We start from the raw sequence: 54661 nt of genomic DNA on the forward strand, positions 1-54661 counted from the left end.
GTGTGCAGTCGTACCTACCGACCATCGTGCCTCGTGCTTGCAAACGGGGAGGACTCCATATACGCCCAGGGAGGGGTTCACAGCGCCTCCTCGAAGGCTTGTCGCCAGATCAGCCCCGAGCGACAAGCTATCTGCGATAGCGCTGGGTGTTCCGCACGCCGCGGCTCGCGTACAATCTCGCCCCATTCCCTCCATCCGCCCGGAACCCAGCCATGGATCTAGTGCTGATCGAGTCCCTCGCCGTCGACACCGTGATCGGGGTCTATGACTGGGAGCGCACCATCACCCAGCGCCTGGTGCTCGACCTGGAGCTGGCCACCGATATCCGCCCCGCAGCGGAGCATGACGACATCGCCCGGACCCTCGACTATGCGGCGATCAGCGAGCGTATCCAGGCCTTCGCCGCCGCGCATGACTTTGCCCTGGTAGAGACCTTTGCCGAGCGCCTGGCCGAGGCCCTGCGCGGCGAGTTCGGCATTGCCTGGTTGCGCCTGACGGTGCGCAAGCCGGGGGCCGTGGCGGCCGCGGCCGCGGTGGGCGTGCGTATCGAGCGCGGCACTCGCCCGGGAGCGGTGTGATGGCCCTGGTCACGGTCAGCATCGGCAGCAACATCGAGCGCGAGCACCACGTGCGCGTCTGCCTGGACGCCCTGGCGGCCTCCTTCGAGGGGCTGCGGGTCTCGCGGGTATTCGAGAGCGAGCCGGTGGGTTTCGAGGATGGGCGCAACTTCTACAACCTGGTGGCGGCCTTCGAGAGCGATGCCTCGGTGGGTGAACTGCAAGCCTGGTGCAAGCGCCTCGAGTTCGCCAACGGCCGGCGCGAGGGCAGCCCCAAGTTCAGCCCCCGCACCCTGGATGTCGACCTGCTGACCGTGGGCGAGCTCACCGGCGAGCATGACGGCGTCAGCCTGCCGCGGGGCGAGATCACCCACCACGCCTTCGTGCTCCAGCCCCTGGCCGAGCTGCTGCCCGAGGCGCGCCTGCCCGGGAGCGGCGAGACCTATGCGGCCCTGTGGCGCCGCTTCGAGGCGGGCGACCAGCGGCTCTGGCCGGTGGCCTTCAGCTGGGCCGAGCGCGAGATCTCACATCCCGACTGACGCGCCACTCCACCCCAAACCTTTGCTATCGCAGATGGAAACACCGCTCAAGGCTTTCCCGGCGCCTTTCGCTATCAAGGTCGAAATCCCGTTCTATCCCAGCGCCGCATCAATCGCCTCGCGGCGCCGCCGGGCGAGCTCCACGCCCAGCTCACGCCCCTTGAACCCCTCCTCCACCAATGACTTCGGCAGGACCTGGGCGGCAAGCCGCCAGGCCACGGCCAGCTCCTCGGCCAGCGCCGGCGCCTCCAGGCTCACCAGGCTGATCAGCGGCACTACCCGTTCGCTGCGCCGCCAGGCATCGATGGCATCCAGCCAGGCCAGCAGCCGCGCCCCGTCCGGGGGCGCGTGGCGGGCGTCCGCCACCAGCGCACGGGTCTGCGCTACCTGCCGGGCCAGCTCGATGTAGACCCTGGGCTGGCGCAGGCGCTCGGCCAGCTCGCGCCGTGCCGCTTCGTCCAGGTGCTCCACCAGCCGCGCCCAGCGCCAGCGGGCCAGCGCCTCGCCCTCCCCCTCCTCGGGCAGCCGATGCAGCCGGCCCAGTGCCTCGTCCAGAGCCTCCCGGTCGGCGGCCAACACCGGCATCAGCACGGCCAGGGCGCCACAGTCGTCGAGCGCCTGGAAATAGACCTCGGGCCAGGGCTCTGCCAGGGCCTTCTCGGTCTCGACCCAGACCCGCTCGGCCACCAGGTGGGCGATCTCGCCGCTCTCTACCAGCTCGCGCATCAGCGCCCGGGTCGCCTCGGCGATGGTGAAGCCGAGACCCGCGTAGCGAGCCAGGAAGCGCGCGGTGCGCAGTACCCTCAGGGGGTCCTCGATGAAGGCCGGCGACACATGGCGCAGCACCCGCGCCTCCAGATCGACCAGCCCGCCATAGGGATCGACCAGCTCGCCCTGAGGAGTCTCGGCCATGGCGTTGATGGTCAGGTCGCGGCGCGCCAGGTCCTCCTCCAGGGTCACCTCGGGACTGGCGTGGACCACGAAACCGGTATAGCCGTGGCCCGCCTTGCGCTCGGTACGTGCCAGGGCGTACTCCTCGTGGGTCTCGGGGTGGAGGAAGACCGGGAAGTCACGTCCCACGGGGCGGAAGCCACGGCGACGCAGCGCCTCCGGGGTGGCCCCCACCACCACCCAGTCGGTGTCGGTGACCGGCCAGCCGAGGCGGGCATCACGTACCGCACCGCCCACCCGATAGACCGAGAGTCCGCGTACGGCCGGGTCGTCCGTCATCGCCACACTCAGGCCTCCACCCGGTCGGGGTGGCGCAGCTGCCAATCGGTGAAGCCGCCGTCGAGGCTGTAGACGGCCGCGAACCCCTGGCCGGCCAGCCAGGCGGCGGCCTGCTGGCTGGAGTGGCCGTGGTAGCAGACCACCACCACCGGGCGCTCGACGGGGGTCGTCTCGATAAAGTCGCCCACCGTGTCGTTATCGAGCCGCCGGCTGCCGGGAATATGTCCCTGGGCGAAGCTCAGGGCGTCGCGAATATCCACCAGCGCGGCGTCGCGACCCTCGTCGAGCCAGGTCATGAGGGTGGCAATATCGAGATGCTGGAAGCTCATGGAGGCGCCTCGTGTCAGGAAGTGATCGGAAGGAAAGGATAGCCGTGTTCAACGCCGCCGGCTGGGCACGCTGGTACGCTCGCCGCTGACCAGATCCAGGGCCGTCAGGGAACCTCCCCACACGCAACCGGTATCCAGCGCCCAGGCGTTGACCCGACTGCCGGGGGTCTCGCCCTGCAAGGCCGCCCAGTGGCCGAAGATCAGCCGAACATCGTCGCCGCGGGGAAAGCGGAACCAGGGTTCGAAGCCCGCCGGGGCGCTGTCGAGCCCCTCCTTGGCGGCAAAGTCCAGCCGCCCCTGGGCGTCGATGAAGCGCATGCGGGTCAGGACGTTGACGATGGCGCGCAGACGGTCGATGCCATCCAGGTCATCGCGCCACTGGTCCGGTGCATTGCCGTACATGCGCTCGAGGAAGGCGCCGCCGCGCTCGTCGCGCAACACCGCTTCTACCTCCGCGGCCAGCGTCGCGGCCAGCTCCGGCGACCACTGGGGCAGCAGCCCGGCATGGGTCATCAGGGTATCCTCGCCGCCAAGTGTCTCGCGCACCAGCAACGGACGCGACTGCAGCCAGTCGAGCAGTCGCTCGCGATCGGGAGCGGCGAGGATGGCGTCCAGGGTGTCCTTGCGATTGAGCGCAGCGCCGCCCCGCGCCACCGCCAGCAGGTGCAGGTCATGGTTGCCAAGCACCGTCAGGGCGGCGTCGCCCAGCGCCTCGACCTCTCGCAGGCAGTCGAGCGACCCGGGGCCGCGGTTGACCAGGTCGCCGGCCAGCCACAGCCGGTCATTCCGCGGGTCGAAGTCCAGGGTCTCGAGCAGTTCGACGAACTCGGCATGGCAGCCCTGGAGGTCGCCGATGGCATAGGTGGTCATGGGCTCTCCCGGTATTCGGTTGGGGCTCGAGTGCAGTGGATTCAGTGGACCTGGTTGGGGCAGGCCAGGCGAAAGGGTGCGATGGGCACCTCGAAGGGGCGCTGGGTGGCGGTATCCACGCAGGTGTAGTCGCCCTGCATCACCCCCACCGGTCCATCGAGGATCGCCCGGCTGGTGTAGCGGAAGTGCTGGCCGGGGCCGATCACCGGCTGCTGCCCCACCACCCCCTTGCCGCGCACGTCCTGTACCTTGCCGCTGCCCTGGGTGATGGTCCAGTGGCGGGCCATCAGCTGGACACTGTGGCGTGAGGCGTTGTGCACGGTGACCGTGTAGCTGAACACGTAGCGCCCCTCGCCGGGGGCAGACTCGTCGGCACGAAACTCCGGCTGGACCTCGACGCTCACGCCTCGCGATTCATCCATGGGGGCGTCTCCGCTGGCGACTCGATCGCTCATGGGCGTGCCTCCCCTGTCGTCTGGGCCAGGTGGTCGGCGATACGCACGAACTCCTCCACGGAGAGTGTCTGGGGGCGCCGGCCGGGGTCGATGTCGAGTGCCTCGAGTTCGGCGGCGGTAATGCGCCCCTTGAGGTTGTTACGCAGGGTCTTGCGGCGCTGACCGAAGGCCTCCTTGACGATCGCCGCCAGCAGCGCCACGTCGCGTGCCGGATGGGGCAGCTCGGCATGGGGGGTGAGCCGCACGATAGCGGAGTCCACCTTGGGCCGCGGCACGAAGGCCTCCGGCGGCACCACGAACAGCGACTCCACCCGGCAGCGGTACTGGGCCATCACCGAGAGGCGCCCCCAGTCGGCGCCGCCCGGCTCGGCGGCCAGGCGCTCCACCACCTCCTTCTGCAGCATGAAGTGCATGTCGGCGACGGCATCGCCGGCCTGGAGCAGGTGGGCGATCAGCGGGGTGGAGATGTTGTAGGGCAGGTTGCCGACGACACGCAGCGGCTCCCCCTCGCCGCGCAGGGCGCGGAAGTCGACCTTGAGCGCATCGCCCTCGTGGATCACGAAGTCGGGATAGTTGAAGAACTGCACGCGCAGCCCGGGAATCAGGTCGCGGTCGAGCTCGATCACTTCCAGGCGACCGCCAGCGGCCTCCAGCAGCGGCTCGGTGAGCGCCCCCTGGCCGGGGCCGATCTCCACGATCCGCTCGCCGGGGCGCGGCCCGATGGCCCGCACGATGCGGGAGATGATGCCGCGGTCACGCAGGAAATTCTGGCCGAAGCGCTTGCGGGCCCGGTGGACCGGGGGGCGAGATGCCATTCAGGGGTGTCCTTCTGTCGCTGGAAGTCTGGAATTCTTTGCTGAACCGGAGCTGTTCCGGCGGCAGGCTTACGAGCAGGCGCTGTGAACCCCTCCCTGGGCGCTACCGACGCCGTCCATGGCGTAGGACCTGCTCTTCAGCCTGCCCCCGGCGCTCCTCCCGATAAACTAACGCCGCGGGCGGCCATCTGCGCGGCCAGCGCCACGGCGACCCTCAGGCTGCCGGGATCGGCGCGGCCCGTGCCGGCCAGGTCCAGGGCGGTGCCGTGATCCACCGAGGTTCGCACCAGCGGCAACCCCAGGGTGATATTGGCGGCGCGGCCGAAGCCCGCGTACTTGAGCACCGGCAGGCCCTGGTCATGGTACATGGCCAGCACCGCATCCACGCCTGCCAGGTGACGCGGGGTGAACAGGGTATCGGCGGGGAGCGGACCGTCGAGGGTCAGCCCCTCGTCCCGCAACGCCTCGAGGGTGGGTTCGATCACCTCGAGCTCCTCGCGGCCGAGGTGGCCGCCCTCGCCGGCGTGGGGGTTGAGCCCGCACACCGCGATACGCGGCGCATCCAGGCCGAACCAGCGGGTCAGGTCGGCAGCGAGGATGCGCAGCACCCGCGCCAGGCGCTCACGGGTGATGGCATCGGCCACCTCGCGCAGCGGCAGATGGGTAGTCGCCAGGGCCACCCGCAAGGCGGCACTCCCTATCCAGCCAGGCCGTTCGGCGTGCAGGGCGGCGTCGGTGGCGAGCATCATCACCACCTCCTCGACGCCGCAGGCGTCGCGCAGGTACTCGGTGTGGCCGGTGAACCCCGCATGCCCGGCGTCGAGGATCACGCCCTTGTGCAGCGGCGCGGTGACCATGCCCGCGGCCTGGCCCGCACGACAGGCGTGGATCGCCACGTCCAGGGTCTCGAGCACGTAGTCGGCATTGGTGACCTCGAGCACGCCGGGGCGCACCGGGGCACGCAGGGCCACCGGCCATACCGGCAGCCGTCCGGGGCGCGCCGCGGGCACCGCCTCGTCCGGGGCGAGCTCGACCAGCTCCACCGCCAGGCCGAGGGCGGCGGCGCGCTCGGCGAGCAGGCCGGGGTCACCCACCGCCACCGGGCGGGTGCCGGCCACGCCCTCGGCGGCCAGCATCAGCACGAGTTCGGGCCCGATGCCCGCGGGCTCACCGCTGGTCAGCGCCAGGACCGGCGCGGCGGGGGTCGCCATCAGCGCTCGTCGAGGCGGTTGTCGACGAAGGCCTGGGAACGGATCTCCTGCAACCAGGCGCCGAGCTCCTCGTTGGCCTTGCGCTGGAAGAGGGCCTGCTGGGCCTGCTCGCGGCCGACGCCTTCCTGCTCCATGAAGCGCTCCACCTCCCGCTCGGAGAGATTGACCCGACTGCCCACGCGACGCTGCTGCAGCTGGCGCAGGGTCAGCTCGCGGCGGATCTCCTCGCGCACGCCGGCCAGCGTCAGGCCGTCGGCCTCCAGGGTATCGGCGAACTGCTCCAGGCTCATGCCGTTGCGCTCGGCGATGCCACGCACTTGGCGGTTGAGGTCGGTGTCATCCACCGTGAGCCCGGCCTCATCCGCCATCTGCCACTGGATCTCCTCCAGGATCATCTGCTCCAGGACCTGCTCGCGCAGGGTCCCTGCGGGGGGCAGGTCCTGCTGCTGGGCGCCCATCTGGCTGCGCACCTGGGCGAGGCGATCCTCGAGCTGGCTCTGCATGATCGCCCCCTCGTTGACCACCGCCACGATACGGTCCAGCGCCTGGCGCTGGGTAGAAGGCGGCTCCTGGGCCTGGGTGACGGGCACGGTGGCGAGGCCCAGGGCCATGGCCAGGCCGGCGGCCAGGAAGGGGGTGCGGCGACTGCGCATGCTGTGCTGTCCTTTCATCATTCCTCTCTAACGGGCCATCCGGCTCAGAAGGCGGTGCTGCGGTAGCCGGGGATGGCCTCCTCGAAGTAGCTGTCGGCCTCGCGGCCCACGCCGCCGAGCCCCTTGAACACGAAGCGCAGGAAGACCCCGCGATCGGTGAAGTCATCGTCCGGATTTCCGGTGTCGTTGTCGTCGATCCACTCGCGCCACACCAGCTGCACACCATAGCAACAGTCGTTCCACTGCACCCCGGCGAGCTGCTCCAGGGCCTGGTCGTTGGTGTTGTCGTAGAGCAGGCGACCGATCAGGTCGACGCGCCGGCCGGCCTTCCAGGCGAAGGAGGCGTCGTACTCCTCGCGATCGTAAGTGCGAAAGTCGTCGTCGAACTGATCCAGCGAGGGATCGAACCCTTCGAGCTCCCAGCGGTAGCCGAGGTTCAACGCGTGCCCCCTGGGCGAGCGGTACTGCAGGTCGACCCCGGCGCGCTCGGTACGCTCCAGGTCGTCGTCATACAGCCACTGCCAGCGGGTGCGCCAGCGCTGGGTGACCTGCCAGTCGGCGTTGGCGACCAGCGGCGAGCGATCGCGGGTGGCGCGATAGTAATCCGCGCCGTTGGTCGGCAACTCGTCGGGGTTGCCATCCATATCGATGCTGCGGTCCTCGAAGTAGAGCGCCTGACCCAGCCCCAGGGAGAGCCGCTGGCGGCCGCTGTCGTCATCCAGGAACCGCGACCCGAGGCCCAGGGAGAGGCGGTTGAGGTCCCCCACCCGGTCGCTGCCCGAGAAGCGGTGCGGCGACCACAGCTGGCTCCAAGAGAAGGCGCGCTCGCTGGTATCGAAGTCGGGGAAGTCGCTCTGGTCGCGGGCCGGCACATAGGCGTAGTTGGCGCGGGGCTCCAGGGTCTGGCGGTAATCCCGTCCTCCCAGGTCGAGCTCGCGCTCGAACACCAGGCCAGCGTCCACGGAGGTGACCGGCACGCTGCGGGTCAATGAGGTGTCGCGGTCGATGTCGCGCTCGCCGTAGTCCAGCGCGTAGGCGGTGCCGAGCCACTCCAGGCGCGGTTCCAGGTGACCCCAGCTTTCGTCGAAGCGCCAGCCCACGGCCGGCGCAAGATGCAGCCGCGAGCCGGTGGCCGATTCACGATCAAAGCGCGGGTTATTCGGCAGCTCTGTCTCGTCGATATCGCGCCAGAAGTAACTGTAGTTGCTCTGCCACTGCTGGTAGAAGCCGCTTTCCTGTCTCCAGCGGGCGGCGGCGCTCAAGCTGGGCAGGCGGTAGAAGGGCTTGTCCCTCTCCAGCAACGGGTCATCGAGCTTCTGGAACCCCTGGGCGCGGGCATCGAGGCGCCAGGTGTCGCCGCGATAGTCGATCTGGGCCAGGCGCGACATGGACGAGGTGTTCTGCTCGGCGAAGTCGCTGCCGAAGTCGTCGAAGTAACGGCCGTCGCTGGCCGCCCCGTAGCGCAGCTGGTAGCGGCTGCGCGGGCTCAGGGTGCCGGCGTGGCGATAGTCGAGGTACCAGCGCTCCTCGCCCTCGAAGCGGCGCGCTGCATCGTTGGGGTTGTCGCTGTCACCGCCATCGTCGCTGTCGAGCCAGGCGCCCTCGATCTGCCCGGCCGACTCGGCGAACAGGTAACGGTACTGGCCGCCCAGCAGCAGGCCACGATCGCTGATCCAGCGCGGCGTGATGGTGGCGTCCTGGTCGGGGGCGATGTTCCAGTAGAAGGGCTGGGCGTAGTCCAGCGAGTCGGTGGAGAAGCCCACCGCCGGCCACAGGAAGCCGGTATGACGGCGGTCGTCGATGGGGAAGCGCACCCAGGGCCAGTAGAAGACCGGCACGTCCTTGACCTCCAGCCGGGCATGGCGGGCGGTGCCGAAGCCACTCTCGCGATCGAGCATCACATCGCCGCCGACCAGTTGCCACAGGTTGTCACCCGGATCGCAGGTGGTGAAGCTCGCCGAGGAGAGCCGGTAGCGGCCGTCCTCCAGGCGCGCCAGGCGCTGGGCATCGCCGCGCAGGTGGCGGTCGTGGATGACGTAGTGCGCCTCGTCGACACTGGCGGCGTCGTTGACCAGCGAGAGTTCAGCGGCGCTGCCGCGCACCAGCAACCCCTGGTCGCGCAGGGCCAGAGGACCCTCGGCGAAGGCACGTTCCCGGTTTGATGGCACCCGCACCTGAGGGGTCTCGAGCTGGGCGTTGTCGCGGCGCAACACCACCTCGCCGCGCAGCAGGGTCTCGCCATCCTCGCCGTAGCTGGCACTCGCCGACTCGCTGGCCACCTTGCCCGGCTCGGGGGGCGGCAGGCGGTAGTCGGGCATCACGTAGACGCCGCGGCACAGGGAAGCTCCCGGGCTCTCGCTGCCCCAGGGGCGGAAGTCGAGTTGCTCGGCAGGCAGGGGCTCCGGCGGGGCCGCCAGCAGCGGGCCGCTGCCAAGACCCGCGGCCACCAGGCCTGCAAGGGCCGTCCATGAGAGTCGCTTGCCCATGTTGGTCGATGTCCTTGGCGAGGTGAAACGCTATTATACAGGCCGCCGTCGGCCTGTCCTGCCGGCGGTGACGGCGCAGCGCCCAGCATGCGGCGCGCGCCCACGACCGTCAACCGGACACCCCGACCCAGGAGCCTCCTCCATGACCGACGCCGCCCTCGACGCCTCGCGCCGCGAACGGCTCGCCCGCTGGGCCGCCGAGCGCCATGCCCTGGCGCCCGACGCCCTCGACCTGCGCCTGGCCGCCGGCGACGCCAGCTTCCGCCGCTACTTCCGCCTGGTCCTGCCTGACGAGACCACCCGCATCCTGATGGATGCCCCGCCCGAGCAGGAAGACAGCCACCCCTTCGTGGCCATCGCCCGCCGCTGGGAGGCCGCTGGGCTGCCGGTGCCGCACCTCCATGCGGTCGACCTGGAGGCGGGGTTCATCGAACTGGAGGACCTCGGAGACACTCCCCTGCAGCGCTGCTTCGGCGATGAGGAGGAGGTGCGGGCCTGGCACGAGCAGGCCATCGCACTGCTCCACGAGCTGCAGAACCGCGCCGGCCCCGACGACCTGCCGCGCTTCGATGCCGACCTGCTCGAGCGTGAACTGGCGCTCTTCCCGGAATGGTGCCTGGGCGAATGGCTGGGGCTGGAAACGCCGCCGGGCTGGGCAGCCCTTCGCCAGGCCCTGGTGGCGCAGGCGCTGGCCCAGCCGATGGTCACGGTGCACCGCGACTTCGACGCCATGAACCTGATGGTGCGAGACGATTCGCTGGTGCTGATCGACTTCCAGGACGCGGTGGCAGGCCCCATCAGCTACGACCTCATCTCGCTGCTGCGCGGTCGCTACTGCCGCTTCGACGCCGAGCGGTTCGCCGCCTGGGTCGAGGCCTTCCGCCGCTGCGCCGTGGCCGACGGCCGCCTCCCCTCGAGCACCACCGAGGCCAACTTCCTGGCCCAGGCCAACGCCATGGCCGCCCAGCGCTCGCTCAAGGTGCTGGGCATCTTCTGCCGCCTGACCCTGCGCGACCACAAGACGGGCTACCTCGAGCGCCTGCCCCACTTCCTCGCTCACCTCGAGGAGAGCCTGGCCGGCGTAGAGGGGCATGACGACTTCAAGGCCTGGCTGGCCGACGCCTTCCGCCCGGCCCTGGCCGCCAGGCTGGAGGCGTCCACATGAAGGCGATGATCCTCGCCGCGGGGCTCGGCACCCGCATGCGCCCGCTCACCGACCACTGCCCCAAGCCGCTGCTGCCGGTGGCTGGCCGGCCGCTGATCGTCCACCACCTCGAACGCCTGCGCGAGGCGGGCATCACCGAGATCGTGATCAATGTCAGCTACCGTGCCGAGCAGATCATCGAGGCACTGGGTGACGGCGGCGATCATGGGGTGCGCATCGCCTGGAGCCGCGAGGAGGCGCCGCTGGAGACCGGGGGGGGCATCCAGCGGGCGCTGGGGCTGCTCGGTCGCGCCCCCTTCCTGCTGGTCAACGGCGACGTCTGGTGCGATCTCGACCCGAGCACCCTGCCCGCGCTGGATAGCGGCGATCTGGCGCGGCTGGTGCTGGTGGACAACCCCGACCACCACCCGGCGGGCGATTTCCACCTCGACGCCACCGGCCGCGTCCTCGCCGAGGGCAAGCCGCGGCTCACCTACGCCGGCATCGGCCTGCTCGACCCGGCGCTGGTGGCCGGCGAATCTCCGGGCGCCTTCGCCCTGGCGCCGCTGCTGCGTCGCGCCATGGCCGAGGGGCGCGTGGCCGGGCACCACCACCGCGGCCGCTGGGTGGACGTGGGTACACCGGAGAGGCTGGCCGAACTCGACCGGCGCCTGCGGGACTGAACCGAAGGCTGTGAGCGGGTGGCAGGATTGCTCGAGGCTGTTCCGGGGACAGGCCTTCGAGGGGGCGCTACGAGTACTTCCCTGTAGGCTACCTCGGCCATCCCTGGTCCTCGGACCCCCTCTCCGACCTGTCCCCAGCGCCTCTCGCTATGGGCAGCTGCGATCCACCTGTATGCTGGCCACCCTTAACCGACAATCGAAAAGGAACCCTTGCCATGAAAGCCACAGTCAAATGGACCGACGGCCGCCAGTTCGTTGCCGAATCGGGCAGCGGCCACAGCGTGGTCATCGATGGCCCGCCCGACCATGGCGGCCGCAACACCGGCCCCCGCCCCATGGAGCTGCTGCTCATGGGCATGGGGGCTTGCACCTCCTTCGATATCCTCAATATCCTCGAGAAGGCCCGCGCCGACGTCAGTGACTGCGTGGCGAGCATCGAGGCCGAGCGCGCCGACGCCACCCCCAGCGTGTTCACGAAGATCCATGTCCACTTCACCGTCACCGGCCGTGGGCTCAAGGAGAAGCAGGTCGCGCGCGCCGTGGAGCTCTCCGCCGAGAAGTACTGTAGCGCCTCGATCATGCTGGTCAAGGGCGGGGTCGAGGTGACCCACTCCTACACCATCGTCGAGGAGTGAACGGCAGCAGCCCCATGACACAACGGCGCCACCCCAGAGGGTGGCGCCGTTTGCGTGTGAGGATGCACCTGATGCGCCGAACACCGAAGATCGCGCGGTTGCCCGCAGGAACGCCGACTACCCAGCCGGCCAGGTAAAGCGACGGCCGCCCATCAGGTGCATGTGAATATGATAGACCGTCTGGCCGCCCTGGTCATTGCAGTTCATCACCACCCGGTAACCCTCCTCGGCGAAGCCTCGCTCCTTCGCTAGACGCGCGGCGGTGAACTGCAGGCGCCCCGCCAACGCCAGGTCGCCCTCCTCGAGGTCATTGAGGGTGGCGATATGCTTCCTGGGGATGATCAGCAGGTGGGTAGGCGCCTGGGGATTGATGTCCTCGAAGGCCACCACCTGGTCATCCTCGAAGACGATCTCGGCGGGAATCTCGCGGTTGATGATCTTGCAGAACAGGCACTCCATCTCTCGGGCCTCCTCACTCGTCGGGTTGATCGCGCTCAGCGGAATCGCCGCTGGGCCAGCAGGTGGCGCACCAGCGGCCCCAGGATCAGCTCCATGGCCAGGGAGACTCGCGCTCCGGGCACCACCAGGGTGTGGGGGCGGCTCATGAAGGCATCCTGGATCATCGCCAGCAGGTAGGGAAAATCCACCGTGGCCGGTTCCCGGAAGCGGATCACCGCGAAGGACTCGGCGTCGGTAGGAATGTCCTGCACCTCGAAGGGATTGGAGGTGTCCACCGTGGGCACCCGCTGGAAGTTGATATGGGTGCGCGAGAACTGCGGCTGGATATAGCGTACATAGTCGTCCATGCGCCCCAGGATGGTATCGATCACCGCCTCCTGGGAGTAACCGCGCAGCTTGGTGTCGCGGTCGATCTTCTGGATCCACTCGAGGTTCATGGTCGGTGCCACGCCCACCAGCAGATCGACATGACGGGCGATGTCGTGCTCGGGGGTGACCAGGCCTCCGTGCAACCCCTCGTAGAACAGCAGGTCGGTGCCATAGGGCAATGGCTGCCACTCGGTGAAGGTGCCGATGCGGTAGCCGGACTCGATCATCTGCTTGTCTTCGGCGTGGATGTAGTGGCGATAGGTGCCACTGCCGCTCTCGCCATACTCCTGGAACAGGGTCTCGAGCTCCTCGAGCAGGTTGGCCTCCACGGCGAAGTGGGAGAGCTCATCCTTGCGCTCCGGCTCCTCGCGAAAGATCCGCGAAAGCTCCTCACGGGTGTAGCGATGGAAGGCATCACCGTCAACGAAGGCGGCGTGTACGTCCTCACGGGAAAACATGCGCTCGAAGGTGCGCTTCACGGTGGTGGTACCGGCTCCGGAAGAGCCGGTCACGGCGATGATCGGATATTCACGGGACATCAGGCCCCTCCCGCCCCGGAGATGGCCGCCTGCACGGTCTCGGGGACCGCCACCGGGCGGCCGCTCGCGGGATCCACCAGCAGCAGGTTGAGCCGCGCCGTGGCGACCGGGCGGCCACCCTCGGCGTGACACACCCGCTGGAAGACGGTGAGCGCCTTGCCCCGGGAAGGGGGGATCGCCGTCTCTACCACCAGGGCGTCGGGCCAGCGCGCCTCCGACTGGTACTGTACGGCCAGGTCGGCCACCACGCTGGGATAGCCTCCCAGGTCCCACTCGGTGAGCCCCAGCCCGGCCAGGGCCTGGATCCGAGCCTCGTGGAGCAGCGACACCAGGGCATCATGGCCCAGGTGGCGACCGTAGTTCATGTCGGTCACGCGCACCGTCAGTGGCTGGCGGTGGATGATGGCGGCCTCGGGAAAATCGAGCCTGACGCGCTCCATGCTTGCCTCCCATGTTGCTCTTGTTGTGACGCGAGGTGCCGTAGCTCAAGGGCGTGACTCAACCCTCGCCGCGCTCGCGGGCGATGGCGCGGTGGGCGATATCACGGCGACAGAAGGCGCCCTCCCAGCGGATGGCATCAACCCCGCGGTAGGCGTTCCCGGCGGCCGCCGAGACCCCCTCGCCCAGGGCGGTGACGCAGAGTACCCGACCGCCGGCGCTGACCAATTGGCCGTCCTGGTCGGCGGTGCCGGCATGGAACACCTTGCAGCCGGTGGCCTCGGCGGCCTCGATCCCCTCGATGACATCGCCCTTGCGGTAGCTGCCCGGGTAACCGCCGGCGGCGAGTACCACGCCTACTGCGGCGCGCGCGTCCCACTCGCAAGCGTGGCCGGCCAGCTCGCCCTGTGCCCCGGCCAGGCAGAGCTCGGCGAGGTCCGACTGCAGGCGCAGCATGATCGGCTGGGTCTCGGGGTCGCCGAAGCGGCAGTTGTATTCGATCACCTTGGGATTGCCCTCGGCATCGATCATCAGGCCGGCGTAGAGGAAGCCGGTATAGGGATGCCCCTCAGCGGCCATGCCCTGGACCGTGGGCAGGATCACCCGCTCCATGATGCGCTCATGTACCGTGGCGGTGACCACCGGCGCCGGCGAGTAGGCGCCCATGCCGCCGGTGTTGGGGCCGGTATCGCCCTCGCCCACCCGCTTGTGGTCCTGGCTGGTGGCCATGGGAAGCACGGTCTCGCCATCCACCATGACGATGAAGCTGGCCTCCTCACCGTCGAGGAACTCCTCGATCACCACCCGGGCGCCGGCATCGCCGAAGGCGTTGTCCTCGAGCATGTCGCGCACCGCCGCCTCTGCCTCCTCGAGGCTCATGGCGACGATGACGCCCTTGCCCGCGGCCAGACCGTCGGCCTTGATCACGATGGGCGCGCCTTGCTCACGCAGGTAGTCGAGAGCTGGCGCCACCGCGGTGAAGGTGCGATAGGCGGCGGTGGGGATGGCATGGCGGGCCAGGAAGTCCTTGGTAAAGGCCTTGGAGCCCTCTAGCTGGGCAGCGCCCGCGGTAGGCCCGAAGATCGCCAGGCCCGCCTCGCGGAAGCGATCCACTACGCCAGCCACCAGCGGCGCCTCGGGACCAACGATGGTGAGGTCGACGGCAGCGTCACGGGCGAAGACCAGCAGCCCCTCCAGATCATCCGCGGCGACGGCAACATTGGTCAGCCCGGGCTCCCGGGCGGTACCGGCATTGCCCGGCGCCACATAGGTCATCGCCACCTTCGGCGACTGGGCGACCTTCCAGGCCAGGGCGTGTTCGCGGCCACCGCCGCCGATGATCAGCACCTTCATCCTATTCCACCTTCATGCTGCTGGCCGACTGAGCGGCGTTGGAAATCGAGGCGGTATTATGTCAGAAAGTCGTGGCGCCTGCGTCGCGACAAGCGCTCACGCCTTGTCATCGTCGCCCTTGTCGCCCTTGCCACCGGCACCGGGTCCCTGGCCGATGGTCTGCTGCCAGAAGCGCATGTTCTCTTCGGCCATTTCGCGCATCAGGTCCATGGGCGAGTGGCGCAGGGCCTGCTGCCACTGATCCTGCATGCGCTGCTGCTGCTCCATCATCAGCTTGGTGCCCTGCTCCAGGTAGCGCGACAGGGGCAGCGGGTGGGCCATGTCGTATACCCGAATGAACTGGGCCAGCAGGTCGTTGGAAAACACCTGCGCATCGCCGTCAGCCTGCTCCTGCTCGATGATGATCGAGAGCAGGATGGTACGGGTCAGGTCCTCGCCGCTCTTGGCATCCTCGACGCGGAACGGCACTTCGTCGAGGATCAGCCCACGCAGGTCCTCGAGGGTCACATAGCGGCTCTGTTCGGTATCATAGAGCCTGCGGTTGGCATACTTGCGAATCACGCGCACGGCGCTGCTCCTCATTCAACGTGGGAGGGACGACTGCCCCTGTGGGACCATTGTGCACCGCGACACCCACCATGCAAGGTATAGCCATCTTTTGATTACCAACGCGGCGAGTCCCCGATGAACCTGATCCTGCTAGCCCCCGACGATATCGCGCATCAAGGCCTCGCCCGGGTGACCGATCCGCGACGCCTGCGCCACCTGCGCGAGGTACACCGCGCCGCCCCCGGGGACCGCCTGACCCTCGGCGTGGTCGGCGGAGGTATCGGCCGGGGCGAGCTGCTCACCCTCGACGAGCAGGAGGCGACCTTCGCGCTGGAAGCCCTCGACCAGGCCCCGCCGCCGGCACTGCCGGTGCACCTGGTGCTGGCGCTGCCGCGGCCACGCATGCTGGCGCGCAGCCTCGAACACGTCACCACCCTCGGGGTAAAGCGGATCACCCTGCTGCATACCCGGCGGGTGGAGAAGAGCTACTGGATGTCGCCGGAGCTCGACGCGGAGAAGATCCACCACCACCTGGTGCTGGGTCTGGAGCAGGCCCGGGACACCCGCCTGCCAGAGGTCACCCTGGAGAAGGGCTTTCGCCCCTTCGTGGAGGACCGTCTGCCCGACCTCCTGGAGGGGCGGCGCGGACTGCTGGCCCACCCCGGCATGCCCAATGACTGCCCGCGGGGGCTTAACGAGGAAACGCTGCTGCTGGTGGGTCCCGAGGGGGGCTTCATTCCCTGGGAGGTGGAGAAGCTGCTCGCCGCGGGCTGCGAAGGCATCCACCTGGGCCAACGCATCCTGCGGGTGGAGACCGCGGTCACCGCCCTGCTGGCGCGACTCTTCTAGCAGTCAGTCGTTGGGCTCCTCGACGACCTCCTCCTCTTCGGGATCATGCTCCACCAGCGGCGAATCGTCGTCGCAGACCGGCTCGGAGAGGAAGGTATCGCGCACATCCAGCAGGCCCAGGTGGCCGATGGTTCGCCGCCCCAGCAGCAACGGATAGTTCATGTCGCCACGATCGCGCAGGCTGAACTGCTCCTCGTACACGGTATCGCCAAGGCACACCTTCATCAGCACCACCGGGCGGCGGTCGGTGCCGCCAGCACCCCGCAGGCGAAGGCTGCGATAGAGCGGCAACTCCAGGCGCTCGCTGAACACCTCGCCGCTCTCCTCGTCCTCCAGCTTGAGGCGGAAGCGTACCCAGCGCTCTCCGTCGCGCTTGAAGCGTTCGATGTCGCGGGCGTCCAGCGAGGAGGTCAGGGCGCCGCTGTCGAGCTTGGCCTTCACCTCCACGCCCCAGGGCTCCACGATGGCCTTCTCGACCCAGCCGAACACCTTGTCCTCGTCGGCCTGGGCCGCCGAGGCCAGCAGGACCATTCCCAGAACCGCGGCCAGGGCATGCTTGATGCGCATCATCTATGTCCTCTTGCGACCGGCCCTCGCGACCGGAGTCCTCGGTGAATTCAGCGGATCAGGCGCTCCAGCAAGCGTCGGGTGGCAAAGCCGTCCGGCACCTCGCCGATGGAGGCCTGATACTCACGCAGGCCACGCCGGGTGTTGGGACCCAGGATGCCGTCGGGCGTGCCCACCTCGAAGCCGCGTGCATTGAGGGCGTGCTGCATCTCGCGCACCTGGGCCCGTGCCAGCGGCTGCTCGTCACGGGGCCAGCCGCCGACGACCCCGTCGCGCCCCGCGATCTCGTCGGCCAGGCTGCCCACGGCCAACGCATAGCTGGTGGCGTTGTTGTAGCGCAGGATGGCCCGGAAGTTGGGACCCACCAGGAAGGCGGGCCCATTCGCCCCGGCGGGAACGATCACCGCCGCCTCGTCATAGGCGGGCAAGGCTCCATCGCCCACGGCACGTACGCCCTGTGCGGACCAGGCGGCAGACGAGCGGCGGTTGGAAAGCTCGGTCTGGGCATAGTCGAACCCCTCGGGCAGGGCCACCTCGACACCCCAGGGCTCCCCCTCGCGCCAGCCGGCTTGCGCCAGATAGTGGGCGGTGGAGGCCATAACGTCCGGGATGCTGCCCCAGATATCGCGACGCCCGTCGCCGTCACCGTCCCTGGCGTAGGCCTCGAAGCTCGAGGGAATGAACTGGGTATGGCCCATGGCACCGGCCCAGGAGCCGAGCATGTTTTCCGGGGCGATATCGCCGGCCTCGATGATACGCAGGGCGGCGAGCAGCTCGCCGCGGGCGAAGTCGCGGCGCCGCCCGTCATAGGCCAGCGTGGCCAGCGCCTCGAGGGTCGAGAAGTCGCCGAAGTTGCCGCCGTAATTGCTCTCGATGCCCCAGATCGCCACGATCACCTCCGCCGGCACACCGTAGCGCTGCTCTATGCGGCGCGCGGTGTCGCGGTGCTCGGCCAGGCGGGCCCGGCCGGTGGTGACACGCTGGGCGGAGACAGCGCTGTCCAGGTACTGCCAGATGGGACGCACGAACTCGGGCTGGGAGCGATCCAGCTCGATCACCCGCGGGCGATAGCGCACACCGTCCAGGGCGCGAGCCAGGGTCGCCGGCGAGATCCCCTCGCCCCGTGCCTCCCCGCGGAAGCGGGCCAGCCAGGCGGAAAAACTCTCGGTGGCATCAGGTTCCCGGGCATCGGAAGTGCCGGAAGAGGTCTGGACAGCCGTCTCGCCGGGGGTAGCGGACGACTGCTCGGCGGCACTCGCCTCACGGGCCGGGCCGCTCTGGCAGCCGGCCAGCAGGGCTAACGTCAGGCAGCAGGTCAGGGTCATCCGTTGCATGGTGGCAGGCACTCCTTGGCGTTATGGCAACAGGCAACGATCATCGCTCAGTTGGTGCGCCGCGGGAAGTCCGTTCAGTGTCCGGCGAGGCGCCAGATCACCGCTGCGAGGCCAGCGAGGGTTGCCAGCGGGCCACATAGTCACCCTCGGGGTCGTAGCGACGGGCCTGCCAGGGGATATCGAAGCGATGCCCGCGGCGATCCCGCCCCACACCGGCCACGTAACGCCAGTTGCCCCAGTTGCTGGCGGCATCGTAATCGACCAGGCAGCGCTCGAACCAGGCCGCACCGAGGCGCCAATCACCACCCAGCTCGAAGATCAGGAAACTCGCCGCATTCTGACGCGCCCGATTGGAGAGCCAGCCGGTGGCAACCAGTTCGCGCATGGCGGAATCGATCAGCGGCACCCCTGTCCTCCCCCGACACCAGCGAAGGAAGGCGTCATCAACCGGCGGCAGCCGCTGGTGGCCATACAGTGCCGCCCCCTCCTGGCGCGCTGCCCAATGAAAGTAGTCGCGCCACAGCAGTTCGACGATCACCCACTCGCTGGAGTCACTCGCCCCATGGGTCGCCTGCCAGGCGCGTACCGCGTCGTGCACCTGGCGCGCCGAGAGACAGCCGTGGGCCAGCCAGGGCGCGAGGCGGGTGGAGAAGTCAGAGCCCATCAAGGCGTTGCGTGTCTGCTTGTAGCTGGCCACGGCGCCACTCTGCCAGAGGTAGTGGTCGAGCCGCGCCAGCCCCGCCGCCTCGCCTCCGGCGAAGCAAAAGTCGCCTCTCGCATCGGCCGTCCAGTCGGCGGCGGCAGGCGATATCCGATGCAGCGCCGGCAGCCCTCGCGGCGCGTCTTCAGGCCAGGGCGGCAGGGTCACCGGCGCCGGCCAGGACGCCGGCAGCGTGGCGTCGCGTGTCACACGGCGACGGAAGGCCGAGAAACTCGGCGGCAACGAGGCCAGGGGCAGCGGCAGGTCGTCCTCATCGAGGAGCGTGCCGGAATCGGGCTGCCACAGCTCGACCCCTGCCCCCAGGCGCTCGGCCAGGCGCGCCACCGCGCGGCCCTCCTCCCAGCCGGCGTCGCGACGCACGCGAAGCTGGTCGATGGCGTGACGCTCGACCAGAGCGGCGACCTCCGCCACCGGGTCCCCGACAAGCACCAGCAGGTCGCTGCCGCGACCCAGCAGTTCGCCGCGCAGGGCGATCAGACTCTCCCACAGGAAGCGCAGCCGCGCGGCGCCGATGCGGGGCCCCAGGCCGGCGCAATCCTCGAGCCAGGCGTCGTCCAGTACGTAGACGCAGAGCAGCGATTCGGCGGGCGAAGCGAAACGCACCAGAGGATTGTCGGCCAGACGCAGGTCACCACGCAGCCATGCCAGCACACGCCTCACGATGCCAGGCTCCGGCGACGCGCCTCGCGCCGGCAACGCTCGCTGCAGTGACGGACCTCCTCCCAGCAGCGCGCCCACTTGCGGCGCCAGGCGAAGGGCCGGCCGCATCCGGTGCAGGTCTTGTGTGGCAGATATGGCTTGCAGTGCATGACAGAACCCCAGGCATGGACATGGAAGGATAATAGTACAGGTTCTGTACAATTTATACTCCCGATACCGCCCGCTGCGCGATACCGGTCACGCCAGGCAAGGAGCATCGGGAGCCGTTACAGGAAGGGCCACCCGAAGGTGGCCCCGCACGGCAGACAGTGGTCGGGAAGCGCTCAGGAAGCGTCGCTCTCCCCGGGCTCGCGGCGCGCGTTGGACTCGGTCTCCAGGCCGCTCTTGAGCTCGTGGGTCAGGGGGTCATAGTTGGGCCTGAGCTCATCCTTCAGCGTACCCTCCCACAGCCGGGAGCCGACGAAGTAGCCGGCACGGCCGATCACGTGGGCGGCTACGGGTGCCGTCATCATGATGAAAAGGATCACGCCGAAGGCCCGCGCTACCACCGCCACCTGGGCGAAGTGGATGGCCACCGCCAGCATGATCAGGGTCGCACCCAGGGTCGCCGCCTTGGTGGTGGCGTGCATGCGGGTCAGCAGGTCGGGCAGGCGCACCAGGCCCAGCGCCGCCAGCAGCATGAACAGCGCCCCGATCAGGATCAGCCCTTCTTTGAGTATCTCAGTCATCCCGGGGCCCTCCCCGCTCCAGGAAACGCGCGAAGCCGATGGCGGCCATGAAGGCCATCAGTGCCATGACGATGGCCACGTCGAGCAGACTCGCCACGTCGGTGGCGATGGCCACCACCCCGATGATACCGACCAGGATCGACGAGAAGAGCTCCAGGGCCACCACGCGGTCGGGCAGGCTCGGGCCACGAAACAGGCGCACGAAGGTCAAGCACAGCGCCAGCGCCATCAGCACCAGACTCAGCAGGATCAGGGGCGACATCGGCGTTCTCCTCCACGACTCGGCAAGAGCATCAATGGAACAGCTCCAGGGCGCGGCGCTCCATCTCTGCCAGGTTGCGGCGCAGCGCCGCCTCGTCGTCCAGGAACATGGCATGGATATAGAGCACCCGGCGATCGTCGGAGACATCCAGGCTCAGGGTGCCCGGAGTCAGCGAGATCAGGTTGGCAACGAAGGCGATCTCGAACTCGCTGCGCGCCTGGAGCGGCATGGCAATCACCCCGGGTTTCATGTACCAGGGTGGGGTGACGATATCGAAGGCCACCTTGAGGTTGGCCATGACCAGCTCCTTGAGGAAGAAGCCGATGAAACGCACCAGCCGCGGCAGGCGCTGTGCATAGCCGGCAAGCGCCGGCACCTGGGGCTGGATCAGCGCCAGCACCAGGTAGCCGAAGACCAGCCCGGCGAGCAGGTTGAGGCCGCTGAAGTCGCCGGTGAGAACCACCCAGGCGCCCCCCAGCAGCAGGTTCCACGCCGCACCGATCATGGCAGCACCTCCGCGCCCTCGCCCAGCACCGCGCGGATGTAAGCATCGGGATCGAGCAGCTGAGCGGCCGAGGCCTCGGCCAGGGCATGGATCGGTGCCGGATAGAGACCGATGAACAGGGTGCACAGCCCCAGGCCCACCACCGGGGCGGCCATCAGCCACAGCTCGCGCTGGCGCACCTCGGGATAGGGGGCAACATCACCCTCGGGCGGCGTCGACTTCCAGAACACTTCGGACCAGATCTTGATCATCGAATAGAGGGTCAGCAACCCCACCAGCAGGGCGATGGCGGTGACCCCGTAGGCCTCGGCCTCGATGCCGGCACGGATCACGATGAACTTGGCCAGGAACCCCGAGAGCGGCGGGATACCGGCCAGCGACAGGGCCGGAATCAGGAACAGCACGGCCAGCCACGGATGACTGCGATAGAAGCCGCCCAGGCGCTTGAGCTGGTAGCTGCCGCCCAGCCGGTGGACGATGCCGCTGACCAGGAAGAGGTTCGCCTTCACGATGATGTGATGCATGATGTAGAAGACCCCGCCGACAATCGCCAACGGCGTGAACAGCGCCAGGCCGAGGATCATGTAGCCGATCTGGCTGACGATATGGAACGACAGGATGCGCCGGAACTCGAACTGGGCCGCCGCACCCAGCACCCCGGAGAGCATGGTCAGCCCCGCCCCCCATAGCAGGATCTCGTGGGTGTAGCCCGGGCTGTGGTGAAAGATCAGCGTGAACACCCGGAACAGCGCATAGACCCCCACCTTGGTGAGCAGCCCCGCGAACAGCGCCGACACCGCCACCGGCGGGGTGTGGTAGGAGGCCGGCAGCCAGAAGAACAGCGGGAAAGCCGCCGCCTTGATGCCGAAGGCGACCATGAACATCATCGCCAGGGCATCGACCATGCCCTGATCCTCCACCGCCGCCAGACGCCTGGCGATATCGGCCATGTTGAGGGTGCCCACCATGCCGTAGAGCAGACCCACGGCGATCAGGAAGATCACCGAGGAGAGCAGGTTCAGGGTCACGTACTTGATCGCCCCCTCCATCTGCGCCTTCTCGCTGCCGAGTATCAGCAGCGCGAAGGAGGCCACCAGCATCACCTCGAACCACACGTAAAGATTGAAGATATCACCGGTGAGGAAGGCACCGGCCACCCCGGCCAGCAGCAGATGCATCAGCGGAAAGTAACCGTAGGCCTCGTGGCCACGCCCCGCGGTGGCCAGGGAGTAGATCGCCACGGCCAAACCGATGATGCCTGTGAGCACCACCATGATGGCGCCCAGCAGGTCGGCCACCAGGCTGATGCCGAAGGGCGCGGCCCAGTTGCCCATGTGCATCACCAGGATGCCCTCGCGGTTCACCGAGGCAAGCAGCCACAGGGCGGTGATCAGCAGCCCGGCGGTGCCACCCACGGCGACCAGCCGCTGCATCAGCCGCGAGCGCCAGAACACCAGCGACACGGCCCCCGACATCAGCGGGATCAGGATGGGCAGCGCGATCTCGGGATTCACGTGTCGGTATCCTTCATCTTGTCCAGGTCATCGGCACGCACGATCTCCCAGGCCCGGCGAACCAGCACCACGGCGAACGACAGCACCCCGAAGGCGATGACGATGGCGGTAAGCACCAGTGCCTGGGGCAGCGGATCGGCGATTGCCCCCTCGGGCGCGGTGAGCCCCTCCGGCACCAGCGGCGGCGCCCCGCGGGTCATGCCGGCGGTGGAGAAGATCAGCAGGTTGGCGGCGTTGGAGAGCAGCATCAGCCCGATCACCAGCTTGACGATAGAGCGGCGCAGCATCATGTAGATGGCAGCGGCAAACAGGATGCCGATGGCGACGGCCATCAAGGGTTCCATGGGACCTCCTCAGCGTTCGTCGTCTGCCTGGTCGGTCTTGACCAGAGCGGTGATGGCGGTGAGCACGGAACCCAGCACCACCAGATAGACGCCGATGTCGAAGATCAGCGGCGTCGAGGCCTTGAAGTCGATAACCGGGATGGTCCACCACTGGGCGGTGAAGAAGGGCTCGCCGTACCACCAGGCGGGCAGCGTCGAGGCCACCCCCAGCAGCAGCCCCATCCCAACCAGGTCGCGGGGCGAGACCTTGAGCATCGCCCCCAGGGCACGCCGCCCGTAGGCGAACAGGTAGAGCGCGAAGGCCCCCGCCGCCACCAGCCCGGCGATGAAGCCACCACCCGGCTCGTCGTGGCCACGCAGCAGCAGGAACAGCGAGAACATCAGCTGCAGCGGCAGCAGCAGCCGCGCCGCCACATTGAGAATCAGCGTGCCCGATCTAACCATCGTCGCCCCTCCGTGTCCGCGAGGCACTCCTCGCCTCATACTCCTCGGCGTGGAAGCGCAGCATGGCGTAGACACCGATGGCCGCCAGCGCCAGCACGAACATCTCGCCCAGGGTGTCCAGGGCGCGGAAGTCCACCAGGATGACGTTGACGATATTGTGGCCATGGCCCAGCGGCTGGCTGTTCTCCACCATGTAGTCGGAGATGCGCGGCAGGCGCTCGCCGGAGAGCACCGCCAGCATCAACAGGGTGATCAGGCCGCCGGAGAGCCCCGCCACCACCAGGTCACGCAATCGCTCGACGGGGGTGGAGAGGGTGGCGAAGCGCGGCAGGCGGAACAGCACCAGCACCAGCAGGATCACCGTCAGGGTCTCCACCAGCAGCTGGGTGATGGCCAGATCCGGGGCACTGAACAGCACGAAGGTCAGGGCGATGGAGTAACCCATCACCCCCACCGCGGCGACGGCCGCCAGGCGCGAGCGCATCACGCAGGCGGCGACCGCCCCGGCGACCATCAGCCCCGCCACCATCGCCTCGTGGAGGTAGAGATCCAGCGCGAAGGAGAGTGTCGGCGTGTGACGCACCAGCAGGGCATGGCCCACCAGGCCCAGCAGCACCAGCAGGGTCATCACCAGGTAGTTGCGCATATAGCCGTTCTGCAGGAAGCGGGTCTGCCACTCGGCGATACGCACCATGCCCGCCATCAGGGCCTCATAGCCGGCCTCGGGGCCGCGGGCCATCAGCGGCTCCAGGCGCGCCAGCCGCGAACGCAGGCGATCCCAGTGGCGGAACACCAGCACCCCCAGCACCAGGCTGGCAAGCGACAGCACAAGCGGCAGGTTGAGGCCGTGCCACAACGCCAGGTGTACATCGACCTGCCCTGCCCCGATACCCGCGACGGTGGCACTCATCAGGGCGTCGAGGAGCCCCGGCACCAGGCCGAACGCAAGCGACAGTGCGGCCAGCAGGGCGGGCCCCGCGAGCAGGCCGCCGGGGGGCTCGTGGGGCGTATGCGGCGTCTCCCTCAACGGGCCGAAGAAGGGGCGAATGGCGACGATCGCCGCCACCGCCAGGGTCAGGAAGGCGGCGAGGAAGGCCAGCGGCAGGATCACTCCCCGGTAGTCCGACGCGCCCAGCACCGACTCCAGCATCAGCTCCTTGCCGATGAAGCCGAGCAGCGGCGGCAGCCCCGCCAGCGACAGCGCCGCCACCGCCGCCACCAGGGCGGTGCGCGGCATGGCGTGGCGCAACCCGCCCATGGCGGTGACATCCTTGGTGCCGGTCTCGTGGTCAAGGATGCCGGCCACCATGAACAGCGCCCCCTTGTAGAGGGAGTGGCCGAGCAGGAAGACCACGAAGGCGGTGAGAGCGGCCTCGGTGCCGATACCCAGCAGCATCGTCAGCGTGCCCAGCGCCATCACCGTGGAGTAGGCCAGCAGCTTCTTGACGTTGGTGTGCTGGATCGCCAGGAAGGCCCCGGTGGCCATGGTCAGCGCCCCCACCAGCGAGAGTGTGACCACCCAGGGCTCGGTCCCCCCCAGCGCCGGATGCAGACGCGCCAGCAGATAGATGCCCGCCTTGACCATGGTGGCCGAGTGCAGGTAGGCCGAGACCGGGGTAGGGGCCGCCATGGCATTGGGCAGCCAGAAGTGGAAGGGGAACTGGGCCGACTTGGTGAAGGCACCCAGCAGCACGCAGATCAGCAGCGGCGCGTAGAGCGCATGCGCCTTGAGCTGATCTCCCCGGGCGTTGAGTTCGGCCAGCGACCAGCTGTCGCCGGCCAGGGCCAGCATGACGAAGCCGGCAAGCAGCGCCAGTCCGCCCCCCACGGTGACGAAGAGCCCCTGCTGGGCCGACTTGCGAGCGGCGAGGTCGGTGTGGTTGAAGCCGATCAGCAGGTAGGAGGTGATGCTGGTCAGCTCCCAGAACACGAACAGGGCGACCAGGTTGTCGGCCAGCACCAGGCCGAGCATCGACATCATGAAGGCGGTGATCACCACCAGGAAGCGCGGCAGGTCACGATGGCCGCGCAGGTACTCCCCGGCGTAGATCAGCACCAGGGTACCGATCACCGAGATCAGCATGGCAAACAGCCAGGCCAGGCCGTCGATCATGAAGGTGAGGGTGAGGTCGAGGCCCGGCACCCAGGCCCACTCGAGCCACAGCGTCTCGCCGGCGGCGATTATTGGCCACTGGCCGATCAGCCAGGCGGCAATGGCCGCGGGCAGCAGCGCCATTACTCGCGCGGTGCCTGGCCCGAACCAGCGGTGCAGCAGCGGCGCCATGGCGGCTACCACGAACCCTCCCAGCACAGCGAGCTGCATCCGGCGCCCTCCCGTCGGTCGATCGGATCACCTTATCCACACAAGGTGTTGAAACTCAAGGGTAGAGCGTGAAACAGCGCTTTGCGTTAGGATAAACGGCATACCGCCGTGGACGGGCCAGCGCCCCAGGGACGGGATGCGACCCGGTGTCGCTTGCATCCTCCGGCCCAGCAGGCATCCTGCGCCCTCCCCTTACTTCTCACTCGCAGGATGAGCGACCGATGACACTGATGTGGATAGCCTTGCTGCCGCTGGCGGGCATGCTGGTGCCGATGGTCACTGCCGGCCGCGGACGCCGCGCCTGCTCACTGGCCACCGCCGTACTCCCGGCCCTGGCCCTGCTGCTGATGCTGGCACAGCTGCCGGCCCTCTCGGCCGGCGAGGCGCTGCGCGTCTCCGTGACCTGGATACCCAGCCTGGGCCTCGACCTGGCCTTCCGTCTGGATGGCCTGTCGCTGCTCTTCAACCTGCTGATCATGGGCATCGGCCTGCTGATCCTGCTCTATGCGCACTACTACCTGTCGCCGGAGGAGCCTTACGGGCGTTTCTACGCCTACCTGATCCTGTTCATGGCCTCCATGGTCGGTATCGTGATGGCCGACAACCTGATCCTGCTGTGGCTCTACTGGGAGCTGACCAGCCTCTCCTCCTTCCTGCTGATCGGCTTCTGGTCCCACCGCAGCGACGCCCGCAAGGGCGCGCGCATGGCGCTCACCGTGACCGGCGCCGGCGGCCTGGCCCTGCTCGCCGGCCTGCTGCTGCTGGGCGACATGGTGGGCAGCTACGCCATGGACGACGTCCTGGCCGGCGGCGAGGCGATACTGGCCGACCCGCGTTACCCGATCATGCTGGCGCTGGTGCTGCTGGGGGCCTTCACCAAGTCGGCCCAGTTCCCCTTCCAGTTCTGGTTGCCCCATGCCATGGCGGCCCCTACCCCGGTCTCCGCCTATCTGCACTCGGCGACCATGGTCAAGGCGGGCATCTTCCTGATGGCACGCCTGCATCCGGCCATCGCCGGCAGCGACCTGTGGTCCGCGGTGGTCTCCCTGGTGGGCATGGCCACCATGCTCTATGGCGCCTGGTTCGCCCTGGTCAAGACCGATCTCAAGGGCATCCTGGCCTTCTCCACGGTCAGCCACCTGGGCCTGATCACGGTGCTGCTGGGCATCGGCAGCCCCATGGCGGTACTCGCGGCGCTGTTCCATATCCTCAACCATGCCACCTTCAAGGCAGCGCTGTTCATGAGCGCCGGGATCATCGACCACGAGACCGGCACCCGTGAGCTCGGGCGCCTGGGCGGCCTGAAGAGGGCCATGCCGGTCACCGCACTGCTGACCAGCGTGGCGGGCGCGGCCATGGCCGGGGTGCCGCTGCTCAACGGCTTCATCTCCAAGGAGATGTTCTTCACCGAGACCGTGGAGACGCCGGTGCTGGCGGGCCTGAGCTGGGTACTGCCGGTACTGGCGACGATCGGCGGCATCCTCTCGGTGGCCTACTCCCTGCGCCTGGTGCACGCGGTCTTCTTCAAGCCCGCCAAGCAGGGGCCACCGAAGGCGCCCCACGAGCCGCCGTGGCTGATGCGTGCGCCGGTGGAGCTGCTGGTGGCGCTCTGCGTGATCGTGGGCCTGGCACCGGTGCTCGCCGAAGGACTGCTGGGCCTGGCCGTGGAGGCCGTACTGGGTGAGCCCCTGGCTTTCCACCTGGCCATCTGGCACGGCCTGAACCTGCCGCTGGCGATGAGTGCTATCGCCATCGTCGCCGGGGTCGCCGCCTACTGGCGACACGCCGACCTGCGCCACTTCCACCGCGGCTTCGGCCCGGTGGATGCCCGCCTGGTTTTCGAGGCGGCGCTGCAGCGCCTGGGCCACTGGTCCGAGCGTGGCCTGGGCCGCTTCGACGGCGGCTCCCTGCAGCGTTACATGACCTGGCTGCTGGTCGCCTCGCTGGTGATGGGCGGACTGGGCCTGGCACGCATGAGCGGGCTGACCGGTTCGCTGGGCAATCAGCCCATCGACGGCGTCGTGCTGCTGGGCGCCGCCCTGCTGATGTTCGGTGGCATCGCCACCGCGGTGACCCACCGCTTCCGCCTGATCTCGCTGATCATGCTCTCGGTGGTGGGCCTGGTGGTCTCGCTGACCTTCGCCCGTTTCTCGGCCCCTGACCTGGCGCTGACCCAGCTCTCGGTCGAGGTGGTGACCATGATCCTGCTGATGCTGGCGCTGTTCTTCCTGCCCCAGAAGACTCCCACCGAGTCCTCCAACCGCCGCAACCTGCGTGACGTGGTGCTGGCCGGGGCCCTGGGGCTGGTGGTGGCGAGCCTCAACTATGCGGTACTGACCCGCGACACCACCCCCATCTCCGGCTTTTTCCTGGAGAACAGCGTGCCCGGTGGTGGCGGCCACAACGTCGTCAACGTCATCCTGGTGGACTTCCGCGGCTTCGATACCCTGGGCGAGATCACCGTGCTGGCCCTGGCCGGCCTGGCGATCTTCAAGCTGCTCAACCGGCTGCGAGTGTTCATGCCCCACAGCGACGGTGAGGGCCGCGTGTGGTCGCCGGACCGCTACCCGGCGATACTGACTTCCATCTCCATGGCGCTGCTGCCGCTGGCGCTGCTGGTCTCCGCCTTCATCTTCCTGCGCGGCCATAACGAGCCCGGTGGCGGCTTTATCGCCGGACTGGTCACCGCGGTGGCGCTGATCCTGCTCTACATGGCCCGCGGGGTGGAGTGGGCCCAGCAGCGACTCGACTTCCCCTACCAGCCGGTGGCGGTGGCCGGGGTAGGCATCGCCACCCTGACCGGCCTGGGCAGCTGGCTGTTCGGCTATCCGTTCCTGACCTCCTCGTTCGGCTACTTCTCGCTGCCGCTGGTGGGCAAGTTCGAGCTGGCCACGGCCATGCTCTTCGACCTGGGGGTCTACCTGGCGGTGGTCGGCGCCACCCTGATGATCCTAGCCAACCTGGGCAAGGTGACCACGCCCCACCGCCCAGCCAAGGAGCCCAGCACCGCAAGCGCACCGTCTCCCGACAGTTCCAAGGAGTCCTCCTGATGGAAAGCCTCTACGCCATCACCACCGGTGTTCTCACCGCCTGCGGGCTCTACCTGATCCTGCGCTCGCGAACCTTCCCCGTCGTGGTGGGCCTGACCCTGCTCTCCTACGCGGTGAACCTGTTCCTGTTCTCCATGGGCGGCCTGACCACCGATGGTGCCGCACTGGTCGACGGGGCAGGCGACTACGCCGACCCGCTGCCCCAGGCACTGGTGCTTACCGCCATCGTCATCGGCTTCGCCATGACCGCCTTCGTGGTGATACTGGCCATGCGCGCGCGCAGCGAGGCGGGCAACGACCATGTCGACGGCCGCAAGCATGAAGCCGGGGAGGGACGTCGATGAGCTCCCACCTGATCGTGCTGCCGGTGGTGCTGCCGCTGGTGGCGGGCATCCTGCTGCTCTTCCAGCGTCAGGGCAGCGTCCGCGTCAAGCGCCTGATCGGCACCGGCGCCACCCTCGCCCTGCTGCTGGTGGGCATCGCCCTGGTGGCTCGCGCCGCCGGCGGCGAGGTAACCTACTACGCCCTGGGGGACTGGCAGCCCCCCTTCGGTATCGTACTGGTGCTCGACCGACTCTCGGCACTCATGGTGCTGCTCACTGCAGTGCTGGCGGTAGGCGCCGTGGTATTCGCCTGCGCCGGCGATGACGAGCGCGGCAGCAACTTTCACGGCCTCTTCCAGTGGCAGTTGATGGGTATCAACGGGGCCTTCCTGACCGGCGATCTGTTCAACCTGTTCGTGTTCTTCGAGGTCCTGCTGCTCGCCTCCTATGCCCTGCTGCTGCACGGTGGCGGCAAGGAGCGGATCATGTCCGGGGTGCACTACGTGGTGCTCAACCTGGCCGGGTCATCGCTGTTCCTGATCGCGGTGGGCATCCTCTACGGCGCCACCGGCACCCTCAACATGGCCGACATGGCCACCCGACTGGCCACGCTTCCCGCCGAGCGCGAGGGGCTGGTGGTGGCCGGCGGGCTGATGCTGCTGGTGGTGTTTGGCCTCAAGGCCGCCATCCTGCCGCTCTACTTCTGGCTGCCCAAGGCCTATGCAGCGGCTCCGGCGCCGGTGGCGGCACTGTTCGCGATCATGACCAAGGTGGGTATCTACGCCATCCTGCGGGTCTACTCGCTGGTCTTCGGCGAGGCCGCCGGGCCGCTGGCCAACCTGGAACAGGCGTGGGTATGGTGGCTGTCACTGGGCACCCTGGTGGCGGCCGCGATCGGCGTCCTGGCCGCCCGGGACCTGCGCCTGCTGGTGGCTTATCTGGTGCTGGTCTCGGTGGGCACCCTGTTGGCGGGGATCGGCATCGGCACCCCGGCGGCGGTCTCCGCCCTGCTCTACTACCTGATCCACACTACCCTGATCACCGGCGGGCTGTTCCTGCTCGCCGAGATGATCGGCGCCCAGCGCGGCCAGGCCGGCACCCGGCTGGTCAAGGGGCGCCCGCTGCGCCAGGGGGGCTGGCTGGCCGTGCTGTTCTTCGCCGGTGCCATCGCCGTGGCGGGCATGCCACCGCTCTCCGGTGCCATCGGCAAGGCGCTGCTGCTGGCTGCCGCCGAGGGTGCGGAGCGCGCCTGGCTGTGGCCGATCCTGCTGCTCTCGGGGCTCGCCGCCATCATTGCCCTCTCCCGGGCCGGCTCGACGCTCTTCTGGCGCAGCACCGGCGAGGCTGACGGCCAGCGCCTGGCGCATCGCCAGTGGTTCGGCGTCGCCTGGCTGATCGGCGTCGCCCCGCTGCTGGTGATCCTGGCCGGGCCGCTGGTCGACTACACCGACGCCACGGCCGAGCAGCTGGCGAATCCCGAATCGCTGACCCGGACGCTGTTGAACACCGAGGGAGACGCCCCATGATCACGCCTCGTGCCTGGTTGCCCACCCCGCTGCTGTCAATCCTGTTGCTGATCGTCTGGCTGCTGATGGTGCGCAGCATCGCCTTCGGCCACCTCCTGCTGGGCGGCGTCCTGGCGGTAGTGATCCCGCTGGTGACCCACCGCTTCTGGGACGCCCAGCCCCATGTGAAGAAGCCGGGTCTGCTACTGCGCTTTGCGCTGCGCGTACTCGGCGATATCGTGATCGCCAACGTCCAGGTGGCCTGGCTGATCATCAACCCCTGGCGGCGCCTGCGGCCCCACTTCGTGGAGTACCCGCTGATGCTGGAGGACCGCTTCACCGTTACCCTGCTGGCCAACACCATCAGCCTGACGCCCGGCACGGTGTCGGCAAACCTGCGCCTGGATGGCAAGTCGCTGCTGATCCACGCCCTGGACGTGGAGGATGATGACGCACTGATCGAGACCATTCGCGAGCGTTACGAACGGCCGCTGAAGGAGATCTACGAATGCTAGAGGTCGCTCTCTTTACCTGCCTGGCCCTGGTGGTGGCGGCGCTGGCGCTGAACGTCTATCGGCTGACCATCGGCCCGGACATGCCCGACCGCCTGCTGGCGCTGGATACCATGTACATCAACTCCATCGCGCTGATCGTGCTGCTGGGGCTGTGGCTCAACACCAAGACCTACTTCGAGTCGGCGCTGCTGATCGCCATGCTCGGCTTCATCAGTACCGTGGCGGTGTGCAAGTACCTGCTGCGTGGCGACATCATCGAATAGGAGGCGTCATGACCCTGCATCTGATTATCGAGGGAGTCACCTCCCTGCTGCTGGTGGCCGGCGGCGCCTTCGTGTTCATCGGCTCGCTGGGCATGGCCCACCTGCGCGACTTCTACATGCGCCTGCACGGCCCCACCAAGGCCACCACCCTGGGGATCGGCTGCATACTGGTCGGCTCGATGCTCTACTTCTGGGGCACCGAGGGCAAGCCCGACATCCAGGAGATGCTGATCACCCTGTTCCTGTTCATCACCGCCCCTGTCAGCGCCCACCTGCTGGCCAAGACCGGCCTGCACCTGAAGCTCAAGCATGCGGACAAGACCATCGGCACCCCCGTGGAACTACGCCCCGAGGAGGTCGGCGAGAAGCCGGTACCCCACCCCGACCGCGGCCACGGCTGAACGCACCGGGCCCGCCAATGGCGGGCCCGATGCGTTCTGTGTTGCGGCTGCGACGACTACACCCAGCCACCCAGCTCGTTATGGATGATGGCGAGCAGCGCGGCGACATGATCCTCGCGGTCGTTGAGACAGGGCACGTAAGTGAAGGTCTCGCCGCCCGCCTCGAGGAAGGCGTCGCGAATCTCCTCCTGGATCTCCTCCAGGGTCTCCACGCAGTCGGCCGAGAAGGCCGGCGAGACCACGGCGATATGCTTCCTGCCCTGGCGCGCCAGTTCGGCAACATGCTCCACGGTGGCCGGCCCCACCCACTCCTCGGGACCGAACTGGGACTGGAAGGCGGTCTGGATCTTGTCCTTTTCCCAGCCCAGGGCCTCGCGCAGCAGTCGCGTGGTCTTCTGGCACTGACAGTGGTAGGGATCGCCTTCCATCAGGAAGCGCTTGGGCACGCCATGATAGGAGGCCACCAGCACCTCCGGCGGCGTCTCGGCGGCGTCATACGCCTCACGTACCGAGTTGGCCAGGGCCTCGACATAGTGAGGATGCTCGAAATAGGCCGGCACCGTGCGAATCGCCGGCTGCCACTTGAGCTTCATCAGGGTGCGGAAGGCATGGTCGTTGGCGGTGGCGGTGGTGGGCGAGGCGTACTGGGGGTAGAGCGGGAAGAACAGGATCCGCTCGCAGCCCGCCGCCTGCAGGCGCTTTAGCACGCTGTCGGTAGAGGGGTTGCCGTAGCGCATGGCGAAGTCGACCATCACCTGATCGCCGTAGCGCTCCTCGAGACCCTCGGCCACCTTGCGGGTCTGATCCCGGGTGATGGTCAACAGCGGACTCTCGTCCTTCTCGGTGTTCCAGATGCCACGGTAGGCCTCGCCGGACTTGAAGGGCCGCCGCGAAAGGATGATCAGCTGCAGCAGCGGTTGCCACTTCCAGCTCGGATAGTCCACCACCCGCTTGTCGGAGAGGAACTCACTCAGGTAGCGGCGCATGGACCAGTAGTCGGTGGCGTCCGGGGTGCCCAGGTTGACCAGCACCACGCCGACCCGGGCGCGCGGAATCGGCGGATGGTCATCCGGCGCATGGGCCAGGCGGCCGCTGCCGGGGTGGTCCATGCCGGAATTGGCCGAATCCGGGGTCGCGGTGGTCATGGGCTGGCTCCTTGGTCGATACGTGCGGTTGTTGAAAACGGGTCTAGTGTATCAGGACCCTCGCGACGACGGCGATCGGGTTGTACTATCAAATGGATTTGTACAATTCGAGGTCAAGCCATGTCCCGCCCCCTGGTACTGGTGCTCGGCGACCAGCTCACCCCGACGCTCGCCAGCCTGCGCGACCCACCCGACGGTGCCGTGGTGGCGCTCTGCGAGGTGGCCGCCGAAGGCACCTATGTGCCCCACCACCCACAGAAGATCGCCCTGATCCTGGCCGCCATGCGCCACTTCGCCGCCGAACTTCGCGACAGGGGCTTCCGGGTGCACTACAGCGCCCTGGACGATGCCGACAACGCCCAGGGGCTGATCCAGGAGGCGGAGCGGCTGGCAGCCCTCTACGGCTGCGACGAGATCCAGGTCGTGCGTCCCGGGGAGTGGCGGCTGTGGCAGGCGATGCACGAGCGTGTGCGCGCCGCCCTGCCCTGGCGCCTGCTCGAGGATGACCGCTTCTATACCACTCCGGACGACTTCGCCGCCTGGGCGCGCGGCCGAAAGTCGCTGCGCCTGGAGTACTTCTACCGGGAGCAGCGACGGCGAACGGGCCTCCTGATGGAGGATGACCAGCCCGCCGGCGGGCAGTGGAACTTCGACCACGACAACCGCGAGCCGCTGCCGGAGTCACTCACGGCCCCGGAACCCCCGCACCACCGTCGGGACGCCGTCACCGAGGAGGTCCTGGCGCTGGTGGCGGAGCACTTCGGCGACCACTTCGGCAGCCTCGAGGGCTTCCACTGGCCGGTGACGCGGCGCCAGGCGCTGGTCGACCTGCGCCATTTCATCCAGCACCTGCTCCCCGAGTTCGGTCGCTACCAGGACGCCATCAGCGACGCCGAGCCCTTCCTGTTCCACTCGCGGCTCGCGGCGGCACTCAACCTGGGGCTGCTGTCGCCTCGCGAGCTGTGCGAGGCGGCGGAGCGGGAGTATCTCGAGGGGCACGCCCCGCTGAACTCGGTGGAGGGCTTTATCCGCCAGATCCTGGGCTGGAGGGAGTATGTGCGCGGCCTCTACTGGACACGCATGCCCGATTACAAGACGGGCAACGCCCTGGGGGCCGAGGGCGACCTGCCGGCCTGCTACTGGAGCGGCGAGACCGAGCTGCGCTGCCTTGCGCGCGCCATCGAGATGACCCGCGACAACGCCTATGCCCACCATATCCAGCGGCTGATGGTGACCGGCAACATCGCACTGCTGTGTGATGTATCGCCGGAGGCGCTGTGCGACTGGTACCTGGCGGTGTATGCCGACGCCTGCGAGTGGGTGGAGCTGCCCAATACCCTGGGGATGGTGCTGCATGCCGATGGCGGCCTGATGGGCTCCAAGCCCTACTGCGCCTCGGGCAAGTATATCGACCGCATGTCGGACCACTGTCGCCACTGCCGCTTCGACCCGAAGCGGGTCACCGGGGACGACGCCTGCCCGCTCAACAGCCTCTACTGGCGCTTCCTGGAGCGTCATGCCGAGACTCTCTCGGCCAACCCGCGCATGAAACTGATCTATGGCTCGCTGGCCAGGATGAGCGACGAGAAGCGTTCGGCCATGCGAGAGCAAGCGGAGGCCTTCCTGGCGGCGCTGCCGCGAAGCTCGGCCTGGCGCCAGGCGGGAGACGTTGAAGAGCGCCGCCGCCATCTCGCCGGTTACCGCACCACGCGCCAGGAGGAGACCCCATGAGCCGTCGCGATCCCCTCGCCGCCACGCCGCCGGTCACCCTCTATCACGACGGCGACTGCCCGCTGTGCCAGCGTGAGGTGGCCTGGCTGGAACGACATCCACGACGGGCGCGCGTGGCGCTGGTGGATATCCAGGCACCGGACTTCGACGCCACGGCGCAGGGCCGGACCTTCGAGGAAATGATGGGCCGGCTGCACCTGCAGGACGCCAGGGGCCACTGGTACATCGGCATGGACGCCAGCCGCGCGCTCTACGCGGTGCTGGGCTACCGGCGGCTGGTATGGATTAGCACCCTGCCAGGACTGGCGGGGCTGATGGATGCGGGTTATCGCTGGTTTGCCCGCCGCCGGGTGCGCCTGGGGCGCTGGCTGGAGGCGCGGCGGCGGTGAATCGTCTCGCCGGGCGGCGGTCTACGAGAAGGAGCCGGCCGAAACCGGAACGATGCTCAGAAGACCAGCGGCATGCGTGAAGTCAGCGGGTCCTGATAGTGGGTGGCGCGGCCGATCACCTCGTCGTGAGGCACCTGCTGAACCAGGTAAGCGCGGTGAATGCCGGCACGCTTGAGCTCCACATAGACGTCGTCCAGGGCGCGGAACAGCACCGGCTTGCCCTGACGGGTCAGCATGTGTCGCTGCCCCTCGATGTCCTCCAGCTCTACCTGATAGAAGCGACTGCCGGCATGGCCGATGACGCGAATCTCGTAGTTGTCATGATGGGCCGCGAAGGCCTTGAGGTCGTGAAAATCCATGGATCCCTCCAGGGTGTCTTGTAGTTGCATGTCCTCACAGACTGGCGCCGGAGGATGACGCCAGGGTGACGGCTGCATGTCAAAAATGTGACTACGAGACCCCAGGAGAGTTCCACAAGCTATTGATAGTCGGAAGGATCGATCGCCTTGCCCAGCGAGTTCCGGTCGACCCACTTGCCGGCCTTGGTCTCCTTGTAGCGGAAAACCACACGGTCACCCACCGCCACCGGCAGTTCAGCGTCCTCGGTCTGGTAGCTGTAGGTCTCACCCTCCACCATCAGCTGGTAGCGGTAGAGGTCGGGCATGCCCAGCCACTCCTTGAACGGGCCTTCACGCTCCACGGACTGGAGCTCGCCGCGCGCCTCCAGCTTGGGGGTGCGGCGTCGATTGCCGCGCTGAAATCCGCCTGCCATGCTACCTCCTTCCTGTACTCGTTCGGGGGGTGGGCATTATACGGGCCCCTCGCCCCGGCTCAACCCGCGACGCCCGCGCTCACTCGCCGAAGCCATCTCCATAGCTGTCGGGCGCCAGGTCCTCGAAGCGGGTATAGCGACCAATGAAGGCCATATGCACCGTGCCGATGGGGCCGTTACGCTGCTTGCCGATGATCAGCTCGGCCAGCCCCTGATTGTCGGGGTTGTCGGGATTATAGACCTCGTCACGATAGACGAAGGCGATCACGTCGGCATCCTGCTCGATGGCGCCGGATTCGCGCAGGTCCGACATCACCGGCCGCTTGTTGGGACGCTGCTCGAGGGAGCGGTTGAGCTGGGAGAGCGCCACCACCGGACAGCCGAACTCCTTGGCCAGCCCCTTGAGCGAGCGGGAGATCTCGGAGATCTCGCCGGTACGGTTCTCGGAGAAGCCGGGGATCTGCATCAGCTGAAGGTAGTCGATCATCACCAGCCCGACGTTGCCGTGCTCACGCACCAGGCGGCGGATACGCGAGCGCATCTCGTTGGGCGACAGCGCCGCGGTATCATCGATGAACAGCTGCTTGTCCTTGAGCAGGTTCACCGCCGAGGTCAGCCGCGGCCAGTCCTCGTCCTCCAGCTGGCCGGTACGCACCCGGGTCTGGTCGATGCGCCCCAGCGACGAGAGCATGCGCAGCATCAGGGCATCGGCGGGCATCTCCATGGAGAACACCATCACCGGCTTCTCGCTGGAGATGACGGCATGTTCGACGATGTTCATCGCGAAGGTGGTCTTGCCCATCGAGGGCCTCCCGGCGATGATCACCAGGTCCGAGGGCTGCAGCCCCGAGGTCATCTCGTCCAGGTCGCGGAAGCCGGTGGAGAGGCCGGTCATCTCGCCCTTCATGTTGAACAGCTCGTCGATGCGGTCCACCGCCTTGGCGAGCAGCTCGCTCATGCCGATGGGGCCGCCCGACTTGGGGCGCTCCTCGCTGATCTGGAACACCAGCCGCTCGGCCTCGTCGACCAGCTCGTCCGCCGGCCGCCCCTGGGGGCTGAAGGCACCATCGGCGATCTGGCTGGCGGCACGGATCAGCTTGCGCAGGGTCGCCCGCTCGCGAACGATATCGGCATAGGCGCGGATATTGCTCGCGGAGGGGGTATTGCGGGCCAGTTCGGCGAGGGTAGCCAGGCCGCCCACGGTGTCCAGCTGGTCACGCCCCTCCAGCGCCTCGGAGAGGGTCACCACGTCCAGCGGCCGCGCCGACTCGGCAAGCTCCGCCATGACGTTGAAGATCAGGCGGTGCTCGTAGCGATAGAAGTCGTCGGCCACCAGGCGGTCGGCGACGTTGTCCCAGGCCTGGTTGTCGAGCATCAGTCCGCCCAGCACCGACTGCTCCGCCTCCAGCGAGTGGGGCGGTACCTTGAGGGCGGCGGTTTCCTGGTCGTGCTCGAGCATCTCTGACATGGCGATGGTTCACCCTGGGCATTGCGGGGTCGCCATTCTACCCCAGACAGACACAATAAAAACGCGACGAGGGGCGCGAGGATCTCTCCCCGCGCCCCTCGTCAGGAGCGGCCGTCAGGACTTACTCGGCGACCACCACCACGCGCACGGTGGCTTCGACATCGGCGTGCAGACGCAGCGCAATGTCGTACTCGCCGGTGGCGCGGATCGGACCTTCCGGCATGCGCACTTCACTCTTGGCCACATCGATGCCGGCCGAGGCGATGGCATCGGCCAGGTCGCGGGGCCCGATGGAGCCGAACAGCTTGCCCTCGTCGCCGGACTTGGCGACCAGAGAGAGCTCGATCTCGTTGAGCTGGGCGGCACGCGCCTCGGCCTCGGCCTTGCGCTCGGCAGCCTGGGCCTCGAGCTCGGCACGCTGGGCCTCGAAGGCCTCGATGTTGTCCTTGGTGGCCGGCACGGCGAGGCCGTAGGGCACCAGGTAGTTGCGGCCGTAACCGGGCTTGACGGTGACCTGGTCACCCAGGCCGCCCAGCTTGCCAATATTGTCGAGCAGAATGACTTCCATCTCGTAAACCTCTTGTCAGTTGCGGCTGGCCAGGCGCCCGCGAATGTTCGCGAAGGCGTCGATGAAGGCCAGCAGCAGCACGATCAGAATCATGGGCCAGGTGGTGATCAGCAGCAGGTAGAAGGCGACCAGCCACAGCCCGTTCATCCCTTTCAGTCCGATAAATCCATGCACCAGGGCGATGCCGGCGACCAGCAGCGGAACCCACAGCAGCATGCCCAGGCCCGGAAGCCCCAGCACGGCACCGATCGCCCCGAGCACCACCAGCACGGCGAGCTCACGCGGCGCCAGGCGCAGGGCGTGGAACTCCTCGCGGAAGCCCCCGGGGTTGTAGAGTCCCGCCTGCCAGCTGCGCGCCAGGGCCAGACAGGCCACGGCGGCAATCAGCACGATAAGACCGGTGACTCCACCGATCAGCAATCCCGCCAGCTGCTCGGCATCGAACCCCTGGCTGCCCAGCTCGGTGAGCAGGCGCTCGACCTCGGGAGAGGCCTGTCGCAGCTGGTCGAGCATCTCCCCGGTGCCCCCGGGGGGCAGGAAGATACCCAGCTGGATCATCACCGCGCCGGCCAGGGCGCCGACGATCAGCGCTTCGCTCCAGCGCAGGCGGGAGCGCAGCACCACCGCCATCAGGGTCACCAGCAGCACGCTGGAGAGCGGGATGACATCCCCCTGCATCCACCACCAGCCCGAAGGCACGGCGGCGGCCACGATCACCGGCAGTGCCGGGGAGAGTCCCCGACGCAGGGTGACCAGGGCCGCGATGGCGGCCCCCAGCCAGAACAGCCAGGGAATCAGGGTGGCCACGGCGGCCCCGCCGGAGGCGTAGGGCGTACCGCGCATCACCCAGCGGGCGATCGTCAGCATCTTGCCGCCGGCTTACTGGTGGCTATCGGAGTAGGGGAGCAGTGCCAGGTAGCGCGAGCGCTTGACGGCGGTAGCCAGCTGGCGCTGGTAGCGGGCCTTGGTACCGGTGATACGGCTGGGAACGATCTTGCCGGTCTCGGTGATGTAGGCCTTGAGGGTGTCCAGATCCTTGTAATCGATCTGCTTCACGCCCTCGGCGGTGAAACGGCAGAACTTGCGGCGACGGAAAAAGCGTGCCATGTGAAGACTCCTTCAGACGTGCGATGGGGGTGATCAGGCGGACTCGGCGCGGGGCTTCTCGTCGCGGGGCTTATCTTCGCGACGGGTACGCTTCTCTTCCACCGGCTTCATCATCGGCGAGGCCTCGGTGATGGCTTCGTTGCAGCGCACCACCAGGCTGCGGATGATGGCGTCGTTGAAGCGGAAGATGTTCTCGATCTCGTCGAGGGTCTCGCCGCTGCACTCGACGTTCATCAGCACGTAGTGAGCCTTGTGGATCTTGTTGATCGGGTAGGCCAGGTGACGACGGCCCCAATCCTCCAGGCGATGCACGGTACCGCCGTTCTCGGTGACGAGGCTGGTGTAGCGCTCGACCATGGCCGGAACCTGCTCGCTCTGGTCCGGATGGACCATGAACACGATTTCGTAATGACGCATGGGATCTCCTTGCGGTTTGGCAGCTTCCTCGGGAGGTCTCGGCGCTCCGGGGAAGCAAGGAGGTGATAGAAGAAACACGAATGCCCGCTCGATGGACGAACGGGCGCAAGCATTCTAAAGAATGGCCGCCGGACTGGCAAGGCGCGTTTCCTCGATCATGGCCTCGGGGGCGCGGCAGCAACGGACAGATATTTGACATAATAATCAAATATCCATATTTTGATAACGCATAGTTATGGATCACCCCGCTTTCCCCGTGGCCGACACGCCACACCCGCACTGATTCCGGGCGCGCCATGCCGCCTCTCCTCCGCTGTCGCCGGCCTGCATGGGCCCTGCCTCGGAATCGGCGCCATGACGCCATCAGCAAGCACTCCGCCCCGTCACTACGACAGGCGCCCCCTCCCGGGGACGGATCACCACCCCGGGACCGAATCGCGGACCAGGCGTCCTGCCTCCTGACGGGCACCGGGCATCCATGCTTTCTGCCATCTCGATGCTCGACCCGGCCGCCACTGTCGGCGGCGCCGTGGCGAGCCTCTCTCACGGAGCCATTCATGACAAAACGTGTTGCCATCATCGGTGCCGGCCCCAGCGGCCTGGCGCAACTGCGCGCCTTCCAGTCAGCCTTCGAGAAGGGAGCCGACCCCGTCGAACTGGTCTGCTTCGAGAAGCAGAGCGACTGGGGCGGCCAGTGGAACTACACCTGGCGCACCGGCCTCGATGCCAATGGCGAACCCGTCCACAGCAGCATGTACCGCTACCTGTGGTCCAACGGCCCCAAGGAGTGCCTGGAGTTCGCCGACTACAGCTTCGAGGAGCACTTCGGCAAGCCGATCGCCTCCTATCCGCCGCGTGCCGTGCTGTGGGACTACATCAAGGGGCGCGTCGAGAAGTCAGGCGTACGCGAGTACATCCGCTTCAACTGCCCCGTCCGTCATGTGGAGTACCGGGAGAACGACGGGACCTTCCTGGTCACCGTGCATGACCATGAGCGCGACGTGGTCGAGAGCGAGGTCTTCGACCATGTGGTGGTGGCCTCGGGCCACTTTTCCACGCCCAACGTGCCCGAGTTCGAGGGCTTCGAGGCCTTCAACGGCCGCATCCTGCATGCCCACGATTTCCGGGACGCCCTGGAGTTTCAGGGCAAGCACCTGCTGCTGGTGGGCAGCAGCTACTCCGCCGAGGATATCGGCTCGCAGTGCTACAAGTATGGCGCGCGCAGCATCACCACCAGCTATCGCACCCGCCCCATGGGCTTCGACTGGCCCGAGAACTGGGAGGAGAAGCCCCTGCTGCAGCGGGTCGACGGCAACACCGCCTACTTCGCCGACGGCACCAGCAAGCAGGTGGATGCCATCATCCTGTGCACCGGCTACCTGCACCACTTCCCCTTCCTGCCGGACACCCTGCGTCTGCAGACCAACAACCGCCTGTGGCCGCTGGGGCTCTACCGCGGGGTCGCCTGGGAGGACAACCCCGGGCTCTTCTACCTGGGCATGCAGGATCAGTGGTACACCTTCAACATGTTCGACGCCCAGGCCTGGTATGTCCGCGACATCATCCTGGGGCGCATCGCCCTCCCCGACCGCGAGACCATGCAGGCTGACAGCCAGGCCTGGCGCGAGCGCGAGGAGGCGCTGGAAGACGATGAGCAGATGATCCGTTTCCAGGGCGACTATGTCGCCAGCCTGATCGATGCCACCGACTATCCGAGCTTCGACATCGAGGGGGTCAACCGGACCTTCCTCGAGTGGGAGCAGCACAAGCACACGGACATCATGACCTTCCGTGACAAGTCCTACTCCTCGCTGATGACCGGCACCCAGGCGCCGGCCCACCATACCCGCTGGCTGGATGCCATGGATGATTCGCTGGAGGCCTTCCTCGACGCCCCCGCCAGGCGGCCGGCAGCCAAACCCGAGGAAGCCGGCAGCTGATCGTTCGCGCCGCGTAGAGACGACAACGCCTGCCATATGGCAGGCGTTGTCGTTTCAGGCCCCGGGCTTCAGGTCCCGGGCGTCGCCCGCCCCCGCTGGCGAACCGCCTCGAAGAGGCTGATGCCGGTGGCCACCGAGACGTTGAGGCTAGAGACGCTGCCGGCCATGGGCAACTTGACCAGCTGGTCGCAGGCCTCGCGGGTCAGGCGGCGCATGCCCTTGCCTTCAGCCCCCATCACCAGCGCCGTGGGCCCGGTGAGGTCGACCTCGAAGATCAGCGACTCGGCCTCACCGGCGGTGCCGGTGACCCAGACGCCGAGCGACTTGAGCCTGGCCAGGGCACGGGAGAGGTTAGTGACCTGATAGACAGGCACGCTCTCGGCGGCACCGCAGGCGACCTTGCGCACCGTGGCGTTGAGCGGCGCGGCCTTGTCCTTGGCCACGATCACCCCATGCACCCCGGCGGCATCGGCACTGCGCAGGCAGGCGCCAAAGTTGTGCACGTCGGTGATACCGTCGAGCACCAGCAGCAGCGGGGGCGTCGCATGGGGCCACGCCTCCAGGCGGAACCACAGTGCATTCTCGGCCTCGAACGCCAGCGGCGTGGTGAAGGCCACGACACCCTGGTGGGCGGCGCCCTGGGCCAGGCGGTCGAGCTCGTCACGCGGACGCGACTGGATGCGGGCGCCACCGCGGCGGGCGACCTCGACCAGTTCGGCCAGGCGCGCCCCCGCACTGCCCTCCTGCACCCACAGTTCGCGAGGCGTCTCGCCGCGTTCGATCAAGGCACGCACGGCGTGGACGCCGAATACCGCCTCCAGGCCACCGGGCGCGGCGGGCTTGCCGGCGGCAGGCCGGTGGGGTCGCTTGTGCTTCATGGTTATCGCTTCATCGAGGGTCACACGGCGGGCCCGATGGCCCGCCACAGGATTCAGCGCCGCGAACGGCGCCGGCGGTTGCCGCTGCGCTTGCGGCCATCGCCCTTGTCGGACTTGTCGCCCTTGGCGGCGGTGTCGCCCCGGGATGCCTCGGACTTGGGCGGCTTGCCACCGGCGCTGGCGCGCCCCTTGGCAGGCGCATCATCCACCGCACGGCGCCGGCGCGGCGCACGCTGGGGGCGCGGCTTGTCGTCGGCCAGGGCGAAGTCGATCTTGCGATCGTCCAGGTCGACCCGGGCCACCTGCACCGTGACGCCGTCGCCGAGGCGGTAGCTCATGCCACTGCGCTCGCCCTTGAGGCGGTGCTTCTCCGGCTCGTAATGGTAGTAGTCGGAGGGCAGCGAGGTGACGTGGACCAGCCCCTCGACATAGACCTCGTCGAGCCGCACGAAGATGCCGAACTGGGTCACCGAGGCGATGGTGCCGTCGTAGACCTCGCCGAGCTTGTCGGACATGAACTCGCACTTGAGCCAGTCCTCGACGTCGCGGGTGGCATCGTCGGCACGCCGCTCGGTCATCGAGCAGTGCTCGCCGAGTTCGAGCATCTGCTCGAAGGTATAGGGCGCCCACTTGCTGGGTGGCTCCACCGCCGCCCCGTCGGCACGCAGTACCGTATTGGTCTGGCGGGGCCCGCGGATCACCGAGCGGATGGCACGATGCACCAGCAGGTCCGGGTAGCGCCGGATCGGCGAGGTGAAGTGGGCATAGGCCGGATAGGCCAGGCCGAAGTGGCCATCGTTCTGGGGCGAATAGACCGCCCGGCTCATGGAGCGCAGCATCACCGTCTGGATGACGTCGGTATCGGGGCGCCCCTTGATGGCCTCGGCCAGGTCACGGTAGTCCTGGGGACTCGGGTCGTCGCCGCCGGCCAGCGACAGGCCCAGTTCGTTGAGGAACAGGCGCAGCTTGTCGAGGCGCTCCGGCGAGGGCTTCTCGTGGATGCGGTAGAGGGCCGGCAGGTCGTGCTTGTCGAGGAAGCGCGCGGTGGCCACGTTGGCCGCCAGCATGCACTCCTCGATGATCTTGTGGGCATCGTTGCGGGAGCGCGGCACGATCTTCTCGATCTTGCGCTCGTCGTTGAAGACGATAGCCGTCTCGGTGGTCTCGAAGTCGATGGCGCCCCGCTCCACCCGGGCCTCGCGCAGCAGCCGGTAGAGGGCGTGCAGGTTCTTCAGCGACGGCACCAGCGCGCTGTACTCCTCGCGCAGGGCCTCGCCCTCCTGCCCCTCGTCGTCGAGGATCGCCGCCACCTTGTTGTAGGTGAGGCGCGCATGGGACTGGAACACCGCCTCGTAGAAGCGGTAGCGGCTGATGGCACCGCTCTGGGAGATATTCATCTCGCAGACCAGGGCCAGGCGATCGACGGCCGGGTTGAGCGAGCAGAGTCCGTTGGAGAGCAGCTCCGGCAGCATCGGCACCACCTGTCCCGGGAAGTAGACAGAGTTGCCGCGGCGGATCGCCTCCTGGTCCAGGGCGCTGCCCGGTCTCACATAGTGGGAGACGTCGGCGATGGCCACCAGCAGCTTCCAGCTCCCGGACTTGGTCTTCCAGGCGCAGACGGCGTCATCGAAGTCCTTGGCGCTCTCGTCGTCGATGGTCACCAGCGGCACGTCGCGCAGGTCGATGCGCCGATGCGTGTCCTCCTCGGCCACCTCGGCGGACATGCCGGCGATCTGGTCGTGGACCTCCGGCGGAAATTCGGCGGGGATCTCGTAGCTGCGGATGGCGATATCGATCTCCATCCCGGGATCCATGCGCTCGCCCAGCACCTCGATCACCTCGCCCACCGGCTGCACCCGGGTCTCGGGCTGCTTGACGATGTGCGCCGAGACCACCTGGCCATCCTTCGCCCCCCCACAGGCGCTGTGGGGAATGATGATCTCCTGGGTAATGCGGGCATTCTCGGGGATCAGCACACCGAACTCGGGGGTGTTCTGGCGATAGACGCCGACGATGGTCTGGGTGTTGCGCGCCAGCACCTCGGCGATGGTGGCCTCGTCGCGGCCACGGCGGTCGCGACCGCTGACACGTGCCAGCACGTGATCGCCGTGAAAGACACGGCGCATCTGCCGCGGCGGCAGAACCAGGTCGGGCTTCTTGCCGTCGTCACGCAGCAGGAAGCCGAAGCCGTCGCGGTGACCCAGCACCTTGCCCTTGATCAGGTCGAGCTTGTCGATCAGAGCGTAGGCACCGGCACGGTTGCGCAGCACCTGGCCATCGCGCTCCATGGCCGCCAGCCGGCGACGCACCGCCTCCTGCAGCTCCTCATCCTCGAGGCCCAGCTGCTGGCTCATCCTCTCGTGGGTGATCGGCTTGCCGATGTCTTCCAGACGGGCGAGCAGGTACTCGCGGCTGGGGGCGGGCTTATCATACTTGTGGGCTTCGCGTTCCGCGTGCGGATCGTCGCTGAGCGTCCAGTGGGTCATGCGCGGTGCATCCTTGGCAGGGTCGGGGACGACATGAGTAAGGAGGCGCTCGAGCGCCGCGGGAACGAGGTGTTGCTTGGGGATTCATTGATCATGGCCGCAGTATAGCGCCGCGGGCGCGGCCACCCAACCTTGGCGGGCCCCTCGAGGCTGGAAAAAAACACCTCGCGGCCATCCTGCCCCTTGCAAAGCCGGCGAATTCGGGTACCATACGCGTCGCCTGCCCAGATGGCGGAATTGGTAGACGCGCTAGCTTCAGGTGCTAGTGTCCTTACGGACGTGGAGGTTCAAGTCCTCTTCTGGGCACCATCGCTCTTTTACAGTACGACTCGCTCGTGTTCGCCCAGGTGGCGGAATTGGTAGACGCGCTAGCTTCAGGTGCTAGTGTCCTTACGGACGTGGAGGTTCAAGTCCTCTCCTGGGCACCACTCCTTCGGAGACGCGGACACGACGAGATGCATGATGCGCCCAGGTGGCGGAATTGGTAGACGCGCTAGCTTCAGGTGCTAGTATCCTTACGGATGTGGAGGTTCAAGTCCTCTCCTGGGCACCATTTTTTAGCGTCATGCAGGCTGGATCAGACGATACACACAGGAAACCGCGACATGAATCGCGGTTTTTTTGTGCCTGCTCGATGGATTTACTCGAAGCGCCCGGGTCGATTTGCGACCTCCTCCAGCGCCCAGCCACGGGTTCTCACCCGACCCTCCAGCGCCTCGGCGGCCGCTGCCGGCAGGTTGGGAAAGAAGTCGAGTCCGGTTCGCGCCTCCAGCTCGTCGATGCTCACCAGAAAGTCATCCAGCGGCTCGTCGCCGCGCACTCCATGAGGCATCAGGAAGGCCAGCGCCAGGGGGCGCTCGGCGGGCACCACGATGATCTTGTAGAAGGCCTCGGGAACTTCCACGAAACCGACCCGGTTGAATACATTGTCGAGGAAGCCCTCGGGGAATACCGGCCCGGTTATCACCTGCACCGCGCCGAAGCGAGGCACGAAGTGGTCCATCACCACCTCCTCCAGGCGCTGCCATAGCCGCCGATTGAGATCCGGACGCTGAGGCGTCATGTTGCTCATGTAGAAAGTGTCGAGCTGGGCATCACGACCATGCACCGCGGCGATGGCGTAGTTCGGCGCCAGGTGGCCGCGGTCGAAGCCGCTGCCGGCATAGTGGTCGGTACCGATGGGCCACAGGGTGCGCCAATCCTGGCGAAACCCGGGGCGCGGCCCGGATCGGGGATCCTCCACCGCCTGGAGTCGATAACTGACCCACAGCGGATTGACCCGCACATCGGACCAGCCCACCAGGAAACCTTCATTGCGCAGCACACGGTGGAAGCTGGTGGGCGATACCTGCTGCCATTCGGGCACGCCCATCCACACCAGGGAATCACGCAGCTCGCGGGCCTGAAAATGCCACAGGCCGGCACCCACGGCCACAAACAGCAGGCTGACGGCAAGGCGCCGCAGCGGTCGGCCACGGCGCAACAGGGGGGAACGTCGGCGACTCATCCGTGAATGGCTTTCCGATAGAGGGACAGGGAACTACAGGTGAAGGCAGGCGCGGCAGGCCGCCGCTACATCGCTGGCGGCGAGCCGCGACTCAGGCTACCAGCCCAGAGAGAACATGGTCTCCAGGTCGTGGCGGGAGTGCACCTGCATGGCATTCAGGGTCTCGGTGTCGCGGATGCCCTCCACCACATTGAGGCGTCCGGTGACCAGCTCTGCCAGGCTCTCGAAGTCGCGCGTACGGGCGATGGCAACCAGGTCATAGCGACCGCAGGTGGAGTAGACCTCGCTGATCCCCTCCACGTCGGCCAGGCGCTCGGCCACCGACTTGACCTGTCCCTTCTCGGCATTGATCAGGATCACGGCATTCTGCATCGGGCTCTCTCCAGCTTGCGCCCCGAGGGCGGAGTGGGTGGCGGGCATTCGTCGACGGCTGCCCGGGGGCTGGCATCGAGTATATCAGTGCCGGGGGCCGGGAAGAATCGCGAGTGGCCAGACACCTCGCGTGACTGCGACAAGCCGTCGCAGCCACGTGTTCGCATGAGCCCGGCGCCTTGACTACCATGGGTTGACGAACTCCTCCGGCAGCCGACTGTCGGAGTTCGAGAGGTGGGTCACCACCCGAGGATAGCGGGCAGACGCCCGACCGTGACTGGCAACGAGACAATAAGGAGATTCCATGGCTAACCACAGCCGTCGTGATTTCATGCGTAACAGCCTGCTGGGCATGGCTGCCCTGCCGCTGGGTGCGGGCATCCTGTCAAAGAGCGCCTTCGCTCAGGACCTCCCGCCGCTGGACCCCTCCGCCGAGCAGGCCCAGGCCCTCAACTACGTCAAGGATGCCACCGAGGCCGCCGACCACCCGGCCTACGCGGAAGGCGAGCAGTGCGACAACTGCATGTTCTTCCAAGCCGACACCAATGGCTGCCAGCTGTTCCCCCAGAACAGCGTCGAGCCGGCGGGCTGGTGCCAGTCCTGGACCGCCCAGAGCTGATATCCGGACGGCTCCGGCCGCTACCCGGCATAAGCGAGGACCCGCGCCCAGGCGCGGGTCCGGTCGTTGAAGGAAGGCAAAAGGGTAGCGGCCAGTGACAGGCGTGCCGCACCGGGTCAGGCGCGCTCGGCATCCTCCTCGTCCGGTAGCGGCCATTGGTAGCGCCGCACCACATGCTCGCCTTGGATCGACTCCAGGTGCACCGGGAACCCCCACAGCTGATGCAGGTGGCGGATTACCGGATAGACGCTGCGCGCCAGTGGGCGGCGATCGTCCTGTATATGGTGCAGGGTCAGCGAACGGTCGCCGCGGATATCCGCCGAGTAGACCTGGATATTGGGCTCACGCACGGACAGGGCGTAATGAGCCGCCAGCGCCTCGCGGATGCGCCGGTAGCCCCGCTCGTCATGGATAGCCGTCACCTCCAGCATCTCCTCCTGGTCGTCGTCGAGCACCATGAACAGCTTGAGGTCGCGGATTACCCTGGGCGACAGGAACTGCTGGATGAAGGACTCGTCCTTGAAGTTCTTCATGGCGAACTCCAGGGTCTCGCGCCAGTCGCTGCCGGCGGTATCGGGAAACCAGAGGCGGTCCTCCTCGGTGGGGGCCTCGCAGAGGCGTCTGAGGTCGCTGAAGATGGCGAATCCCAGCGCATAGGGATTGATGCCGTTGTACCAGGGGCTGTCGAAGGCGGGCTGCTGCACCACCGCCGTATGGGACTGCAGGAACTCCAGCATCAGCCCCTCATCCACCGCCCCCTCTTCATAGAGCCGGTTCATCAGGGTGTAGTGCCAGAAGGTGGCCCATCCCTCGTTCATCACCTGGGTCTGGCGCTGGGGATAGAAGTACTGCGCCAGCTTGCGCACGATGCGCACCACCTCGCGCTGCCACGGCGCCAGCAGCGGCGCATTCTTCTCGATGAAATAGAGCAGGTTCTCCTGGGGCTCCGACGGGTAGCGCCCCCCCGAGTGCAGGCCCAGCGGGTCTTCGGTGTCCTGTGCGTCGCCCAGCGCCTCTGGCGAGGGGCGCCCCGGGATGGTGCGCCACAGGGTGTTGACCTGGGCCTGCAGCAGCTCCTCCCGCTCCTTCTGGCGACGCACCTCCTCCTCGGTGGAGATCGGCGAGGGGCGCTTGTAGCGATCGACGCCGTAATTCTGCAGGGCGTGGCAGGCATCCAGCAGCTGCTCGACGGCGGCGACCCCGTGACGCTCCTCGCACTCGGCGATGTATTTCCGGGCGAACACCAGGTAGTCAATGATCGAGCCGGCATCGGTCCAGGTACGGAACAGGTAGTTACCCTTGAAGAAGGAGTTGTGGCCATAGCAGGCGTGAGCCATGACCAGCACCTGCATCATCAGGGTGTTCTCCTCCATCAGATAGGCGATGCAGGGGTCAGAGTTGATCACCAACTCGTAGGCCAACCCCATCTGGCCGCGGCGATAGGCCTGCTCCACGGCCAGGAATTGCTTGCCGAATGACCAGTGGTGGTAGCCCACCGGCATGCCCACGCTGGCGTAGGCATCCATCATCTGCTCGGAGGTGATCACCTCGATCTGGTTGGGATAGGTATCCAGGCGATACTCGTCTGCCAGGCGGGCAATCTCCCGCTCGAACTCGGCGAGTATCTCGAAGTTCCAGTCGGATCCCGTGGCGATGGGCTTGCGTCGGGTCATCTTGCCTCCTCGGCCGCTGACCGGCCCTCAGCCGCCGGTGACACGGCGCTTGAACAGCTCGCGGAACACCGGGTAGATATCTCCGGCCTCGACGATCTGGCGCATGGCGAAGCGCGCCGGAAACTCGGCGGCCACGCTCTCGTACTCCTCCCACAGCGCCTGATGGGCGTGGGGAGTGATCTCCACGTAGGTGAAGTACTGCAGCCGCGGCATGAGCTTGCTGATCAGCAGATCGCGGCAGGCCACCGAGTCGTCGTCCCAGTTGTCGCCATCCGAGGCCTGGGCCACGTAGAGGTTCCACTGCCCCGGCGGGTAACGCTCGGCAATGATCTCGTCGACCAGGGACAGGGCGCTGGAGACGATGGTGCCGCCGGTCTCCCGGGAGTAGAAGAACTCTTCCTCATCGACCTCCCGGGCGGCGGTGTGGTGGCGCACGAAGACCAGCTCGACCTTCTCGTAGTTGCGCTCGAGGAACAGGTAGAGCAGCAGGAAGAATCGCTTGGCGATGTCCTTGTGGGCCTGGGTCATGGAGCCGGAGACGTCCATCACGCAGAACATCACCGCCTTGCTGGAAGGCTGGGGCTGGTTGACCAGGTGGTTGTAGCGCAGGTCGTAGGTATCGATGAAAGGCACCGCCTCGAGACGCTTCTCGAGGCGCTCCACCTCGGCCCTGAGCTCATTGATGCGAGCCGGATTACGTAACACCGGGTCCTTGCGCTCCTCGGCCTCCAGAGCCTCGCGGGCCTCACGCAGGGCACGCCGGATCGGCGCGCGCATGGCGATGCGTCGGGCGTGGGCCTCGCGCATGGAGCGCACGATATTGATCCGTGCCGGCACCCCCTCCTTGGAGACCCCGGCGCGCACCGGGCGCACCTCGTCGAGATCCACCAGCGCCTTGCGCTCCAGGTGGGGCAACTCCAGGCCATCGAAGACGAAGTTGAGGAACTCCTCCCGGGAGAGGGTGAAGGCGAACTCGTCCACCCCCTCGCCCTGGTTCGAGGCGCCGCCCTCCCCCGCGCCGTCACCGCTGCCGCCACCGCCGGGGCGGCGCATGCGGTCGCCCTCGACGAACTCCTTGTTGCCTGGCGCGACGATGCGACGCTTGCCACCGGCGCCGTGCTGGAAGACGGGCTCGGAGATGTCACGGGCGGGTATCGAGACCTTCTCGCCGCGCTCCATGTCGGTGATCGAGCGGCGATTGACCGCCTCCTCCACCGACCGCTTGATATGGGTGCGATAGCGGTCGAGGAAGCGCTGGCGGTTGACCGCGCTCTTGTGCTTGGCATTGGCCCGTCGGTCGATGAAGTAGCTCATGGCAACTCTCCTGCTCGCCGCGGGGACCTGCCGCCACGGCGCGGCGTCGGGCTACTGGGACTTGCGCACCCGCAGGTACCACTCGGAGAGCAGGCGCACCTGTTTCTCGGTGTAGCCGCGCTCCACCATGCGAGCCACGAAGTCCTCGTGCTTCTTCTGGTCAGCACTGGAGGCCTTGGCGTTGAAGGAGATCACCGGCAACAGCTCCTCGGTGTTGGCGAACATCTTGTGTTCGATCACCCCGCGCAGCTTCTCGTAGGACTGCCAGCTGGGGTTCATGCCGTTGTTCTGGGCACGCGCCCGCAGCACGAAGTTGACCACCTCGTGGCGGAAGTCCTTGGGATTGGAGATGCCCGCCGGCTTCTCGATCTTCTCCAGCTCCTCGTTGAGAGCCTGGCGGTCGAGGAACTCGCCGGTCTCGGGGTCGCGGTACTCCTGGTCCTGGATCCAGAAGTCGGCGTAGGTGACATAGCGGTCGAAGATGTTCTGGCCGTACTCGGAGTAGGACTCGAGGTAGGCCGTCTGGATCTCCTTGCCGATGAAGTCGACGTAGCGCGGCGCCAGGAACTCCTTGATGAAGCGCAGGTAGCGCTCGAAGGTCTCGCGCGGCAGCTGCTCCTGCTCCAGGCGCTGCTCCAGCACGTAGAGCAGGTGCACCGGGTTGGCCGCCACCTCGTGGCTATCGAAGTTGAACACCTTGGAAAGGATCTTGAAGGCGAAGCGGGTGGAGAGCCCATCCATGCCCTCGTCGACCCCGGCGGCATCACGGTACTCCTGGATCGACTTGGCCTTGGGATCGGTGTCCTTGAGGTTCTCGCCGTCGTAGACCCGCATCTTGGAGTAGATGCTCGAGTTCTCCGGCTCCTTGAGCCGCGAGAGCACCGAGAACTGGGCAAGCATGCGCAGGGTGTCCGGCGCACAGGGTGCCTGGGACAGCGACGAGTGCTCGAGTAACTTCTTGTAGATATTGATCTCTTCGGAGACCCGCAGGCAGTAGGGCACCTTGACCATGTAGACCCGGTCCAGGAAGGCCTCGTTGTTGCGGTTGTTGCGGAAGGTCTGCCACTCGCTCTCGTTGGAGTGGGCCAGCACGATGCCCTCGAAGGGGATCGCCCCCATGCCCTCGGTGGGGTTGTAGTTGCCCTCCTGGGTGGCGGTGAGCAGCGGATGGAGCACCTTGATCGGCGCCTTGAACATCTCGACAAACTCCATCAGCCCCTGGTTGGCTCGGCACAGGCCACCGGAGAAGCTGTAGGCGTCGGGATCGTCCTGGGAGTAGAGCTCGAGCTGGCGGATATCCACCTTGCCCACCAGCGATGAGATGTCCTGGTTGTTCTCGTCGCCGGGCTCGGTCTTGGAGATGGCGATCTGGTTGAGCCGCGAGGGATAGAGGCGCACCACCCGGAACTGGCTGATGTCGCCGCCATACTCCTTGAGACGCTTGGCCGCCCAGGGCGACATCACGCTCTTCAGGTAGCGGCGGGGAACCCCATACTCCTTCTCCAGCAGCTCACCATCCTCCTCCGGCGAGAACAGCCCCAGCGGCGACTCGTAGACCGGCGAATCCTTGATGGCATAGAAGGGCACCTTCTCCATCAACAGCTTGAGGCGCTCGGCCAGGGATGACTTGCCGCCGCCCACCGGCCCCAGCAGGTAGAGGATCTGCTTGCGCTCCTCCAGCCCCTGGGCGGCATGGCGAAAGTAGGCGACGATCTGCTCGATCGACTCCTCCATGCCGTAGAACTCGGCAAAGGCCGGGTAGCGGCGGATCACCTTGTTGGAGAAGATGCGTGACAGCCGTGGGTCCTTGGCCGTGTCGATGACCTCCGGCTCGCCGATCGCCTGAAGCATGCGCTCGGCGGCCGAGGCATAGGCCAGCGGTTCCTCGCGACACAGCTCCAGATACTCCTGCAGGCTCATCTCCTCCTGCTGGACTCGGGCGAAACGGTTCTGCACATGGTCGAAGATGCTCATCGATGCCTCCTTAAGCCCGATGGCTCGGCGCCGGCATGCGGGCGCACGAGAACAGGGTCACCTTCAGCGTAGGTCAGCGCGGCACACTATCGGCTGACATCCTGTCAACGCTTGGGCTTAATTCCTATGAGCCCGCCACGGACTCATGGTTCGACATCGCCGTGCCAAGGCCATTCAACGCAGCGGGCCCGCCATCACGATGACGGCAGGCCCGCAGCACAACGACCCGACAACGCTCAGAGCGTGGCGGCCACCCGGGTCCCCTGGTCGATGGCACGCTTGGCATCGAGCTCACCGGGCTCGCTTGCGCCACCGACCAGATGCACCGCCACACCGGCCTCGCGCAGTGGCTCATAGAGCTCGCGTACCGACTCCTGGCCGACACAGACCACCACCGTATCGACCTCCAGCAGGCGTGGCTGATCGGCGTGGCGGATATGCAGGCCGGCATCATCGATATGCCGATATTCGCAACCGGCAAGGGCCTCCACTCCGCGCTGCTTGAGCGAGGCGCGATGCACCCAGCCGGTGGTCTTGCCGAGCCCGCGACCGGGCTTGCTGGTCTTGCGTTGCAGCAGGAAGACCCGACGCGGCACCTCCGGGGGACGCGGCGCCGTGAGCCCCCCGGGTGTGGAGACGACAAGATCCACGCCCCACTCCTCGCACCAGGCCTCGGCATCCAGCGACGGCTGGCCGACCTGGGTCAGCAGCTCGGCCACATCGAAGCCGATGCCTCCCGCTCCGATGATCGCCACCCGTGGCCCCACCCGTTCGGGATGCTGGATCGCCTCGGGATAGCCCATCACCTTGGGGTGATCGGCACCGGGCAGCTCGAGTCGGCGCGGACGCACGCCGCTGGCCAGCACCACGGCGTCGAAGTCGGCCAGCGTCGCCACCTCCGCGGCATGGTTGAGTCGCACCTCGACCCCGTGCTTGTCCAGCATCACCCGGAAGTAGCGCAGGGTCTCGGCGAACTCCTCCTTGCCGGGAATCTGGCGAGCATAGTGGAACTGGCCCCCGAGTTCGCCATCCCGCTCGAAGAGGGTGACCGCGTGACCACGTTCGGCCGCGGTCAGCGCGGCGGCCAGGCCCGCCGGCCCGCCACCCACCACGGCGATGCGGCGCGGCGTCGCCACCGGCTCGATGACCAGCTCGGTCTCGTGACCGGCTCGCGGGTTGACCAGACAGGAGGTGAGCTTGCCGGCAAAGGTGTGGTCGAGGCAGGCCTGGTTGCAGGCGATACAGGTATTGATCTCGTCACTGCGCCCCGCGGCGGCCTTGCTGACCCAGGCCGGGTCGGCGAGGAAGGGCCGCGCCATGCTGACCATGTCGGCATGCCCTTCGGCCAGCACCCGCTCGGCGACCTCGGGCATGTTGATGCGGTTGGTGGTGATCAGCGGCAGGGAGACCGCCCCCTTCAGTCGCCGGGTCACCTCGGTAAAGGCTGCCCGGGGCACGCTGGTGACGATGGTGGGGATGCGCGCCTCGTGCCAGCCGATCCCGGTGTTGAGCGCATCCGCTCCGGCCGCCTCGATCGCCCTGGCCAGGGCCACCACCTCATCATGGGTGCTGCCCTCCTCCACCAGATCAATCATGGAGAGGCGAAAGATCACCAGGAAGTCGTCGCCGACCGCCTCGCGGATGCGCCGCACGATCTCCAGCGGGAAGCGGATACGCTGCTCGAACTCCCCGCCCCAGGCGTCATCGCGCTGGTTGGTGCGCCGACAGATGAACTGGTTGATCAGGTACCCCTCGGAACCCATCACCTCCACGCCATCGTAGCCGGCCCGCTTGGCAAGCGTGGCGCAGCGTACATAGTCGTCGATCTGGCGCTCCACCTCCTCGCTGGTCAGCGCTCGGGGGGCAAAGGGGTTGATGGGCGCCTGGATCGCCGAGGGCGCTACCGGTTCCGGCGTATAGGCGTAGCGCCCGGCATGCAGGATCTGCATGCAGACCCGGCCCCCCTCTCCGTGCACCGCCTCTACCACCCGGCGGTGATCGTCCAGTTGCTCCTCGCGCTCCAGGGTCGCCGCCCCCTGGAAGACGGCGCCTTCGGGGTTCGGCGCGATGCCACCGGTGACGATCAGCCCGACGCCCTCCCGGACGCGTTCGGCATAAAAGGCCGCCAGGCGCGCGAAACCACCCGGCACCTCCTCCAGGTTGGTGTGCATGGAGCCCATCAGGATCCGGTTGGGCAGGGTCAGATGACCAAGCTCGAGGGGGCGAAACAGGTGGGGATAGGCGGTCATGGTGGCGCTCCGGGCATTGTCGGGGAAGTTGTCATCGGACCGAATTCAAACAACTGTATGACAGCTGACGCAGGCGTGCAAAGCCTCGGGCCGCGGACGAGGCCAGCGCCAGCATGGTGGCGAGAGACTCAGGAAGGGACAGCAAGGGCAGACGGGGCGGTCAGCAGAAGCGGAAAAATGCCATGGCCGGAGATGAGTAGCGCACACACGAAGAAGCCCCGAGCAAGGCTCAGGGCTTCGGGAATTCGTGGCGACGTTGGCGGACCGGACGGGACTCGAACCCGCGACCTCCGGCGTGACAGGCCGGCATTCTAACCAACTGAACTACCGGTCCGCGTGGTGGGTGATACCGGATTCGAACCAGTGACCCCCAGCATGTGAGGCTGGTGCTCTAACCAACTGAGCTAATCACCCACGCAATCGCACAAGT

The 54661-nt window shown here is 67.4% G+C and carries 56 protein-coding genes and 5 tRNA genes; 19 read left to right on the top strand and 42 right to left on the bottom strand.

Features of this window, described 5'->3' with window-relative positions; translation table 11 throughout:
• Positions 1-212: 212 nt before the first annotated feature.
• Both folB and folK read left to right on the top strand, forming a co-directional pair.
• Entirely contained in the window at positions 213-578 is a 366-nt protein-coding gene (gene folB, locus LWH48_RS08450; RefSeq protein WP_232912231.1) for a dihydroneopterin aldolase, read from the top strand.
• Positions 578-1096: a 2-amino-4-hydroxy-6-hydroxymethyldihydropteridine diphosphokinase gene (folK, locus tag LWH48_RS08455; RefSeq protein WP_232912232.1), complete on the top strand. Its 519-nt coding sequence runs from the start codon at positions 578-580 to the stop codon at positions 1094-1096. Before folB ends, folK begins: the two co-directional genes overlap by 1 nt.
• Positions 1097-1189: 93 nt before the next feature.
• Here folK and LWH48_RS08460 read toward each other — a convergent pair whose 3' ends face one another.
• From LWH48_RS08460 to LWH48_RS08495, 8 genes are all read right to left on the bottom strand, one after another.
• On the bottom strand, positions 1190-2326 hold the full coding sequence (locus tag LWH48_RS08460) for a polynucleotide adenylyltransferase (RefSeq protein WP_232912233.1): 1137 nt from the start codon (positions 2324-2326) through the stop codon (positions 1190-1192).
• An 8-nt stretch (positions 2327-2334) separates the two neighbouring features.
• Positions 2335-2655 carry a thiosulfate sulfurtransferase GlpE gene (gene glpE / locus LWH48_RS08465; RefSeq protein WP_232912234.1) on the bottom strand — a complete coding sequence of 107 codons (321 nt, stop codon included), beginning with the start codon at positions 2653-2655 and terminating at the stop codon, positions 2335-2337.
• Between the two features lie 48 nt (positions 2656-2703).
• A complete protein-coding gene (locus tag LWH48_RS08470) occupies positions 2704-3525 on the bottom strand; it encodes a symmetrical bis(5'-nucleosyl)-tetraphosphatase (RefSeq protein WP_232912235.1) in 822 nt (273 codons plus the stop codon).
• A 41-nt stretch (positions 3526-3566) separates the two neighbouring features.
• On the bottom strand, positions 3567-3980 hold the full coding sequence (gene apaG, locus LWH48_RS08475; protein WP_232912236.1) for a Co2+/Mg2+ efflux protein ApaG: 414 nt from the start codon (positions 3978-3980) through the stop codon (positions 3567-3569).
• Entirely contained in the window at positions 3977-4795 is an 819-nt protein-coding gene (rsmA, locus tag LWH48_RS08480; RefSeq protein ID WP_232912237.1) for a 16S rRNA (adenine(1518)-N(6)/adenine(1519)-N(6))-dimethyltransferase RsmA, read from the bottom strand. The genes apaG and rsmA overlap by 4 nt, the downstream gene beginning before the upstream one ends.
• A gap of 137 nt (positions 4796-4932) precedes the next feature.
• Positions 4933-6006, bottom strand: a complete 1074-nt coding sequence (gene pdxA, locus LWH48_RS08485) for a 4-hydroxythreonine-4-phosphate dehydrogenase PdxA (protein ID WP_232912238.1) — start codon at positions 6004-6006, stop codon at positions 4933-4935.
• Positions 6006-6659: a SurA N-terminal domain-containing protein gene (locus tag LWH48_RS08490; protein WP_232912239.1), complete on the bottom strand. Its 654-nt coding sequence runs from the start codon at positions 6657-6659 to the stop codon at positions 6006-6008. Before LWH48_RS08490 ends, pdxA begins: the two co-directional genes overlap by 1 nt.
• Positions 6660-6703: 44 nt before the next feature.
• Positions 6704-9145 carry an LPS-assembly protein LptD gene (locus LWH48_RS08495; protein WP_232912240.1) on the bottom strand — a complete coding sequence of 814 codons (2442 nt, stop codon included), beginning with the start codon at positions 9143-9145 and terminating at the stop codon, positions 6704-6706.
• A gap of 142 nt (positions 9146-9287) precedes the next feature.
• On the opposite strand from LWH48_RS08495, the gene LWH48_RS08500 reads away from it, so the two are divergent.
• From LWH48_RS08500 to LWH48_RS08510, 3 genes are all read left to right on the top strand, one after another.
• Complete coding sequence (locus LWH48_RS08500; RefSeq protein WP_232912241.1) at positions 9288-10310, top strand: aminoglycoside phosphotransferase family protein; 1023 nt, start codon at positions 9288-9290, stop codon at positions 10308-10310.
• Positions 10307-10972: an N-acetylmuramate alpha-1-phosphate uridylyltransferase MurU gene (gene murU / locus LWH48_RS08505; RefSeq protein ID WP_232912242.1), complete on the top strand. Its 666-nt coding sequence runs from the start codon at positions 10307-10309 to the stop codon at positions 10970-10972. Before LWH48_RS08500 ends, murU begins: the two co-directional genes overlap by 4 nt.
• A 215-nt stretch (positions 10973-11187) precedes the next feature.
• On the top strand, positions 11188-11607 hold the full coding sequence (locus LWH48_RS08510; RefSeq protein WP_161431286.1) for an OsmC family protein: 420 nt from the start codon (positions 11188-11190) through the stop codon (positions 11605-11607).
• Positions 11608-11724: 117 nt separating this feature from the next.
• Here the strand turns inward: LWH48_RS08510 and LWH48_RS08515 are convergent, their stop codons facing one another.
• The 5 genes from LWH48_RS08515 to phaR form a co-directional block, all read right to left on the bottom strand.
• The gene (locus tag LWH48_RS08515) at positions 11725-12066 is read right to left on the bottom strand and encodes a histidine triad nucleotide-binding protein (RefSeq protein WP_213312863.1); all 342 of its coding nucleotides are present in this window, start codon (positions 12064-12066) and stop codon (positions 11725-11727) included.
• 35 nt (positions 12067-12101) lie between these two features.
• On the bottom strand, positions 12102-12974 hold the full coding sequence (locus LWH48_RS08520; protein WP_161431284.1) for a phosphoribulokinase: 873 nt from the start codon (positions 12972-12974) through the stop codon (positions 12102-12104).
• Complete coding sequence (locus LWH48_RS08525; RefSeq protein WP_161431283.1) at positions 12974-13414, bottom strand: acyl-CoA thioesterase; 441 nt, start codon at positions 13412-13414, stop codon at positions 12974-12976. The genes LWH48_RS08520 and LWH48_RS08525 overlap by 1 nt, the downstream gene beginning before the upstream one ends.
• Before the next feature lie 58 nt (positions 13415-13472).
• The gene (gene purD, locus LWH48_RS08530; RefSeq protein WP_161431282.1) at positions 13473-14765 is read right to left on the bottom strand and encodes a phosphoribosylamine--glycine ligase; all 1293 of its coding nucleotides are present in this window, start codon (positions 14763-14765) and stop codon (positions 13473-13475) included.
• Between the two features lie 96 nt (positions 14766-14861).
• A complete protein-coding gene (gene phaR, locus LWH48_RS08535; RefSeq protein ID WP_161431281.1) occupies positions 14862-15332 on the bottom strand; it encodes a polyhydroxyalkanoate synthesis repressor PhaR in 471 nt (156 codons plus the stop codon).
• Positions 15333-15449: 117 nt separating this feature from the next.
• Between phaR and LWH48_RS08540 the strand changes: the two genes are divergently transcribed.
• Positions 15450-16163, top strand: a complete 714-nt coding sequence (locus LWH48_RS08540; RefSeq protein ID WP_161431280.1) for a 16S rRNA (uracil(1498)-N(3))-methyltransferase — start codon at positions 15450-15452, stop codon at positions 16161-16163.
• Between the two features lie 3 nt (positions 16164-16166).
• Here LWH48_RS08540 and rloA3 read toward each other — a convergent pair whose 3' ends face one another.
• From rloA3 to LWH48_RS08590, 11 genes are all read right to left on the bottom strand, one after another.
• The gene (gene rloA3, locus LWH48_RS08545; RefSeq protein ID WP_161433029.1) at positions 16167-16730 is read right to left on the bottom strand and encodes a retropepsin-like aspartic peptidase RloA3; all 564 of its coding nucleotides are present in this window, start codon (positions 16728-16730) and stop codon (positions 16167-16169) included.
• 50 nt (positions 16731-16780) lie between these two features.
• Positions 16781-18064 (bottom strand): lytic murein transglycosylase, encoded by a 1284-nt coding sequence (locus tag LWH48_RS08550; protein WP_232912243.1) that lies wholly within the window; start codon positions 18062-18064, stop codon positions 16781-16783.
• A 97-nt stretch (positions 18065-18161) separates the two neighbouring features.
• The gene (locus LWH48_RS08555) at positions 18162-19445 is read right to left on the bottom strand and encodes a DASH family cryptochrome (protein WP_232912244.1); all 1284 of its coding nucleotides are present in this window, start codon (positions 19443-19445) and stop codon (positions 18162-18164) included.
• Positions 19442-19702, bottom strand: a complete 261-nt coding sequence (locus tag LWH48_RS18370) for a DUF2256 domain-containing protein (RefSeq protein ID WP_332875619.1) — start codon at positions 19700-19702, stop codon at positions 19442-19444. Before LWH48_RS18370 ends, LWH48_RS08555 begins: the two co-directional genes overlap by 4 nt.
• Before the next feature lie 66 nt (positions 19703-19768).
• Positions 19769-20173, bottom strand: coding sequence for a monovalent cation/H(+) antiporter subunit G (mnhG, locus tag LWH48_RS08560; RefSeq protein WP_161431275.1), 405 nt, complete (start codon positions 20171-20173; stop codon positions 19769-19771).
• Positions 20166-20435, bottom strand: a complete 270-nt coding sequence (locus LWH48_RS08565) for a monovalent cation/H+ antiporter complex subunit F (protein ID WP_161431274.1) — start codon at positions 20433-20435, stop codon at positions 20166-20168. Before LWH48_RS08565 ends, mnhG begins: the two co-directional genes overlap by 8 nt.
• A 31-nt stretch (positions 20436-20466) precedes the next feature.
• Positions 20467-20940 carry a Na+/H+ antiporter subunit E gene (locus LWH48_RS08570; RefSeq protein ID WP_161431273.1) on the bottom strand — a complete coding sequence of 158 codons (474 nt, stop codon included), beginning with the start codon at positions 20938-20940 and terminating at the stop codon, positions 20467-20469.
• Positions 20937-22454, bottom strand: coding sequence for a Na+/H+ antiporter subunit D (locus tag LWH48_RS08575; RefSeq protein WP_232912245.1), 1518 nt, complete (start codon positions 22452-22454; stop codon positions 20937-20939). The genes LWH48_RS08570 and LWH48_RS08575 overlap by 4 nt, the downstream gene beginning before the upstream one ends.
• Positions 22451-22798 carry a Na+/H+ antiporter subunit C gene (locus LWH48_RS08580; RefSeq protein WP_232912246.1) on the bottom strand — a complete coding sequence of 116 codons (348 nt, stop codon included), beginning with the start codon at positions 22796-22798 and terminating at the stop codon, positions 22451-22453. Before LWH48_RS08580 ends, LWH48_RS08575 begins: the two co-directional genes overlap by 4 nt.
• A 9-nt stretch (positions 22799-22807) precedes the next feature.
• Entirely contained in the window at positions 22808-23242 is a 435-nt protein-coding gene (locus tag LWH48_RS08585) for a Na+/H+ antiporter subunit B (RefSeq protein WP_232912247.1), read from the bottom strand.
• Positions 23235-25565, bottom strand: coding sequence for a putative monovalent cation/H+ antiporter subunit A (locus LWH48_RS08590; protein WP_232912248.1), 2331 nt, complete (start codon positions 25563-25565; stop codon positions 23235-23237). Before LWH48_RS08590 ends, LWH48_RS08585 begins: the two co-directional genes overlap by 8 nt.
• Positions 25566-25786: 221 nt before the next feature.
• Between LWH48_RS08590 and LWH48_RS08595 the strand changes: the two genes are divergently transcribed.
• The 6 genes from LWH48_RS08595 to LWH48_RS08620 are packed head-to-tail and all read left to right on the top strand — an operon-like array spanning position 25787 to position 31622.
• Positions 25787-28615, top strand: a complete 2829-nt coding sequence (locus LWH48_RS08595) for a monovalent cation/H+ antiporter subunit A (RefSeq protein WP_232912249.1) — start codon at positions 25787-25789, stop codon at positions 28613-28615.
• Entirely contained in the window at positions 28615-28959 is a 345-nt protein-coding gene (locus LWH48_RS08600; protein ID WP_023006663.1) for a Na+/H+ antiporter subunit C, read from the top strand. The genes LWH48_RS08595 and LWH48_RS08600 overlap by 1 nt, the downstream gene beginning before the upstream one ends.
• The gene (locus LWH48_RS08605) at positions 28956-30464 is read left to right on the top strand and encodes a monovalent cation/H+ antiporter subunit D (protein ID WP_232912250.1); all 1509 of its coding nucleotides are present in this window, start codon (positions 28956-28958) and stop codon (positions 30462-30464) included. Before LWH48_RS08600 ends, LWH48_RS08605 begins: the two co-directional genes overlap by 4 nt.
• Positions 30461-30958 carry a Na+/H+ antiporter subunit E gene (locus LWH48_RS08610; protein ID WP_161431266.1) on the top strand — a complete coding sequence of 166 codons (498 nt, stop codon included), beginning with the start codon at positions 30461-30463 and terminating at the stop codon, positions 30956-30958. The genes LWH48_RS08605 and LWH48_RS08610 overlap by 4 nt, the downstream gene beginning before the upstream one ends.
• Positions 30952-31221: a K+/H+ antiporter subunit F gene (locus LWH48_RS08615; RefSeq protein ID WP_023006660.1), complete on the top strand. Its 270-nt coding sequence runs from the start codon at positions 30952-30954 to the stop codon at positions 31219-31221. The genes LWH48_RS08610 and LWH48_RS08615 overlap by 7 nt, the downstream gene beginning before the upstream one ends.
• Before the next feature lie 8 nt (positions 31222-31229).
• Positions 31230-31622 carry a Na+/H+ antiporter subunit G gene (locus LWH48_RS08620; RefSeq protein WP_205743499.1) on the top strand — a complete coding sequence of 131 codons (393 nt, stop codon included), beginning with the start codon at positions 31230-31232 and terminating at the stop codon, positions 31620-31622.
• A gap of 56 nt (positions 31623-31678) precedes the next feature.
• On the opposite strand, the gene hemH is transcribed toward LWH48_RS08620, so the two are convergent.
• The gene (gene hemH, locus LWH48_RS08625) at positions 31679-32767 is read right to left on the bottom strand and encodes a ferrochelatase (RefSeq protein WP_232912251.1); all 1089 of its coding nucleotides are present in this window, start codon (positions 32765-32767) and stop codon (positions 31679-31681) included.
• 120 nt (positions 32768-32887) lie between these two features.
• On the opposite strand from hemH, the gene LWH48_RS08630 reads away from it, so the two are divergent.
• On the top strand, positions 32888-34498 hold the full coding sequence (locus LWH48_RS08630; protein ID WP_232912252.1) for a cryptochrome/photolyase family protein: 1611 nt from the start codon (positions 32888-32890) through the stop codon (positions 34496-34498).
• The gene (locus tag LWH48_RS08635; protein ID WP_232912253.1) at positions 34495-34887 is read left to right on the top strand and encodes a thiol-disulfide oxidoreductase DCC family protein; all 393 of its coding nucleotides are present in this window, start codon (positions 34495-34497) and stop codon (positions 34885-34887) included. The genes LWH48_RS08630 and LWH48_RS08635 overlap by 4 nt, the downstream gene beginning before the upstream one ends.
• Before the next feature lie 56 nt (positions 34888-34943).
• Here the strand turns inward: LWH48_RS08635 and LWH48_RS08640 are convergent, their stop codons facing one another.
• The 7 genes from LWH48_RS08640 to rpsF form a co-directional block, all read right to left on the bottom strand.
• Positions 34944-35246, bottom strand: a complete 303-nt coding sequence (locus LWH48_RS08640; protein ID WP_161431263.1) for a DUF6482 family protein — start codon at positions 35244-35246, stop codon at positions 34944-34946.
• A 119-nt stretch (positions 35247-35365) separates the two neighbouring features.
• On the bottom strand, positions 35366-35659 hold the full coding sequence (locus LWH48_RS08645; protein ID WP_161431262.1) for a hypothetical protein: 294 nt from the start codon (positions 35657-35659) through the stop codon (positions 35366-35368).
• A gap of 79 nt (positions 35660-35738) precedes the next feature.
• Positions 35739-37127: a replicative DNA helicase gene (gene dnaB, locus LWH48_RS08650; protein WP_161431261.1), complete on the bottom strand. Its 1389-nt coding sequence runs from the start codon at positions 37125-37127 to the stop codon at positions 35739-35741.
• A 121-nt stretch (positions 37128-37248) separates the two neighbouring features.
• Positions 37249-37695 carry a 50S ribosomal protein L9 gene (gene rplI / locus LWH48_RS08655; protein WP_161431260.1) on the bottom strand — a complete coding sequence of 149 codons (447 nt, stop codon included), beginning with the start codon at positions 37693-37695 and terminating at the stop codon, positions 37249-37251.
• Between the two features lie 15 nt (positions 37696-37710).
• The gene (locus LWH48_RS08660; protein WP_232912254.1) at positions 37711-38562 is read right to left on the bottom strand and encodes a hypothetical protein; all 852 of its coding nucleotides are present in this window, start codon (positions 38560-38562) and stop codon (positions 37711-37713) included.
• A gap of 12 nt (positions 38563-38574) precedes the next feature.
• Positions 38575-38802 carry a 30S ribosomal protein S18 gene (gene rpsR, locus LWH48_RS08665; protein WP_027960188.1) on the bottom strand — a complete coding sequence of 76 codons (228 nt, stop codon included), beginning with the start codon at positions 38800-38802 and terminating at the stop codon, positions 38575-38577.
• Positions 38803-38835: 33 nt separating this feature from the next.
• Positions 38836-39219 carry a 30S ribosomal protein S6 gene (rpsF, locus tag LWH48_RS08670; RefSeq protein ID WP_161431258.1) on the bottom strand — a complete coding sequence of 128 codons (384 nt, stop codon included), beginning with the start codon at positions 39217-39219 and terminating at the stop codon, positions 38836-38838.
• Positions 39220-39776: 557 nt separating this feature from the next.
• Between rpsF and LWH48_RS08675 the strand changes: the two genes are divergently transcribed.
• Positions 39777-41159: an NAD(P)-binding domain-containing protein gene (locus LWH48_RS08675; protein WP_232912255.1), complete on the top strand. Its 1383-nt coding sequence runs from the start codon at positions 39777-39779 to the stop codon at positions 41157-41159.
• Positions 41160-41227: 68 nt separating this feature from the next.
• On the opposite strand, the gene rlmB is transcribed toward LWH48_RS08675, so the two are convergent.
• Together rlmB and rnr are read right to left on the bottom strand one after the other, a co-directional pair.
• The gene (gene rlmB, locus LWH48_RS08680) at positions 41228-42037 is read right to left on the bottom strand and encodes a 23S rRNA (guanosine(2251)-2'-O)-methyltransferase RlmB (RefSeq protein ID WP_161431256.1); all 810 of its coding nucleotides are present in this window, start codon (positions 42035-42037) and stop codon (positions 41228-41230) included.
• Between the two features lie 53 nt (positions 42038-42090).
• Positions 42091-44523 carry a ribonuclease R gene (gene rnr, locus LWH48_RS08685; protein WP_232912256.1) on the bottom strand — a complete coding sequence of 811 codons (2433 nt, stop codon included), beginning with the start codon at positions 44521-44523 and terminating at the stop codon, positions 42091-42093.
• 222 nt (positions 44524-44745) lie between these two features.
• Between rnr and LWH48_RS08690 the strand changes: the two genes are divergently transcribed.
• The 3 genes from LWH48_RS08690 (at position 44746) to LWH48_RS08700 (ending at position 45076) form a co-directional block, all read left to right on the top strand.
• Positions 44746-44832 (top strand) — tRNA-Leu (locus LWH48_RS08690).
• A 32-nt stretch (positions 44833-44864) separates the two neighbouring features.
• A tRNA-Leu gene (locus LWH48_RS08695) sits at positions 44865-44951 on the top strand.
• Positions 44952-44989: 38 nt separating this feature from the next.
• Positions 44990-45076: transfer RNA gene (locus LWH48_RS08700), tRNA-Leu, on the top strand.
• 87 nt (positions 45077-45163) lie between these two features.
• Here LWH48_RS08700 and LWH48_RS08705 read toward each other — a convergent pair.
• Together LWH48_RS08705 and LWH48_RS08710 are read right to left on the bottom strand one after the other, a co-directional pair.
• Positions 45164-46030 (bottom strand): DNA/RNA non-specific endonuclease, encoded by an 867-nt coding sequence (locus LWH48_RS08705; protein ID WP_232912257.1) that lies wholly within the window; start codon positions 46028-46030, stop codon positions 45164-45166.
• A gap of 96 nt (positions 46031-46126) precedes the next feature.
• Complete coding sequence (locus LWH48_RS08710; RefSeq protein WP_232912258.1) at positions 46127-46402, bottom strand: Lrp/AsnC family transcriptional regulator; 276 nt, start codon at positions 46400-46402, stop codon at positions 46127-46129.
• 304 nt (positions 46403-46706) lie between these two features.
• On the opposite strand from LWH48_RS08710, the gene LWH48_RS08715 reads away from it, so the two are divergent.
• The gene (locus LWH48_RS08715) at positions 46707-47021 is read left to right on the top strand and encodes a high-potential iron-sulfur protein (RefSeq protein WP_161431252.1); all 315 of its coding nucleotides are present in this window, start codon (positions 46707-46709) and stop codon (positions 47019-47021) included.
• 116 nt (positions 47022-47137) lie between these two features.
• Here LWH48_RS08715 and LWH48_RS08720 read toward each other — a convergent pair whose 3' ends face one another.
• The 6 genes from LWH48_RS08720 to LWH48_RS08745 form a co-directional block, all read right to left on the bottom strand.
• Positions 47138-48694, bottom strand: a complete 1557-nt coding sequence (locus LWH48_RS08720) for a SpoVR family protein (protein ID WP_232912259.1) — start codon at positions 48692-48694, stop codon at positions 47138-47140.
• A 27-nt stretch (positions 48695-48721) separates the two neighbouring features.
• Positions 48722-50008, bottom strand: a complete 1287-nt coding sequence (locus LWH48_RS08725; protein WP_161431250.1) for a YeaH/YhbH family protein — start codon at positions 50006-50008, stop codon at positions 48722-48724.
• Between the two features lie 51 nt (positions 50009-50059).
• Positions 50060-51982 (bottom strand): PrkA family serine protein kinase, encoded by a 1923-nt coding sequence (locus LWH48_RS08730; protein ID WP_161431249.1) that lies wholly within the window; start codon positions 51980-51982, stop codon positions 50060-50062.
• Positions 51983-52218: 236 nt separating this feature from the next.
• The gene (locus LWH48_RS08735; RefSeq protein ID WP_232912260.1) at positions 52219-54231 is read right to left on the bottom strand and encodes an NADPH-dependent 2,4-dienoyl-CoA reductase; all 2013 of its coding nucleotides are present in this window, start codon (positions 54229-54231) and stop codon (positions 52219-52221) included.
• Between the two features lie 257 nt (positions 54232-54488).
• Positions 54489-54565 (bottom strand) — tRNA-Asp (locus LWH48_RS08740).
• Positions 54566-54568: 3 nt separating this feature from the next.
• A tRNA-Val gene (locus tag LWH48_RS08745) sits at positions 54569-54645 on the bottom strand.
• Positions 54646-54661: the final 16 nt, after the last annotated feature.

The sequence above is a fragment of the Halomonas sp. G15 genome (assembly GCF_021282295.1).
Classification (GTDB): domain Bacteria; phylum Pseudomonadota; class Gammaproteobacteria; order Pseudomonadales; family Halomonadaceae; genus Halomonas; species Halomonas alimentaria.

Coding starts and splice junctions, on each gene's coding strand:
- folB (WP_232912231.1), top strand. CDS start 213: ATGGATCTAGTGCTGATCGAGTCCCTCGCCGTCGACACCGTGATCGGG.
- folK (WP_232912232.1), top strand. CDS start 578: ATGGCCCTGGTCACGGTCAGCATCGGCAGCAACATCGAGCGCGAGCAC.
- LWH48_RS08460 (WP_232912233.1), bottom strand. CDS start 2,326: ATGACGGACGACCCGGCCGTACGCGGACTCTCGGTCTATCGGGTGGGC.
- glpE (WP_232912234.1), bottom strand. CDS start 2,655: ATGAGCTTCCAGCATCTCGATATTGCCACCCTCATGACCTGGCTCGAC.
- LWH48_RS08470 (WP_232912235.1), bottom strand. CDS start 3,525: ATGACCACCTATGCCATCGGCGACCTCCAGGGCTGCCATGCCGAGTTC.
- apaG (WP_232912236.1), bottom strand. CDS start 3,980: ATGAGCGATCGAGTCGCCAGCGGAGACGCCCCCATGGATGAATCGCGA.
- rsmA (WP_232912237.1), bottom strand. CDS start 4,795: ATGGCATCTCGCCCCCCGGTCCACCGGGCCCGCAAGCGCTTCGGCCAG.
- pdxA (WP_232912238.1), bottom strand. CDS start 6,006: ATGGCGACCCCCGCCGCGCCGGTCCTGGCGCTGACCAGCGGTGAGCCC.
- LWH48_RS08490 (WP_232912239.1), bottom strand. CDS start 6,659: ATGCGCAGTCGCCGCACCCCCTTCCTGGCCGCCGGCCTGGCCATGGCC.
- LWH48_RS08495 (WP_232912240.1), bottom strand. CDS start 9,145: ATGGGCAAGCGACTCTCATGGACGGCCCTTGCAGGCCTGGTGGCCGCG.
- LWH48_RS08500 (WP_232912241.1), top strand. CDS start 9,288: ATGACCGACGCCGCCCTCGACGCCTCGCGCCGCGAACGGCTCGCCCGC.
- murU (WP_232912242.1), top strand. CDS start 10,307: ATGAAGGCGATGATCCTCGCCGCGGGGCTCGGCACCCGCATGCGCCCG.
- LWH48_RS08510 (WP_161431286.1), top strand. CDS start 11,188: ATGAAAGCCACAGTCAAATGGACCGACGGCCGCCAGTTCGTTGCCGAA.
- LWH48_RS08515 (WP_213312863.1), bottom strand. CDS start 12,066: ATGGAGTGCCTGTTCTGCAAGATCATCAACCGCGAGATTCCCGCCGAG.
- LWH48_RS08520 (WP_161431284.1), bottom strand. CDS start 12,974: ATGTCCCGTGAATATCCGATCATCGCCGTGACCGGCTCTTCCGGAGCC.
- LWH48_RS08525 (WP_161431283.1), bottom strand. CDS start 13,414: ATGGAGCGCGTCAGGCTCGATTTTCCCGAGGCCGCCATCATCCACCGC.
- purD (WP_161431282.1), bottom strand. CDS start 14,765: ATGAAGGTGCTGATCATCGGCGGCGGTGGCCGCGAACACGCCCTGGCC.
- LWH48_RS08540 (WP_161431280.1), top strand. CDS start 15,450: ATGAACCTGATCCTGCTAGCCCCCGACGATATCGCGCATCAAGGCCTC.
- rloA3 (WP_161433029.1), bottom strand. CDS start 16,730: ATGCGCATCAAGCATGCCCTGGCCGCGGTTCTGGGAATGGTCCTGCTG.
- LWH48_RS08550 (WP_232912243.1), bottom strand. CDS start 18,064: ATGCAACGGATGACCCTGACCTGCTGCCTGACGTTAGCCCTGCTGGCC.
- LWH48_RS18370 (WP_332875619.1), bottom strand. CDS start 19,702: ATGCTCCTTGCCTGGCGTGACCGGTATCGCGCAGCGGGCGGTATCGGG.
- mnhG (WP_161431275.1), bottom strand. CDS start 20,173: ATGACTGAGATACTCAAAGAAGGGCTGATCCTGATCGGGGCGCTGTTC.
- LWH48_RS08565 (WP_161431274.1), bottom strand. CDS start 20,435: ATGTCGCCCCTGATCCTGCTGAGTCTGGTGCTGATGGCGCTGGCGCTG.
- LWH48_RS08570 (WP_161431273.1), bottom strand. CDS start 20,940: ATGATCGGTGCGGCGTGGAACCTGCTGCTGGGGGGCGCCTGGGTGGTT.
- LWH48_RS08580 (WP_232912246.1), bottom strand. CDS start 22,798: ATGGAACCCTTGATGGCCGTCGCCATCGGCATCCTGTTTGCCGCTGCC.
- LWH48_RS08585 (WP_232912247.1), bottom strand. CDS start 23,242: ATGGTTAGATCGGGCACGCTGATTCTCAATGTGGCGGCGCGGCTGCTG.
- LWH48_RS08590 (WP_232912248.1), bottom strand. CDS start 25,565: ATGCAGCTCGCTGTGCTGGGAGGGTTCGTGGTAGCCGCCATGGCGCCG.
- LWH48_RS08595 (WP_232912249.1), top strand. CDS start 25,787: ATGACACTGATGTGGATAGCCTTGCTGCCGCTGGCGGGCATGCTGGTG.
- LWH48_RS08600 (WP_023006663.1), top strand. CDS start 28,615: ATGGAAAGCCTCTACGCCATCACCACCGGTGTTCTCACCGCCTGCGGG.
- LWH48_RS08605 (WP_232912250.1), top strand. CDS start 28,956: ATGAGCTCCCACCTGATCGTGCTGCCGGTGGTGCTGCCGCTGGTGGCG.
- LWH48_RS08610 (WP_161431266.1), top strand. CDS start 30,461: ATGATCACGCCTCGTGCCTGGTTGCCCACCCCGCTGCTGTCAATCCTG.
- LWH48_RS08615 (WP_023006660.1), top strand. CDS start 30,952: ATGCTAGAGGTCGCTCTCTTTACCTGCCTGGCCCTGGTGGTGGCGGCG.
- LWH48_RS08620 (WP_205743499.1), top strand. CDS start 31,230: ATGACCCTGCATCTGATTATCGAGGGAGTCACCTCCCTGCTGCTGGTG.
- hemH (WP_232912251.1), bottom strand. CDS start 32,767: ATGACCACCGCGACCCCGGATTCGGCCAATTCCGGCATGGACCACCCC.
- LWH48_RS08630 (WP_232912252.1), top strand. CDS start 32,888: ATGTCCCGCCCCCTGGTACTGGTGCTCGGCGACCAGCTCACCCCGACG.
- LWH48_RS08635 (WP_232912253.1), top strand. CDS start 34,495: ATGAGCCGTCGCGATCCCCTCGCCGCCACGCCGCCGGTCACCCTCTAT.
- LWH48_RS08640 (WP_161431263.1), bottom strand. CDS start 35,246: ATGGATTTTCACGACCTCAAGGCCTTCGCGGCCCATCATGACAACTAC.
- LWH48_RS08645 (WP_161431262.1), bottom strand. CDS start 35,659: ATGGCAGGCGGATTTCAGCGCGGCAATCGACGCCGCACCCCCAAGCTG.
- dnaB (WP_161431261.1), bottom strand. CDS start 37,127: ATGTCAGAGATGCTCGAGCACGACCAGGAAACCGCCGCCCTCAAGGTA.
- rplI (WP_161431260.1), bottom strand. CDS start 37,695: ATGGAAGTCATTCTGCTCGACAATATTGGCAAGCTGGGCGGCCTGGGT.
- LWH48_RS08660 (WP_232912254.1), bottom strand. CDS start 38,562: ATGCTGACGATCGCCCGCTGGGTGATGCGCGGTACGCCCTACGCCTCC.
- rpsR (WP_027960188.1), bottom strand. CDS start 38,802: ATGGCACGCTTTTTCCGTCGCCGCAAGTTCTGCCGTTTCACCGCCGAG.
- rpsF (WP_161431258.1), bottom strand. CDS start 39,219: ATGCGTCATTACGAAATCGTGTTCATGGTCCATCCGGACCAGAGCGAG.
- LWH48_RS08675 (WP_232912255.1), top strand. CDS start 39,777: ATGACAAAACGTGTTGCCATCATCGGTGCCGGCCCCAGCGGCCTGGCG.
- rlmB (WP_161431256.1), bottom strand. CDS start 42,037: ATGAAGCACAAGCGACCCCACCGGCCTGCCGCCGGCAAGCCCGCCGCG.
- rnr (WP_232912256.1), bottom strand. CDS start 44,523: ATGACCCACTGGACGCTCAGCGACGATCCGCACGCGGAACGCGAAGCC.
- LWH48_RS08705 (WP_232912257.1), bottom strand. CDS start 46,030: ATGAGTCGCCGACGTTCCCCCCTGTTGCGCCGTGGCCGACCGCTGCGG.
- LWH48_RS08710 (WP_232912258.1), bottom strand. CDS start 46,402: ATGCAGAATGCCGTGATCCTGATCAATGCCGAGAAGGGACAGGTCAAG.
- LWH48_RS08715 (WP_161431252.1), top strand. CDS start 46,707: ATGGCTAACCACAGCCGTCGTGATTTCATGCGTAACAGCCTGCTGGGC.
- LWH48_RS08720 (WP_232912259.1), bottom strand. CDS start 48,694: ATGACCCGACGCAAGCCCATCGCCACGGGATCCGACTGGAACTTCGAG.
- LWH48_RS08725 (WP_161431250.1), bottom strand. CDS start 50,008: ATGAGCTACTTCATCGACCGACGGGCCAATGCCAAGCACAAGAGCGCG.
- LWH48_RS08730 (WP_161431249.1), bottom strand. CDS start 51,982: ATGAGCATCTTCGACCATGTGCAGAACCGTTTCGCCCGAGTCCAGCAG.
- LWH48_RS08735 (WP_232912260.1), bottom strand. CDS start 54,231: ATGACCGCCTATCCCCACCTGTTTCGCCCCCTCGAGCTTGGTCATCTG.